This is a genomic window from Streptomyces sp. NPDC101160 (assembly GCF_044768205.1).
GTDB lineage: Bacteria > Actinomycetota > Actinomycetes > Streptomycetales > Streptomycetaceae > Streptomyces.
In genome coordinates this window covers 1-57278 of the sequence record NZ_JBIWPJ010000014.1, presented here as the reverse complement: position 1 = coordinate 57278, position 57278 = coordinate 1, and the positions used below count along the sequence as shown (strand labels likewise).

Here is a 57278-nt window from a genome sequence, read left to right as displayed (position 1 = left end):
CCTCGACCACCGGGACCACGGCGCACTCCAGGACGGACGCGTGGGAGGACAGCGAAGCCTCGATCTCGGTCAGTTCCACGCGGTTGCCCGAGAGCTTGATCTGGAAGTCCTCGCGCCCCCGGAATTCCACGGCGCCGTCCGGCAGCCGACGTCCGAGATCGCCCGTGCGGTACCAGCCGGCGGTCGTTCCGGGGCCGTCCAGCCACTCCACGGGACGGAACGGCGTGCGGTCGTCGCTGCCCAGGTAGCCAGGGGTCACGTAGGGAGACCGCACGACGATGGTTCCGGTCACTCCGACCGGACACGTCAGGTCGTGTTCGTCGAGGATCAGCAGCTGACGTCCCGGGATCGGCCGGCCGATCGGAACCGGGCCCCGCGTGGTGCCGGTGACCTCGTGCCAGGTGGCGGCGACGACCTCCGTCGGCCCGTACAGATTGAAGACACGCGCGGTCGGAAGCGCGGCGCCCAAGCCCGCGACGAGCTCCGCCGGCAGTGCCTCGCCCATGAGCAGGATGTGGCTGAGCGCGCCCAGCCGCGGACCCGCCCCCGTCTGCGTGATCACGTCCAGCAGGTCGCGGGCGAAACTGGGTACGGTCTGGATGTGCGTGATGCGCTGCTCGGCCAGCCAGGGCACGAGCCGGTCCGGGTTGATCCGGATGTCGTCGGGGACGACGTGCAGCGTGCCGCCGGCGACGAGGGTGGCGCAGACCTCGGCCAGGGCCGGGTCGTGCTCGGGGGAGACCCACTGGACCACACGAGCGCCCGGTCCCATCGCGAACTGCGTGCCCATCCAGTGGGCGAACTGAGACAGGGCGGCGTGGGACTGCGGGATTCCCTTGGGACGCCCGGTCGATCCCGAGGTGAAGGCGACGTACGCCAGGTCCGTGGGAGCGACCTCGGGCGTCAGGCCGGCCGGGGCGCTCTTCGAGGGCTCGCCGGCGACGTCGAGCACCCGTCCGCCGAGCTCGTCGCGGTACCACACGAGCAGTTCGTCGGCGCCGTGCTCACCCTCGACGACCACGCAGGACGGGCGCAGGGTGGCGAGCATCGACCGGCCGCGTTCACCGGCCGAACCGGGCGCCAGCCACAGGAGTTGTGCGCCGCGGGACAGGACGCCGAGCAGAGCGGCGATCCGCAGCGGCCCCGGGGGCATCCGGACGGCCACCGCGTCACCGTGGCCCACGCCGGCGGCGGCGAGCCGTCGGGCGACGTCGAGAGCGATGGCGTCGAGCGAGGCGTAGTCCGTCGTGTCGCCCCGCCACTCGACGGCGGGCGCGGTCGTGCGGGCGTGCGCTGCCACACGTACGTGCACGGGCTCACTCCCGCCGACGGGCGTGAACGCCGGCAGCGCGGCGTACCGTTCGGCCACCGCGGCGTCAGGGGTGTGCGGCGGCAGTGCGGCCACGGGGGTGTCCGGTGCGTTCACCGCCACCTCCAGCAGCGTGCGGAACCGCTCCAGCACATCCGCCGCCGCCGCGGCGTCGTACACCGACTTGCGGTACTCGAGACGGCCGGACAGCCGGGGCGAGACCGTGTCGAGGACGAGCGCGAGCCCCGTCGTCACGGGAACCCTGTCCGGTACCACCGGTCGCGCCGGCAGACCCGCCAGGCGGGACACGGCCGGTGCGGCAGAGCGGTCGACGAAGACGGCGTCGTGCTGCGGCACGGACCAGGCGCCGCGCGGTGGACGCGGAACGAGGCCGAGCAGCCGGTCGAAGGTCCCGTCTCCCGTGTAGCCGCCGTGCCGCAGCAGCAGCGCCCGGAATGCCGCCAGGACGACACCCGCCGGCGAAGCGTCCCGCGCTGCGGCGGTTTCGCCCACCTGCCGGACCTGGTCGCCGTCCCACGAGAACGGCAGGACGCCCCCTTCGTAGCGCGGATGCGCCTGCACCGGCGCGGCGGGAGCGACCACCGGGCGGATACCGCCGGGCAGGCCGTCCTCGCAGGTCTCCGCCTTCCCCCGGCCGCGCAGGTACGCGGCCGACAGCGCGTCGAGCAGCAGGCCGAAGCCCTCGTCGGTCGTTTCGTGGTCCACGCGGACGAACAGCACCAGGTCCGTCGCGGTGAGGCGGGCCGCGAAGAGCCCGGCCCGCGGGCCGGGCGCGGACGAGGCCGGCTCGGTGGCCCAGCGGCCGCAGAGGGCGGCCGCCAGTGCGTCGACATCGTCCACGGAAAGCGCGGTGACATCGGTGAAGACGACCGGGTCGGCCGTCACGGCGTCGCCCAGCGTGCGCACGGCCGTCTGCCAGGCCGGCCGCAGCACGGAGAGGTCGAGGCACCCGCTGAGCCGATAGCCCGCGTACCGGGGGAACCCCGGAAGGTACGCCGACGGCTTCGCGCTGGAGTGATTCGCTGCCGCTTCGATGTTCACGGCGCCATTGTTCGACCGGACGGGCGAGGGGTCTTCTCCTGAAGTGCGGAAGTGGTGAAACCGCAGGTCATCGAGGAGTTCGCCAGGAAAGACCGGTCGTACTTCGCCATGTCACCGCACCTCACCGGGAGGGCACCGGCGCCGCGAGCGCGTGCGCCGCTCACCCCATGTGCAGCCCAGCCCGGAACCAGTCCTCGGCCGCCCGGATCCGGGCCTCGGTCTCGGCACGGTCGGCGCCGGTGATGACGAACGCGGCGAGGAAGTCACCGGAGTGCGAGGCCTCCTGGACGGTGTCCCCGAGCTCCGCGTACACCGTGTACTTCACGACGCCCTCCGGCAGCGTCACCGGGTCCGGCAGCGCGTGCAGCACCCCCGGCCGCTTGGTGAAGAGCAGCTGGCCGGCGAGCTGCCGAGGGTCCTGGCGCTCCACGGTGCCGACGGGCAGGCCGAGCTGCGCGCGGACGGGATACTCCATCGGGTCGAAGCCGAACAGGACCCGCTGCACGTCACGTACGCCGGCGCCGCCCGCCCGGGAAGCCGCCTCGCACAGGACGAGTTCGCCGTCGGTGGTGTGGAACACCTCGATATGGAAGGCGAAGTTCTCCGGCCCTCCGAACGCCTCCAGGACCCGTTCGCCGAACGCGATCAGCCGGCGGGCCAGCGGGTCGGCGGTGTCGAGCGCGATGTCGACGCGGCCCTTGCGGTCGCGGAAGTCGGCAAGCGCGTACTGGTACTGGGAGGGCCACAGGGTCGCGATCCGACCGTCCAGGACGGTGCCGTCGATGTGGCACATGGAGCCCTCGACGAACGACTCCGCTAGCCACTGCGGCTCGCCGTCCGCGTCGAGCAGGGCCGCGTCCCGCGCCCAGGCGGCCAGCTCCTCGCGGGTGCGCAGTACGGCCACACCGACGGACAGGGCGCCGCTCCGGGGTTTGAGCACGACCGGCAGCCCGTGGCCGTCGGCGAAGGCGTCGAGATCCTCGGCCGCGCGCAGCAGCGCGTGGTCGGCGACGGGTATGCCGGCCCGTACCGCCGCCTGCTTCATCTCCCACTTGTCGCGGTACACACGGGCGGAGTCGGGCCGCTGGCCCGGCAGGCCGTACCGCTCGCGCAGGACGGCCGCCCGCAGGATGTCGAACTCCTGACAGGCCACGATGTCGGTCACGCCGAACTCCTCGACGAGCTCGGCGGCTCGCTGCTCCACGTGCGCACCGGTGTCGTAGTCCGCCAGCACCTCGGCGTGCAGGTACGGCGCATCGGTGGGCAGTCTCTCGTCGAACAGGGCGAGCTGCTCGGCCGAGCCCAGCAGCACGATCTTCTCGCCGTGGTCGGCGAGCCACCGGTTGTACGGGTTGGCGCGCAGCGAGCCGCGGTGCAGGACGAGCGTGGTCATGCGGAGGTCCCTTCGTTCCAGATGCTGACGTAGCGCTCCCCGGTGTCCGGAAGAACAGTGACGATCGTCCGGCCCGCGTATGCGGGATCCCGGGCCAGCAGGGTCGCGCCGTACACAGCGGCGCCCGAGGAGAGCCCGGTGAACAGGGCCTGCTCCCGGGTGAGCGTACGGGCGGTCTCCAGGGCCGTCTCGTCGGAGCAGGTGAGGACCCGGTCGATGAGCGAGACGTCCGTGGTGGGGGAGACGAAGCCGCCGTTGAGCCCGGGGATGCGGTGCGTGCCGGCGTACCCCAGCGACATGACGGGTGAGCCCTCCGGCTCGACAGCGACGACCTCGAGCTCCGGGTTCCTTTCCCGCAGGAATCGGCCGGCGCCGGTGAGCGTGCCACCGGTGCCGACCCCGGCGACCAGGACGTCCACCCGGCCCCCGGTGTCCGCCCAGATCTCGGGGCCGGTGGACTCGTAGTGTGCCCGGATGTTGTCCGGGTTCTCGTGCTGGCGCATGTACCACGAGCCGGGGGTGGAGGCCTGGATCTCCTCCGCCTTGGCTATGGCGCCGGCGAAGCGCTCCGCGCTGGGCGTGAGCACGATCTCCGCGCCGAGCGCGGTGAGCAGACCGATCCGCTCGGGCGTGGCGCTGTCGGGGAGCACGACGATGCAGCGGTAGCCCCGCAGGGCGCTCAGCGCTGCCAGCGCGATTCCGGTGTTGCCGGAGGTGGACTCGATGACCGTGCCGCCGGGCGCGAGGTCACCGCGCAGCTCCGCTCCCCTGAGCATGGCCAGGGCGGCCCGGTCCTTGCTGCTGGCGAACGGATTGGCGGACTCGATCTTGGCCAGCACCTCGGCGCCGGGCGCGGCGTCCGGAACGGCGAGACGGACGAGAGGGGTGTTGCCGATGAGTTCTTCGAGACCGGCGGCGATGCGCCGCCTGGTGGGTTGGGTGAGCAGGTCGGTGGTCATGGGAAGCTCCTGACGACGTCGGGGGAGGGCGAGTGGCGGCACGGTCACCAGGAACCCGCCGAGGCCAGCACCCGTACGGCGTCGGAGACGGCGACGGGCGGCGGGACTGCGGCGGCCGATGCGGCATTGGGGGCGACGCCGGCGTCCGGGACGGAACGCAGCGCGGGCGCCGGGCGGACGACGGAGCGCGCCGCGTACACCCGGGCCCCGGGCGGCAGGTCCTCGGTGACGGTGGCCATGGCACCGATCAGGGCGTGGTCGCCGATGGTGACCGGCCCCAGCACGGTCGCGTTCGCGCCGAGGATCACGCCGTTTCCGACGACCGGATGCCGCCGGGCGCCCGGCGGACGGTGGTTGTCGGTCCACCAACCCACCGCGCCCAGAGTCACCTGCTGGTAGATCGTCACGTCGTCGCCGACGACAGCGGTCTGGCCGATCACCACGGACGCGCCGTGGTCGATGAAGACGCGGCGGCCCAGCACCGTGCCGGGATGGATCTCGACGCCGGTGCGGCGGCGGGCGATCCGGGCGAGCATCCGCGCGGCGGTGCGCAGCCCCCGCCCGTACAGCCGGTGAGCCACGCGGTGGGCCCACACGGCGGACAGCCCCGTGTGGCCGAGAGCCTCCCAGCGGCTGTTGAGGGACGGGTCCCTGGCGACGACCACGGCGAGGTCCTCGCCCAGGGTGCGCAGCAGTCCTTGCTCTTCGGACATGCGGTCGACTCCTTTCGACGGGGCCGCCGTTCAGGCGGCCCGCGCCGGCGCGGGCGCGGCGGCGGGCTCGACGTCGATGCGGATCTCCTCGCGCACCAGGCGCTCGCACAGCTCCACGGCGCTGTCGGTGTCGGCGGCCGTCGCGACGACGCTGCCGAGCCGGTCCCAGTTGTCGCGCAGCGGCCGTACGGTGTCTCCCGGGCGAACGGACACCTGCACGGCCAGCACGTCAGGCCGAGCTCGGACCTCCTCCACGCCCGAGACACCGGTGACCGTGCCCGGCTCGCGCAGGATCGCGCGCATGACGGCAGCACCCTTGGGGGCGGGCGGCCCGTCGAGCGGCGCTGTGAGCAGCAGTGGCCAGGCCGCGCCGTACGCGACCATGTCGATGCCGTACGCGGCCTCCACGAGTTCCACGATGTTGTCGCCGCCCAGCCGGTTGTGGGACTCGATGACGACGGGGCCGCGCGAGGAGAGCCGGATCTCGGTGTGGCTGGGGCCGTCGGTCACGCCCATGGCCGTCAGGAACTCCTCCACCGCGCCGGTCAGCCGCTGCCGGTCCGCGTCGGCGAGGCGCGCGGGCACCGCGTGCCCGAGCTCGGCGAAGTGCTCCTCGCTGGTGAGCTTCTCGGTGACGGCGACGACGACATGGCGGCCGGCGAAGCTCAGCGCCTCGACACTGAACTCGGGGCCGTCGATGTACGACTCCATCAGGAAGCCGTCCACGGTGAACATGGTGGAGCCGCGGTCGGTGCGGCCGCCGTCCATCTCCCGTACCCGCGCCCACACTCGGTCCAGGTCCTCGGCGTTCTCGGCGCGCAGCAGCCCGAAACCGGCGGTGGTGGAGACCGGCTTGAGGATGAACGGGTAGCCGGCGCGCTCGCCGAAGGCGTCGAGCGACGCGCGGTCCGTCACCAGCGCGGCGTGCGGCACCGGCAGCCCGAGCTCGGCGAGGTGGCGGCGCATCAGCCACTTGTCACGCATGCGGCGGCTCACCTCGTAGCGCCGCCCGTCGGTGAGGCCGAACAGGTCGCCGAGCCTGCTCGCCGGGTTCAACCCCGGTTCGGTGAGCGAGACCACGGCGTCCACGCCGTAGACGGCCCGGGCGGCCTCGGCGAACGGCCGGACGACGTCCCAGTCGGTGTAGTCGACGACCAGCAGCACATCGGCGGCGCGCACCTGGTAGTCGGTGACCTTGTCGGGGTGCTGGATCAGCACGACCTTGACGCCGAGCGCGGTGAGACGCTCCACGTGGGCGTCGACGCCGCCGATCAGCAGAACGGTCTTCGTGGTGCTCATGACGGGGATCCCTTCGAGCCGGCCGGCACGGATTCGCGGACGTCGGCGCGCAGCAGCCCGCGGACGCGGGCGATGCGCGCCTCGGCCTCGGCGGGCGACTCGGCGTCGACGACGACGTAGCCGTGGCGGGTGAAAGAGCTGGTGGTACGCGGCAGTTCGTCCCCCGGGGCGAAGGGGAAGTGCAGCGCCTGGACGTAGGGCAGGGCGCGGATCGCGTCGAGTCCCTCGACGGAGTCCAGTCGCCCGGCGGGCAGGAAGAAGAACCCGACGGATGCCGTGTGCCGGGGCCTCGGCGGCTCCACCGGCGCCCCGGCCAGGGTCCGGAAGATCGCGGCCTCGATGTCGAAGTCCGATGCGGTCTCGATGAGCAGCGGGATGCGGTCGCCGCCGAGCCGGGTCTGGGACTCGACGATGCGCGGGCCGCGGCCGGTGAGGATGACCTCGGTGTGCGCGGGGCCGAAGCGGTAGCCGGCCAGGTCGAGCAGTCCGGTGACGACCACGTGGATCGCGGCCCGTTCCTCGTCGCCGAGCGGCGCCGGATGGATGTGGGAGGTCTCCACGAAGTAAGGGGCGCCCGTGGTGCTCTTCGCGGTGATACCGACGACGTGGTGCACACCGTCGACGGACAGGGTCTCCACGCTGTACTCGGGACCCTGGAGGTACTCCTCGACCAGGTACGGCCCGGCCACGGCGCCCTCCGTGACGCGCTCGGTCCACTCCTCCAGGTCGGCGTGGTCACGGATCAGTGCCACACCCCGGCTGCCGGAGGCCCGGGCGGGCTTGACCACGACGGGCAGCGGCAGCCGTCCCACGGCCGCCGCGACCTCGTCGGCGGTCGCCGCGGATTCCGAGCGGACCTGGGACAGTCCGTGCTCGGCGAGCAGCGCGCGCATCGCGGCCTTGTCGTTGAGGACGGTGACGGCCGAGGCCGGGTTGGGGGAGACGCCGAGCGCCTCGGCCTCGGCGACCGCCGGGGGCATCGACTCCTCGGCGCCCAGGTGCAGGACGGTGCCGATGTCGTGGGCGCGCACCGTCTCGGCGATGAGGGCACGCAGACCCGCCTCGTCGGAGAAGTCGGCCAGCAGCAACTCCTGGGCGTGCTCGGCGACCTCGTCGAGGTAGTCACGCTCGCGCAGCGTCGGGTCCCAGATCGCCCAGACATCGAAGCCCGCCTCGGCGGCCTTGCGGACGAACTGGCTGTACGGCATCACCATCAGCAGTCGCCTGGGCGCGCCGGTGGGGGTCATGAGGAGCTCCGTTCTGGTACCGGTCGGCTCGGCGGAGCGGGCGAAGGCCCGTGCTCAGCGGCGACTTCACGAAGAAGCGCCGAGGCGGCGCCGACCGCTTTCGGTCCGGGGGCGGGTCGGTATCGTTGCGTCAGATGTCGGGGGCAGGACTCGGTCGGGAGCGCTGCCCTTGTCCCATGTGCGTCCGGTCGGCGTCCGTCAGGGAGCGGGCGCCGGCCGGTCAGTCCGTGTCGGTCCTGCGGAAGCGGGTGACGATGCGGGCGCCCTGCACGCTGAGCACGTGTCCGAGTGCCTCGTGGTCGTTCAGGTCGCCCGAGTCCAGGGTGACCAGCGCCCGGACGGCGCCGAGCTCGCGCAGTTCGGCGAGGGCGGCGGTGAGCAGGGCGATGCCGATGCCGAGCCCTCGGAAGGCCGGTGCGACAGCGATGTCCAGGACGCGGCCCTCCTCGGCGGCGGTCTGGGCCAGCGCATAGCCGACCGGTCGGCCGGAAACCTCCAGCAGCGACATCACGCCGCCGGACTCGCGAAGTCGCCGCAGGCCCGTGCGGAAGGCGGACGGCTCCTCGGTCTTGGGCCCCGTGGACAGGCTGCGCAGGTGCAGCATGTGCAGGGTGTCCTCGTCCGCGGGGCCGGCCTGCCGGACGACCCCGCCGTCGGGAAGCAGCGGCGGCACCATGGGGACCGTCAGATCGATGTCGTACCGCCCCAGAGCGGCACTGCGGACGAACCCCGCCTCCTTCAGGACGGACGGGACCACCGAGTCGCCGTGCAGCACGCCGCCGACGGTGATGGCGTACGGCCTGCCGCGCTCCGCCGACAGTTCGTCGGCGCGATCCAGCAGCAGGCACAGCAGGGTGCGTGCCGCGCTCTCGCCGTGCCGTCCCGGAACGGCGGTCAGCGCGGCGTCGAGGGTGTCGCCACGCGGGGTCATCGCCGCCCAGGCGAGCACCTCGTCGCCGGGACCGGTCAGGCACCAGCTGTTCTCCGCACAAGCGGGACGACCGGTCTCCCGGAGGATGTCCTCCCGGGTGCATGTGGCCACTCCCGTGATGTTCTCCTCGTAGGAGCGCACCAGCCGGACCAGGCTGTCCAGCGGGACGTCGGTCGGTCGCCTGACGGCGAGCTGTCCGTGCCGCGTCATGTGTCGTGCCCCCTTTCCTGGGGGAGTCGGGTCCGGCGGTCGGGCCGGAACGGTTCGCTCGCCGGCGCCGGGTCGGCGGCGTCGGCTTCGGCCGAGGTCAGACCAGCGCGGGCAGGACCTCCTCGCGGAGCACCGGAACCGGACGCGACGGCGCGGTCGGCCGCCGGCGCGGGCCATGGGAAAGCAGAAATCCGGAATCCAGAACGACCGCGGAAAGAAATGCGCTGAAACAGAATTCGCTTCCATTCACGGCACTTCTCCTTTCTCACCGGGCGACTGGATTCCGGCGCCGGTACGGGGGAAGTCCCGGCGTAGTTCCGGATGCTACTGGCCCTCCGGTCGACGTCGTTCTCCGAGAATGCGCAGTGGGTCCGACCGGTCCGGAAGTGAGCACGGACCGAGATGCGCGACGGCGTCAGCGCGCGAGACGCTGCCTCATGCGCCCGAAGGTCACGGGCAGGTGCAAGGGGGTACGCACATGCGCAGCGGCGTCATCGGGGCGAGTCTCGGGACAGCATTTCCGGACGGTTCCACGGCTCGGTCGGAGACCGTTCCGAGATCGCTTCCCGTGACCGGGGACGCTCTCGTTCCCGGGATTGCCGACACGCTCCTGCGACACCGGCGAGAGTTGCACTCCGTGCTCACCCGTGTCGCCACCGCACAGGCCGCCACCGACGAACTGTTCCGTTCCCTGCGCGCCCTCTCCGGAGCGCCCTGGGAACTGCTGCGCAACAGCCCGCGACGGCTCGGCCGGCTCGCGACCTTCCTGCCGTCCAACAACCTGCTGTACTCCTACGTCCTGTTCGGCGTGATCCCGTCGCTCTACGCCGACGAGGTCCGCATCCGGCCGTCGGCGCGGGTCGCGCCCGCCGCGATGGCCGTGCACGAGATCCTCGGGCCGCACCTGCGCGGTCCGGGCACCGGACGGATCATCATGGGCCCCGCCTCGCAGCGCGAGTTCCTCGCCGACTGCGCCCGCTCCGACGCCGTCGTCTTCACCGGCCGGCCGGACAACGGCGAAGCGGTCGCCGCCCACCTGCCCGCCGACGCGCTGCTGCTCAGCTTCGGGTCCGGGCCCAACCCGGTGGTCGTCGGCCCCGAGGCCGACCCCGACGCCGTCTGCCGCAGCGTGCTCGACGCCCGGCTGTACAACTCGGGCCAGGACTGCCTGTGCACCGACATCGTCTTCGTCCACCGCTCGCTCGTCCGCGAGATCGTGCCCCGGCTCGCCGACGCCCTCGCCCGCATCCACGTCGGCGACCGCCGCGATCCCGAGACCCGGGTCGCTCCGCTCGTCTACCCCGACGCGGTGGAGGACGCGGCCGGATTCCTCTCGGCGCACCGCGAGTTCACCGTCCACGGCGGCCGGGTGGACGTGGCCCGGCACGTCGTCGAGCCGACGCTGCTCCACCTGCCGTGGCTGGACGCCTTCCACCCGCCGGAGTTCTTCTCCCCGGTCGTCCTCACCATGGAGTACGACGACCCGCGACAGATCACCCGCTGGCTGCACTCCGCCGAGGAGACCGCCCGCGGCATGTACCTGTCGGTCTTCGGCGAGCCGGCCCTCGCCGGCGCTACGCGCATCGCGACCAGCGTGCTCTGCGAGGAGCGCATCACCTTCGACGCGGAGGACGGCAACCGGCCGTTCGGCGGCTATGGGCCGCGGGCGGGCAGCGTGCGCCGCGGCGGCACGGTCACCGGCCGCCCCCTGCTGCTGTCCGCCGAGGCCGGTACGGCGGCGCGGCCGTGACGGCCGTCCTCGGCCCCGTCACCTCTCGCCGCAGCGCCGTCCTGTGCGCATCCGCCCCTTCCTGTTCCCACCATCCCGCCGAGGAGCAACCGTGAGCGCGACCACTGAGAACCATCCCTGGCACGTCGTCGCCGGCACCCTCGCGGACGCCGGATGCGACGTCGTCATCGGGCTGCCGTCGGACGAGCCCGGCCTGTTGGACGCCGCGGAGGCCGTGCCCGGCCTTCGCGCCGTCGGCGTGCGGGACCAGCGGGCGGGCGCCTGCGCGGCGATCGGGCACGCCGCCGTCTCCGGGCGGCCCGCCGTTCTCGCCGTCAACTCAGGACCGAGCTTCGCCAACGCCCTCACCGGCCTCCTGGAGGCCTCGTCGCTCGGCGCCCCGGTCGTCGTCGTCACCACCCGCGTCCCCGCCCTCGGCATCGGCCGGGGCGGCTTCCAGCACACCGACCAGGCGGCGATGGCCGCGCCGCTGACCAAGTGGAGCTTCCTCGTGGAGGACCCGCGCCAGCTGACCTGGGCGCTGCGCCGGGCCGTCCACCTCGCGGTCAACGGCGCTCCCGGCGTGGTGCTGGTGGAGATCGCCGACGAGGTGCTGCGTGCCCCCGCCCCCGACCAGCGGCCCGCCCCGCCGGTGCGCCGCCTGCGGTTCGCCGCCGACGCCGAGGAGGTGCGCCGCGCAGCCGGACTGCTCGCGGCGGCCCGGCTGCCGGTCGTCGTCGCGGGCGGCGGCTGCAAGCCCGCCGGCGCCGGACCCGCCGTACGCCGCCTGGCGGAACTGCTGGGCGCGCCCGTCTTCACCACCGCCGCCGGACGGGGCGTCCTCGACGAGGAACATCCTCTGGCGTGCGGCCTGGTCGGCCTCTACACGACGCCCCCGGCGGACCGCCTGCTCGCCGAGGCCGACGTGGTACTCGCGATCGGCTCCCGCCTGGAGGAGACCGCCCGCATGGGCTGGGACCGCCTGGAGAACAAGACACTTGTGCACGTCGACGTCGACCCGGCCGTCTTCCTCACCGCCCTGGAACCCGAAGTCGCGCTGCTCGGCGACGCCGCCGTGGTAGCCGGCCAGCTCGCCGCCGCCCTGGACGCCGACCCTCCGGCGAAGACCGGGGCCGGCGCCACCCGGCGGGCCGAGATCACCGCCGTACGCGAGGAGATGCGCGCTCGCCGCACCTCCGCCGCGACGGACGGCCCAGGGCTGACCGTGTCCGAGGCGCTGCGGCTGCTCCAGAAGTCGGTGACCCGCGACGCCACCCTCGTCCAGGAGAACGGGCTGCACGACATGTGGGGCTACCACCACCCCGTGGTGTCCGTCAGTGACGGGGCCCGGGTGATCACCCCCGGCGAGCAGACCATGGTCGGATTCGGTCTGCCGGCGGCGGTCGGAGCGGCGCTCGCCGACCGGTCCAGACGCACTGTCCTCGTCTGCGGCGACGGCGCGTTCGAGATGGGTCTCGCCGCGCTGCCCACCGCCACCGAGCTGAACCTGGGGCTGACGGTCCTGGTCCTGGACAACCGCGGCTACGGCTGGCCCCGCTTCGTACGCGCCGGAGAGCACGCGCCCGACACCCTCACCCGCTTCACCGCGCCCGCGCACACCGACGCCGCCGTGCGCGCGCTCGGCGGCCACACCGCGCGGTGCACCACCGCCGCCGAACTCGCCGCAGCCCTCGACGAGGCGGCCCAGGCACACACCGAGGGCCGCACCACCGTCATCACGGTGCCGGTCCGCGACGACGACGTCCCCGTGGGCGTACGCCGTGTCTTCGACGCCGTCCCGCACGCCGAGGCCGCCGCATGAGCCCCCGGCAGCCGTTGCTCACGGTCGACGGTGAACACGTCCCGCCCGGCCACCTGGCCCGGCTGGTCACCCGTACCGCCCGGGAACTCGTCGCGGCGGGCGCCGGACCCGGGCGCGCCGCCGCCCTCGCCTCCGACCACCCGCTGACCGCTGTCGTCGCCGCCCTCGCCGCCGAGGCCACCGACGCGCCCCTGTTGCTCGACGGCGCGGCCCCCACCCGTCACATCGCCCCGGCGGCCGTCGTCCGTTCCACCGGATCCGGCGAGCCCGTCGTCGCCGCGACCGAGCGTCCGCTCGGCCTCCCGGAGGAGACCGCCGCCGTCTTCTGGACCTCAGGCAGCTCCGGCGACCCCAAGGCCGTCGCCGTCTCCGCCGCCGCCCTCGCGCACCAGGGCCGCGCCACCGCCGCCCGGATGCGGGTCACGGCCGACGACCGGCTGCTGCTCCCGCTCCCGCTGCGCCACGCCTACGGCTACAGCGTGCTGCGGGTCTGGCGCGCCACCGGCGCCCACCTGTACGCCGAGTCCGGTTTCCATCTGCGCGGCATCCTGGCACGGCTCGCGACGCAGGGCATCACCTCCCTGGACGGCGTCCCCAGCATGTACCGGATGCTCACCGCCGAGGCCGCCAAGGACCCGGAGGCCGCCCTGCTGCTCGCCGGCCTGCGGATCCGCGGTTGTGGCGGCGACGTCCTCACCGCCGCCCTGTACGACGACTTCCTCGCGGCCACCGGCGCGCCTCTGCACGACGGCTACGGACTCAGCGAGGCCGGGCCCAATGTGGCCCTCAACGCCCCCGACGACCTGCGCCGGGGCACCGTCGGGCGCCTCCTCGACGGTGTCCGGGCCCGGCTGGCCGGGCCCGCCCGCGAGATCGAGGTCGCGAGCCCGAGCCTGATGCTCGGCTACCTCGACCCGGCCACCGGCGTCCTCGACCGCAGCGCGTTCACCGCCGACGGATGGCTTCGTACCGGTGACACCGGCGCGGTCACGGCCGACGGATGGCTCACCGTCGGCGGCCGCGTCAAGGAGGTCCTCGTCGTCCACGGCGAGACCGTCGCCCCCACGGTCGTCGAAGACGCCGTACGGGCGGCGGACGGTGTCGTCGACGCCGCCGTCGTCGGCGTCCGACGCGGAGATCGCGGCGACACCGTATGGGCGTTCGTGGAAAGCCCCGACACCGACCGGGCCGCCGTGGCCGGACGCGTCGCCGACGCCTGCCGCCGCCTTCCCCCGCACGCCCGCCCTCGCACCGTCCACGTCCTCGCCTCCCTCCCCCGTACGAGCAGCGGCAAGTGCGACCGGGTCCGCCTCCGCTCCTGGGCCTCCGACCGGACGGCGGTGGCGGCATGACATCACGTAAGGCACCGAACCCGTCCGTCGCGCCGACCGCTGCTCCTGGGGCCTGGATGGCCCTGGCCGCGCCCGCCGTACTCGCGGCCACCGCCGATGCGGTCGCGTCGGTGGCGCGGGTCGCGTTGGCCGTATCCGCCCTGCCGTCCGAGCACGCCGCGGACGCCTCAGCGCGCGTCCCCGCAACGGCCGCCGCGTGACCGCGAGAGCGCCGGCGGACGATCGACCAGTGATCATTTAAGCCGTTTTGAGTGAGTTGCATGGAGCAACCTCGAAGATGTGGCAGGGCACCCAAGATCACTAAATTCTTTCTCGGCCGGTACGGAACAGGAACGGCCGCTTCCCTCTCCACTCACTTGGGAGTACTTCGCATGACCATCAAGAACAAGCTCGGTCTCGTCGCTCGTCTCGGTGCCACCGCCGCGATCGCCACCGGTCTGGCCGTCGCCTTCCAGCCGGCCGCCATGGCGGCCACGCCGGTCGTCTCGGTGAGCCCCGCCACGGGCCTGACGAACGGCGCCACGGTCACCGTGACGGGCACCGGCCTGACCCCGGGCGCCATCTACCACGTGGCGCAGTGCGAGATCGTCTCCTCCGGCTCGTACGGCTGTGACCCGTCGACCGTGGTCAACATCGCCGCCGACGCGCAGGGCAAGGTCAGCACCCAGTTCGTCGTGCACAAGACCTTCCAGGCCGTGAAGGGCGCCGAGGGCACCCCGTCCGGCACGGTCGACTGCACCGTCACCGCCTGCCAGGTCGGCATGGGCGACGACAAGGGCGTCGGCGGCGGTCAGCGGATCACCTTCAACTGACCGCCCGCCGGCTGACGACGTCACCCGGTCCACGGCATCGCCGCACCCGGTTCCCCGTCAGAGGGCGTCAGCCCCCTGCGGGGCGGGTGCGGCGCCGGCCAGGACCTCGGCGACCGTCTCCGGCTCGAAGTTGACCGCGCTGGACCAACCGCCGATGGCCAGACGGAACCAGACCGAGCTGGTGATCACACCGTCCCGGTGCTGGTCCTCCACCACCTCGTCACCCAGCGACCATCCCTCGGCCCGGTGCGCGACGGACGCGTCCGGCAGCAGCAGGCGGATGACCGGACTGTCCAGGGACGGGCCGGAACGGACGTTGGCGTCACGCCACACCGGCCCGAGCCGGACGGGCAGGACGTGGTACTCAGAGGAAGAGGACATACGGACTTCTCCTTTACTTCCGCGCGCCCACGCGCGGTGTGTTCGACTGCCTGCGTGCGACGCCGGGAATCGGCGTCGGCCGGATCAGGCGACGGCACCCAGAACGTTCGCCACGGCACCGTTGCGGGCACCGCCCAGCCAGACCACCTGGGTCACCATCTCGATCAGCCGCGTCGCGTCGGGCCCGGGCTCCTCGGCGACGGACAGCTGCGGCGGCACCTGGGACACCGCGGCGCCCACCGGCGTCGGCCAGCCGCGCAGCGCGTGACCTATGGTGCGCAGCGTGGTCAGTGTCGAGACCGCGCCCTGCGCGCCCGCGCCGACCGCGACCGTGCCGATGGCACGCCCCTCCAGGTATGGCACCGGCCCGCCGATGTCGTTGACGTAGTCGAGGGCGTTCTTCAGCAGCCCCGAGACGGTGGCGTGGTACGTCGGCGACACCAGGATCACGCCGTCGGCGGCCCGCAGTTCGCCGAGGAAGCCGGCCACCGCCGCGTGCGTGTCGGCCAGCCCGGGCCGGTACGCGGGAAAGTCGATCTCCGCGCCGGTGAAGACGCGAGCGGACGCGCCCTGTTCGGCGCACCGCTGGGCACACCACTCGGCCACCTGGTCGCAGGTGGACCCCATGCGCAGCGAGCCGCTGATCAGGACGATGTGCGGTGCCATGGTGGTGGCCCCTTTCTTCGTACGGATGGTGGTCATCGGGGCTGCTGTGGCGCCCCGTTCGAGGCGACGGGACCCTGTCCGGGGCCGCCAGCCGAGGACGTCGACGACGTCCGCGTCCTTGCGCCCGGCAGACCGGATGTGCGCGTTGCGCCGCTCCTCGCCCTCCCGGTCGGCCCCCTGGTCGAGCGAGCCCTGGCGGCGCGAGGCGAGGACCACTGCCGCGGCCCGGTCGACGCGCTCGCGGGCATAGGCGGCGAGGGCGTCGGGCACCTCGGCCGACGAGGCGAGTGCGTCGGCGAGCACCGCGGCGTCCTCCAACGCGATGTTGGCGCCCTGGCCGAGGGCCGGGACCATCGGGTGCGCCGCGTCGCCCAGGAGCGCCACCCGGCCGTCCACCCAGCGCGAGGTCGGCTCGCGGTCGTGGATGTCGGTGACGACGACGTCCTCCGGATCCGCGTCGCGCACCAGATCGACGACCGGCTGGTGCCAGCCCTCCAGGGCGCCGAGCAGAGCCAGCCGGGCACCGGCGGCGCCCTTGGCGGGCCACTCCCCGGCCGGTGCGGTGATCTTGGCGGTCCAGTACAGGGTGTCCCCGCCGACGGGAGCCACGAACATCTGGATGCCGCGCCCGTTGACGACGTAACCGTGCTGCCCGAGGACGGAGCCGGTGGTCCGGCCGCGGACCGAGGTGTAGCCCCGGTACCGCGGCGGCTCGTCGCCCAGCATCCGGGCCCGGACCGCCGAGTTGATGCCGTCGGCGCCGATCAGCGCGTCGCAGTCGACGGCGTCCCCGTCGGCCAACGACACGGAGACGTGCCCGGGATGGCCGGTGTAGTCGGTGACGGCGGTGGCCAGGCGGACGGCCACCCCGGCCCTGACCGCCTCGTCGAGCAGCATCCGGTGCAGGGCGGAGCGCAGCACGGGGATCTGCGGCTCGCCCAGGATGTCGGCGGCGGCGCCGATCGGCTCCTCGGCGAGCACCGTGCCCGACGCGTCCATCAGCACCCGCACCTCGTCGCGCCGGGTGACATGCCCGACGGCCCGCAGCCGGGCGCCGATCCGCGCGCCCAGCGCGTCGGCCGCCCGTACCCCGTTCGGATAGAGCACGAGGCCGGAACCGCCGACGCCGATCCGCTCCGCCCGCTCGACGACGGTGACGTCGAGACCGCGCGCGGCCATGCCCGCGGCGGCGGCGAGCCCTCCGATCCCGCCGCCCGCCACCACGACGGACCGTCTCTTCGCCATGTCATCCCTCCCGGACGGCGAGCGCCGCCGTCAATGTCCTGTCCGCGGAAGTGCTCTCCCCGGAAGTTCCGTCCGCGGCCGTCAGCAGGCGGCCGTCGTACGAGCCGAAGGTCCCCGAGGCCCCGTCCCACACGGTGCGGCCGGCCCGCAGGGTGCGCTCGACCCGCCCGGTGAACGTCCAGCCCTCGTACGCCGACCAGCCGCATTTGCTCTCCACGTCGTGCGCCGAGAACATCCACGGTGTGTCAGGCGCGAAGACGACCAGGTCGGCGTCGGCACCGGCGGCGATCCGCCCCTTGCCGGGCAGCCGGAACAGCTCGGCCGGCACCTGTGCCAGGTGCCGCACCAGCCGGGTCACGGCGGTGTCCGGGTCCTCCTCGGGCCATCTGAGACGCATCCCCGTCCACACGGCCACCGCCAGCTCCTGCACACCGGGAAGACCCGGCGGCGAGGCGGCGACCGAGCGGGTCTTCTCGGCGACGGTGTGCGGGGCGTGATCACTGCCGAGCGTGGCGAGCTGACCGTTCGCCAGCGCCCGCCACAGCCGGTCCTGGTCCTCCTGCCCGCGGATCGACGGCGACAGCCGCGTCCGGGCGCCCAGCCGCCGGGTGTCCCGGTCGGTGAACGACAGGTGGTGGCCGGTGACCTCGAAGGTCACCGGGTATCCGGCGGCCTGCGCCGCGCACACCAGGTCGGCCTCCTCGGCGCTCGACAGGTGCAGGATGTGCGCCCGGGTGCCGTACCGGCGCACCAGCTCGACGACCTTGGCGACGGCGACGATGCCGCCGGTGCGCGGTCGGCGCCGCTCGTACTCCAGATAGCTGCCCGGCTCGCCCCACCAGGCGTCGAGGAGCGCGAACAGCCCGTCGTCCTCGGCGTGCAGGACGAGCTGTACCCCTCCCTCGGCCGCGGCGGCGAACGCCCTCTCCAGCACCGCCGGGTCGCGGACGACCGTGGGCGCCGTGTGATGGCCCGCCATGAACACCTTGGCACTCGTCGCCACCGACGGGTCGAGGTCCGCCAGCAGTTCGGGGCGCGTCGGGTCGAGACCGATGTGGAAGCGGAGGTCCACCAACGAACGGCCCTCCACCATCCGCGCCTTGTCGAACACCGCCTCCGGATCCAGCGTCGGTGGCACCGTGTTCGGCATGTCCATCACGGTGGTGACCCCGCCGCGGACCGCCGCGCGGCTGCCGTGCTCCCAGTCCTCCTTGTACGTCAGCCCTGGCGTACGGAAGTGCACATGGGAGTCGATGAGCCCGGGCAGCACGTAGTTCTCACCGGCGTCGAAGCGCTCGGCCGACGCGGGAGCCGTGTCGCTGTCCGAGACAGCGGTGATCCGGCCGCCGGAGACGAACACATGGCCCGGACGCACCCCGGACGGCGTCACCAGCTTCCGGCCACTGACGACGAGTTCGGGCACGGGAGTCAGCGGATCCATGACGCCGCCACCAGATCCCGGCACAGGTCGTTCGTCGGACCCATGAACGCGATGCCCCGCGCGTCGGCGAGCAGCCGCCCGACCAGGGCACCCTCGCGGTACCCGGCCGAGCCCATCATGCGAGCGACCTCCAGGCAGATCTCCTCGGCGGCCACGCTCGCGTGCAGCTTGCTGTGCAACGTGGCCAGACCCGGATCGGCCGAGCTTCGCGCGCCGGCCCGCTCCACGACGGCCCGCGCGGCCTCCAGCCGGGTCGCCAGCTCCACGAGCCGGTGCCGCACGGCCGGCAGATCCATCAGGCCATGACCACGGGCGTGACGGACGGCCAGGTCGAACGCGGCCTGGGCGATGCCGACGGACACCGTTCCCAGACTCGCCCCCGACTCCCGGACGCCCGCGATGACCGAGGCCGCCCCGCCCACCGGCCCGAGCCGGTCGGAGTCCGGTACGACGCAGCCGTCGAGGGCGACGAGCCCGGTGGCCGAGCCGCGCATGCCCGCGAGCTCAAGGCCGAGGTCCGGGACGATCCCCGGGGTGTCCGCCTCGATCAGGAAGAAGGTCTGCCCGTCCGCCCCGTACCCCTCGGTGGTGGCGGACGGCCGCGCCGTCTGCACCAGCACCAGGTACAGGTCGGCGACCCCGGCCCCGGTCGCGAACGTCTTCGAGCCGTCGAGGCGCCAGCGGCCGTCCGCGAGACGCTCACCGGTGCTGGCCAGGTTCCGCTTCGCCGCTCCGGCGCCGGTCTCGCTCCACGCCGAGGCCGCCAGCCAGGTGCCGTCGGCCAGCTTCGGCAGCCACCGACTCCGCTGTTCCTCGCTGCCCCACTCGGCGATCCGGGCGCTGACGGCGAAGTGCTGGAAAACGATGATCGCCGCCGACGGATTGACCGCCGCGATCTCCTCGACCACACGATTCACGGCCACCGCGTCCCCACCCGCGCCGCCGTGGCGGACCGGGACGGCCGTGCCCAGCAGACCGCTCGCGCGCAGCGCGGCCAGCGCCCGGGAGTCCGGCTCCCCGGCCGGACCGGACTTCTCGGCGGACTCGGACAGCTGGGCGCGCAGCTCGGCCGCCATCAGCGGCCTCACGCCGCTCCCGACAGGGCCAGGCATTGGGCGACCTCCTTGAATTGCAGGTGACTCAGGGGTGCCAGGACGAACGAGCCCTGGAAGGTGACGCGTTTGCGCGCGACGGTCGCCCACAGCAGGGCGCCCTCGTCCTCGGTCGCGCCGAGGCCCGAGGTGACCGCCGCGACGGCCGTCCGGCCACCGGTGGTGGTGATGTCGACGAGGCCGGTGTCGGCGCCGTTCTCGCGGGCGATGTCCCAGGGCACGGTCCCCGGGATCCGTACGGCTGTGCCGAGACAGACGACACCGGTCAGCGCGATCGACGGGTGCCAGCCCGGCACGGTCACCGCGCGGGCGGCGATCCCGCCGTCCTCGGCCGGCAGCACCGCCGCGATCTTGGGGAAGGCTCCGTCACGCGGCCAGCCGAGCCGGTCGGCGGCGGCGCCCCGGATCGACTCGAGCCGCTCGAGGAGGCCGTCACCGGCGGTGAACAGCGCCTTCTGGTCGGGCACGCCGAGGCGGCGCGCGTCCACGAACGCGTACGCGTTGGCGCTGGTGACGAGCGAGACCTCGACGCGCTCGCCGTCGGCCTCCAGCACGGTGCGCGGCCCCCCGTCGGGCAGCAGGTCGCCGAAGGCGACCGGGGACTGCTGGACGAAGGTGACCGTGAAGCGGGCCTCGTCCCGCTCGACCCGGTCGACCTCGCACACGACGCCGTCCCCGTTGTTGCGGACGTGCACACGGATCCGCGCGCCTGGCACCAGACGCGGCAGCATCCCCGAGCGGGACGCCGCCACTACCGCGGAAAGGATCGAATGACCGCACGAGCCGCGCAGGTCGAACCGGTCCGGCGCACCGGGAAGTGCCTGTACGAAGCGGTAGTCCAGGTCGAACATCGGGTGCGTGGACGGTTCGACCAGCGCGATCTTCAGCACATGGGCGCCGCCCGCGGACACCAGATAGCGGCGGGCCTCCGCCAGGTGCGCCAGCAATGCCTCGTCGTCGCGCGGCAGCCGCCCGGCGTCCAGCACGAAGGTCGGGCAGGGGCTGCCGGCCGCGTACGCGAGGTGCCCGATCACGCCGCCACCGCCAGCTGTCTGGTCCCGCCCGGCGCCCCGGCCGCGGTGAGGCGCCGCGCCGAGTGCCGGAACTGCTCCTCCCACACCTCGTGCACGAGCAGCGCCCACAGGGCCAGCGCGGCGGTGTCGTCGGGCCGTTCGGCCTGCGCGGTGAACAGGGCGTCGACGGCCTGCCCGTCCAGCCGCCCCGCGGCCGCGATCCGATCGGGGGTCAGGAGGTCCCGGGCGTACTCCCACAGGGACGTGCCGGGGCGCAGCATCGCCGTCACCGGCAGGGTGAACGGCTGCTTGGGACGGTTCAGCACCGGGTCGGGCAGCAGACCGGCAGCCGCCGCGTACAGCGTCCGCTTGACCTGCCCGCCCTGGATCCGCTGATGGTCGTGGAGCGCCCGGCCGAGCGAGACGATCGAACGCTGGCAGAACGGCACCCGGGCCTCCACCGAGGAGGCCATGCTCAGATGGTCGACACGGCGCAGATGGTAGGCCGGCAGCCGGTAGTCCAGTTCGAACCGGGTGATGCGCTCCAGTACCGTACCGGGGCCGTGCAGCAGATCCTCCCGGGCCGCCGCGGGCAGCGCCGGATCCATGGCGACATGGGTCCGGTAAGCGTCGGTGTACAGGCCGTCGCGCAGCGCGGCCGGCGCGGCGGACAGCGCGTCCAGATAGCCCGCGGACCAGTCGGCGCCCGTCGCCGCGCGCTCGGCCGCGACCCGCATCCGCTCGTAACCGCCGAACACCTCGTCGGCGGCGTCACCGGTCAGCGCCACCGTGAAGCCGGCGTCCCGCACCGCCCGGAACAGGGCATACGTGCTCAGCGCGATCGGGTCGGCGTTCGGCTGGCCCAGGTGCCACACCGTGTCTTCCAGCAGTTTCGGGAAGTCGGCCGGGTCGATCTCCACCTGGTGGTGGACCGCACGGGCACGCTCGGCCACCTCGCGGGCGAAGTGCCGCTCGTCGAACGGCCACACACCCCGGTAGGCGATGTTGAACGTGTGCACCGGGCCTCGCTCGGCCGCGAGCGCCGTGACCAGGCTGGAGTCCAGACCGCCCGAGGTGATCAGGGCGACGGGCACGTCGGCCACGAGCAGCCGGCCCACCTCGGAGCGCAGGGTGTGCCGCACCTGCCGCGCCGCGCTGAAGCCGTCGGCGATCCGCGCGTCGGGCACGTCCGCCGGCCGCCGCCGCACCCGGGGGGCACCGCCCAGCTCGCACACCCACGTGGTGCCCGGCTCCAGCACCTCCACGTCCTCGTACATCGTGCGCGTGCCGAACGGCGTACGCGTCGCGAGATACGCGTCCAGCGCCGACTCCCGCAGGCGGCCGCCGGTCCCGCCGAACCCCAGCAGCGCCGGGAGCTCCGAGGAGAAACGCAGGGAACGGTCGGCCGCGTCCCACCGGTAGTACAGCGGCTTCATGCCGATGTGGTCGGTGGCCAGCAGCAGCCGGGGCACTTCGCCGCGCGTGTCGAGCAGCGCCAGCGCGTACATACCGTCGAGATGCTCCGTGAACTCCTCGCCGTACTCCAGGTAGAGCGCGGGCAGCACCGAGCCGTCGCAGCGGTCCGGCAGCACGTGCCCGAGCCCTTCCAGACGGCGGCGCAGCTCCTCGTGGTTGTAGATCTCCCCGTTGAACACCACCTGCACCGGCCCGCCCCGGCCGTACGGCTGCTCGCCGCCGTCCAGGTCGACGACCGCCAGCCGGTTGTTGCCCAGGCCCCAGCCGGGCGCCCGGGACGTGCCCGTCGCGTCCGGGCCGCCATGCCTCTGGAGGGCGGCGACAGTCCGCATCTCGTGCGGCGTCGCCGGCGCGTTGAAGTAGCCGAAGATCCGGCACATGTCTGCCTGCCTTTGTGTGAGGAGACGGCGGATCAGCGGGCCGTCGACAGATAGCGCTCCCCGCTGTCGGGGAAGACGGTGACGACGGTGGCGCCCGCCCAGCGGGGGTCCGCCGACACGCTGCGGCTCGCCCAGGCCGCCGCCCCCGAGGAGACGCCGACCGCGAGACCGGTGGCGCGGGTGATCTCGCGGGCCGTGGCGGCGGCCGCCTCGTCCGGCACGGCGACGACCTCGTCCACCAGGGAGAGGTCGGTGATCTCCGAGACGTAGCCGGCACCGATGCCGGGGATACCGTGCGGCCCGGGCTCGCCCCCGGACAGCACGGCGCTGCGGGCCGGTTCGACGGCGACCACGTGCAGCGCGGTGCGCTCCTTCAGATAGCGGGCGGTCCCCGTCAGGGTGCCGCCCGTCCCGACCCCGCACACCAGCACGTCGACGCGACCGCCCGTGGCCTCCCAGATCTCCGGGCCCGTGGTCTCGTAGTGCGCCCGCACATTGGCCGGATTGCGGTCCTGGTGCGGAACCCACGAGCCGGGGATGGTGCGCTGGAGCTCCTCCGCGTACGCCCAGGCGGCCATCAGCCCGTCCCCGTGCGGCACGAGACGCACCTCCGCGCCCAGCTCATGGAGGATCAGCCGCCGTTCCTCGGTGGCGTTGTCGGGCATCACGATGATGCACCGGTGGCCTCGGCGGGCACACAGCGCGGCCAGTGAGATCCCGGTGCTGCCCGACGAGCACTCGATGACCGTGCCTCCGGTCGGCGGCAACTGACCCGACTCCTCCGCGGCCCGCACCATGAACAGCGCCGGCCGGTCCTTCACGCTGGAGAACGGATTGGCCATCTCCAGCTTGGCCAGCAGCCGCACCGATCCGGCCAGCCCCGGCAGCGGGACCTCCAGCAGCGGCGTACGCCCGACCAACTGCTCCAGCGACCCGGCCGGCGGTGCCACGGAGGCTTCCGGCTGCGGGCTGACGTGCGTCGTCATGGTCTTCCTCCCCCTCCTCTCCTGTGCGCCTCAGGCGCCGAGACCCCGCGCCGCGTCCAGGTGCGCGGCGGCAGCCTGCTGAAGGTGCGTGATGTCGCTGGAGACGGTGGCGAAGGTGAAGCCCTCGGCGAGCCGCTTCGCGGCGCTCTCACCGTCCAGGACGTGGATGCCGCAGGCGATGCCGTGCCGCCGGGCGGCGTCCGTGATCCGGACCAGCGCGGCCTCCAGCGCGTCCGCGGCCGCCGGGTCGCCGAACCAGCGCGCGCCGAGCGCGGCCGACAGATCGGCCGGTCCGACATACACCGCGTCGAGGCCGTCCGTCGCGCAGATGGCCTCCAGGTCGTCCAGCGCGGCCGCCGTCTCGATCATCACGATGCACGCGACGCGGTCGTCGATCTCGCCCGGCACGGAACCCAGCCGCAGTTCGGCCCGGACCGGCCCACCCAGGCTGCGCGTCCCCACCGGATGGTGCCGGCAGGCCCGCACCACGGTCCGCGCCTGCTCGGCGCTCTCGACCATCGGCACGACGACGCCGCGCGCCCCGGTGTCGAGCGCGATCCCGATCGCGACCGGGTCAGGCGACGGCACCCGGATCACCCCGGCGGAGCGGCCGCGGGCGTCCACCGCGAGCATCGCCGCCTGCCACCCGGGCTGGTGCAGCACACCGTGCTGGCCGTCCACGCCGATGTAGTCGTAGCCGAGGCCGGCGATCCGTTCGGTGCCGGCCGGGTTGTCCAGGGCGATCCAGTAGCCGATCAGGCGTTCCCGGCCGCGCAGCCGCGCGGCGAACGCCCCCGGCCCGGACGGCGAGGGAAGTCCGGTGCTCACTCGCCCTCCTTCAGGGCGTAGCTCTGCTTGCCGTCGAGGCCGAAGGGCACGTCGCCGGTGATGGACACCCGGTGCAGCACCCGCTGGTGGCGGCCGTAGTCGTTGACCGCGTAGTGCTGCGTGCTGCGGTTGTCGAAGATCAGCACGTCGCCGGGTCGCCAGGTCCAGCGGGCGGTGTTCTCCGGACGCCGTACGTACGACTGGAGGACATCGATGATCGGCCGGGACTCGCGCGGCTCCATACCGACCAGCCACTGCGCGAACCCGCCGAGGAACAGGCTCGGTTCACCGGACTCCGGATGCACCCGCACCACCGGGTGAGCGGTCTCGAACCGGCGGGCCAGGAACGCCGCGCGCACCTGCTCGCCGCGCTCGGTGCCCAGCCGCGGCTGCTCCGCGTGGTTGGTGTGCACCGCCCACAGCCGGTCGGCTATCTCCCGCAGCTCGGCCGGCAGGTCCTTGTAGCCGGCAGCCGCGTTCGCGACCATCGTGTCCCCGCCGTAGGGCGGCAGCACCACGCTGCGCAGGGTCGTCCCCAGCGACGGGGCGGTGGTGAAGCTGATGTCGGTGTGCCAGTGGTCGGCACGCTGGTCCTCCCCGTCGACCGGAATGACCTGAGGAGTGCCCTCGACCGTCCGCATCATCGGGTGGGTCTGAGTGAGCGGCCCGAACCGGCCGGCGAAGGCGAGCTGGTGCTCGTCGGTGATGTCCTGGTTCCGGAAAAACAGGACCTTGTGCTCCAGGAACGCCTCGTGAATCTGCCGGAAGACCGATTCCGACAGCTCGGTGGCGAGGTCGACGCCCGTCACCTCCGCGCCGATCTTTCCGCCGATCCTGCGTATGTCGAAGAGGGACACCAGCATTCCTTCCGAACGGGTCGGGAGCCCTGTGTCTCCCGTGACGGGCGGGCCGCGCGGGCATCGGGCGCGAAACGCCGGCCCGTCACGGGAGAAGAACCCGGCAGCGGCCGGACGGGACCGGCCGGGCAGGACGGCGACGATCACATCACGGGCCGGAAACGAAGACAACACGACCAGGAATTGCGACGCGACTTCACCAACTCGGTCCCGACAGGTGATACGGGTTCACGGGAAACGGTCGACTTGTCGAAGTCGTTCTTCCTTTCCCTCTCGCTCTTGTCGGCCCTCGGCTTTCCCGGGGAATCTCGAGCCGCCGCACCCGCGCCCTTGAACCGACTCTGCAGAAAAGGACCGCTGACATGCCGGTGATCACCGTCAACTGGTGGCAGGGCAATGACCGAGAAGCGCGAAGGGAGCTGGTGGCGGGCATCACGGACGTCGTCACCCGGGTCTCCGGATGCCCCGACGACACCGTCACCGTCATCGTCCGCGACGTCGCCCCGGACCACTGGGGCAAGGGCGGCACCCTCGCGGACGAGCCGCGCGCCCCACGGGGCCTGCGATGACCCTGCGCTCCCTGCACCCCAACATCCGGCTGCGGATCGCCGTCGGCTTCGTCCAGCGGCTGCTGTCCGTCATGCTGATGCCGCTGCTCGTCATCCACCTCGCGACCCTGTACGGCCCCGCGATCGCCGGTGTCCTCACCGTCTGCGTCGCCGCCGCCGGCATCGCCGCCAACTTCCTCGGCGGGCATCTCGCCGACGTGCACGGCCGCCGCCCCGTCATGGTGGTCGGCGAACTCGGCGCCACCCTCACCTTCGGCCTGCTCGCCCTGGCCAACTCGCCCTGGTGGACCTCCGGCCTCGCCACCTTCGTCCTGTTCCTGCTCAACACGTGCTGCTCGCAGCTGGCCACCCCGGCGGCCGACGCGATGATGGTCGACGTCTCCACCCCCGAGAACCGCCCGCTCGTCTACACGATCAACTACTGGTCGATCAACCTCGCCTTCACCCTCGGCGCGCTGCTCGGCGGATTCCTCTACGACGGCCACTTCCTCCAGCTGCTGACCGGCGCAGCCGCGCTCTGCCTGCTGACCACAGCCGTCATATGGCGCTGGATCAGCGAGACCGCGCCCCAGACCGGCAAGGCCGCCGCCACCGGACCCGCCGCGATGCTGCGCGGCTACCTCGCCGTCGCCCGCGACGGCATCTTCGTACGTCAGCTTGTCGCCGCCGCGCTGATCGCGGCCGTCGAGATGCAGATCGGCTACTACATCGCCGTACGCCTCGCTCGTGAGTTCCCCGAGCAGACGCTCCTGGCGGTGGGCGGCTGGAGCCTGGACGTCGACGGCGTCGCCATCCTCGGCGTCCTGCGGGCCGTCAACGCGGCCCTCGTCGTCGCCCTCATCCTCGTCGCGAAAGCGCTGCTCGCGCGCGCCTCGGAACGGGTCCGGCTGTACGGCGGCATCGCGGTCTTCACCATCGGCTACATGGTCTGGGCCGTCAGCGACGCGGGCTGGATACTCATCGCCGCCGCCGTCCTCCTCACCTTCGGCGAGATCGCCAGCGTCCCGGTGCGCCAGGCCCTCCTCGCCGACCTCATCGATCCCGCCGCCCGCACCAAGTACATGGCGGCGTACGCGCTCAACGCCCGGATCGGCCTGCTCGCCGCCGCCCTCTGCGTCACCCTCGGCGCCTTCGTCCCCGCCCTCGGCATGAGCCTGCTGTACGGGACGGCCGGCCTCGCCGCGATCCTTCTGTACCGGTCCCTGGTCGGAGCACGCGCCGCACGCGAGCCCGAGAAGCTCCCCGTCCCGGCTGCCTGACGTGACCAAGCAGCACCGGACCCGCGGCTCGTCGCGCGACTCGGCCAAGTCCGCTTGCCGGCCGGCCACGGCCGCGGATCAGATGCGCCCCAGAACCTGACGCCCAGCCAGGCCGTCAGCAACCCGACGTCACGCAAGAGCACAACGGCCACGCCGCCGCCTCGCGCGCCGCGGACGGCCACGCACAGCCAACCGCCCGACCAACGAGAGGAACCACCGTGTCCGCCGCCATCCACGTCCAGCCCGACACCGACTTCTTCCTGGAGCCCGACGCCACCGACCGCGCCCGCCACCGCGTCGAGGAGCTCATGGCGGACTTCCGCGCCGGCACCTGGACCCCGACCCGGCTCGAAGCCCGCGTCGCGGAACTGCTGCTCGCCTCGACCGCCAGCGACGGCCTGCTCACCTCCCGCCGCATCCGGGCTGCCCTGTGGGAGGGGAACATCACCCTGACCTACGAGAACGACGGCCGTTTCGCCCAGGTCCTCGGCGACCTCGTGCCCGTACTCGACGACCAGGAGCTCATCGCCCTCGACGTCGTCGACGCGGCCGGGGAGCTCGTCGGCGCCGTCGCCTCGACCGCCTTCGCCGCGGCCGCGGCCTGAACCCCTGTCACGCGTGCGGCCCGGCCGGAATCCTCCGGCCGGGCCGCACGCACGGAGGCGTCTCAGGCCGCCCAGGGCGCCATCGGGTACCAGATCAGGTCATGCCGGGCCAGCATCCGCACGTCCCAGTACAGGACCATGAACACGCCCGCCGCGATGAACGAGGCCGCCATCAGCGCCGACGCACGGCTCGGCCGCGCAGCCGTCCACCGGTGCAGCCGGTCCCCGAAGAAGCCCGTCACCAGCAGGAACAGCACCGCCACGACGAGGATGTTGCCAAGACTCTGCAGAGCGAACTCCAGCGCCGCGTACAACGCGTTGCGGCTTTCGGCGGCGTCCCGGAACAACTGACGGAACAGCGGGAAGGGACGCCCGATGAGGAAGGCCCCGATCAGGCCGCCCATGAAGTACATCGGCACGTCCGGGAGCTCCCGCGACAGCTTCGCCAGCGGATCGCGCACCAGCCCCAGCGCGGCCAGCCCCAGATACGTCATGACCAGGCCGATCAGCCCGTAGACCGTCATCGCCTGGATCAGCCGGCCGGAGAACCCGCTGCCCTGGCTCTGGTCGAACTGCGGCATGCTGGTCCCGGCCATCGCCACCATCATCCCGTACACGGCGGACACGACGACCGCGCCGAGCGCGAGCCGGCTCAGCGGGCGCAGCGCGGCGGCCATCCGGCCCCGACGGGAGGCCGACCCCGCGCCGGTCAAGGGCGCCAGCGCGCTGAAGACGGCCACGTTGCACGCCGTGAACGTGCCCGCGACACCGCTCGCCAGAGCGAACGCGATGCCCGCCAGAGCCCCCGCGATCGGAGTGCCCTTGGCGCTGTGACCCAGCAGCGTGTCCGCGACCGTGTCACCGATCGTCCGGTCGACGAACCGCGCCGACCACACCACCGTGAGCGCGAAGCCGAACAGCGCGCTGACCACGATGACCAGCGCACGACGGCGCGGCACATGACCGTTGAAGAAGAACGAGGAAGAGCGGGGAGCCGGGGCCTTCGCCCGCTCCGGCCCGGAGCGGGCAGGAGCGGGCCGCTGCACCGTCTGTGCCATGTCGTGTCGCCTTTCCACGAGGGGGGTGGGATGCGGCGTCACGCTAAGTCCGCGTGCCCGCCCCGCGACGCGGTGACGGCGTATTCAGCACGTCGGAAGAACCTCGCACGGCCTTCCGCGGCCACTTCGTGAGGTCGCCCGGCCGCCTCACCAGGGCCCGTGGGCGACATACCGGGCGTACGCCTCCACCTCCGCGGTGAGCCGCTCCGTCCCGGCGTAGGGCCGCGCCGCCGGATCGCTCTGCCACGCCGCGCCCGTCACGTCCGGCAGCAGCGCCTCGAAATTCCGCCACATCCACGCCCAGGCCGCGACCGGCCGGAACCGCCCCTGCCCGTCGATGCCCGCACCGACCTCGGCGGCGATGCTCTCCTTGACCACGTCACTCACCTCCGTGCTCCCGTCACCGGGCACACCGCGGCGGCCTCCGGTATCGCCGGAGCACACACGAACCGCACCCCCGTCAGTTCCTCCGACAGGCCCCACAGCTCGGCCTGCGCCGCAACGTCCCCAGAAGCCCGACTGGAGCGCGCCGGCACCGGCACGCCCCGGCTCTCGAAGCGTTCCGAGGGACCGAGGTAGGCACCGCCCGGCACGCCGGGGTCCGTGGCCGCCCGCAGCGTCGGCAGCGCCGCCTGCTCCGCGGGCTGGGCCAGCCACCGCAGCCCCGCCGCGACCACCGGCCGCAGCAGCGCAGGCGGGTCGCCGTGCCACAGCCCGGTCGGTGAGAGCCCCGGATGCGCGGCGAGCGAGGCGGTTGCCGCGCCCGCGGTGGCGAGCCGGTGCTGCAACTCTCGCGCGAACAGCAGATTCGCCAGCTTCGACCGCCCGTAGGCCGTCACCGACCGCCGTCCGGTCGCGGCTCGCGCCCGGTCCACGCCGAAGCCGCCGAAGCCCGCCCGGTGCGCCAGGCTCGCGACGGTGATGATCCTGGAGCCCGGCACCGATGTCATCAGGTCGAGCAGCAGGCCCGTGAGCGCGAAGTGACCGAGGTGGTTGACACCGAGATGGGCCTCGAAGCCGTCCTCGGTACGCCGGTACGGCGGGAACATCACCCCGGCGTTGTTGATCAGCAGGTCCAGCCGCCCGTGGCGTTCGCGCACCTCCTCCGCCGCCTCGCGTACGGAATCCAGAGACGCCAGGTCGAGGCGGACGACTTCCGTGCTGCCGCCGATGCGTGCGGCCGCGGCCCGGCCCCGTTCGAGGCTGCGGACGGCGAGCACGACATGTGCCCCGCGGGCCGCGAGAACCTGGGCCGTCTGCAGGCCGATGCCGGCGGAGGCGCCGGTGACCAGAGCGGTCCTGCCACTCTGGTCGGGAACGTGTGCGGGAGACCAGGCCATGGTGCCCTCCTGAGGCAGACAGCGCGGACGATACGGGCGTCAGCGCGCGGCGGCGTACCCGTGGTTGACGACGATCTCGGCCGCCACGTCGTAGAAGGACGGGTCGGACGGCACGGCGGTGGCGAGACCGTTCACGTACCGGTTGAACATCGCGAACGCCGCCGCGATCAGGACCGTGTCGTGTATGTGGGTGTCGGTCGCGCCCGCGGCCCGGGCGGCGGCGATCGCCTCGTCGGAGACCGGGGCCGCCTTCGCCTGCACCTCGGCCGCCACCTTCAGCAGCGCCCGGATCAGCGGGGTGACCGGCGCCGTGTCGGCGTCGGCGAGCACCGCCGCGACCAGCTCCGCCCCGCCGTCGAGCTGCGCGGCAGCGAACGCGCTGTGCGAACCGGCACAGAACGCGGTGCAGTTCAGGTTCGACACATAGGCGGCGATCAGCTCCCGCTCGCCCCTGCTGAGCGGTGAGGAGCCACTGCGCAGCAGCGTCTCGGCGAGTTCCGACAGCACCACGGCCGTGTCCGGGCGCTGGGCGAACAGCCCGCTGATGCCGGGAAGGTCGTTCGTGATCTCGATGTGGGGCACGGGTGCGTCCTTTTCTGCGGGAAAGAGGCGGGCGCTTCATGGTCGGAACCCGCAGGACGCACGGCCAACTCCCAGAGTGCGGACCTCTCTCCCCATCCTGGTCGATGCGCGGCCGGCAGGGGGGAGAGAGGTCCGCACTCAGAGAGAAGCGTCCCGGCGTGCGCTAGTCCAAGAATGAGAACGTGGCAAGGAACGCCTCGCGGCACGACGAGACTTGGGCAGATGGCGGAGCCGGTTCGGGCACCTCCGGCCGCCCCGCGTCATGCCTCGGTCGGGTACGTCAGCCGCCAGTCGCCCAGAGCCGCGGACACCGCCAGAGCCCGCAGGCACACGGCACGGCACTGCCGCACGGCGCTCGCCTCGCTCGCGGCCAGCACGAACACGGCACCCCGGGCACCGGCCCGGCTCGTGTGCACCCGTACGTGCTCCAGGCCGTCGTCCGGCCCGCACACCGCCCACAAAGCGGCCAGCAGGGCATCGGAGGACAGCTCCGGCGCTCGCGGCGGCTTGGCGAAGGCGAACTCGACGAGGTGCACGCACCGAGTGTGCCGCACACCACCGGCCCCGCCCCCGACCCGGCGAGGCCACGAACATGCCGTGGCACGCATGTGCCCCGGCACCCACACACGACCGCGGGGGGAAGCTGATGCTGCGCGTACTCGGACTCGAATCCGGCACGGAGGCCGTCTACCGGCTGATGCTGGAGCACCCCTCCTGGGGCGTGGACCGCCTCGCGGAGGCGCTCGACACCGACCGCCCCACCGTCACCGCCGCCCTCGACCGGCTCGCCGACCTCGCGCTGCTGCGCTCGGCGGCCACGGCCGGCACCCCTTGCGGCGCCTCGCGGCTCGTGCCGCCCAGGGCCGGACTCGGCGCCCTCCTGGAGCAGCGCCAGGCCGAACTCGCCCGTACCCAGATGGAGATCGACGCGAGCCGCGCCGCGGTCGCCGACCTCATCGCCGACTACACCGCGCTCGGCCGGAACCCGGAGGCGGGCGGCGTGGAACGCTTCACCGGCGCCGACGCCGTCCACCGGCTGAACGCCGACCTCACCGCCCAGGCCCACGGCGAGTTCCTTGCCCTCGCACCCACCACGGCGTCCGGCGACGGCCCGTGGGAGATCGACGTTCCCCTCCACCTCGACCTGCTCGCCCGGGGCGTGCGCGTCCGAGTCCTCCACCTGGACAGCACCGACGGCACGCCCGAGCGCCGCCGAGCCGTTCGGCAGCTGGCGCAGGCCGGCGCCGAGATCCGCACCCTGCCCGCACTCCCGCTGCACCTGCGGATCGTCGACGGCACGAGCGCCGTCCTGCCACTGGACCCGCACGAGCCCGCATACGGTGCCGTCCTGCTGCGCGAGCCCGGCGCCCTGGCCGGTCTGCGTGCCCTGTTCACATATCTGTGGGACGAGGCGACCCCCCTCACGGACGCGGACGCGGACGCGGACGGCGAGGCAGGTGAACCAGGCGCGTACTCACCGCAGGAGCGCGCGCTGCTGCGGTTCCTCGCCGAGGGACTCACCGACGAGGCGGCGGCCCGCAGGCTCGGCATTTCCCTGCGCAGCGAGCGCCGCATGATTTCCGGCCTCGCCGAACGCCTCCGTGCCCACAGCCGTTTCCAGCTCGGCCTCCAGGCCGCCCGTAGCGGCCTCGTGTGACACAACAATGTCAGGGACATTCTGTGCCACGGAAAAGTACTGACAGCACTCTTGAAGCCGTGTCAGAGTAATTTCCAGAACGAGCCAGAAGGCAAACGAATCCCCGCCGGCTGGACCGCTCGATTCCAACAGAATGCCCCAGCTGCGCCTTCCCTTCCCTGAAGGTGCGGTATCCCAGCAGAAAATCCCGCCGCCCCAGCGGGAGAACACCGATGAACACACCAGAAAGGAATTCCCGTCATGGAGAACGAGAAGAACCTCGTCATGGAGATCCTCGAGGACGACAACTACGACTTCGAGGCCGAGTTCAGCCCGCGTCAGGACGTCGGCCACTGAGGCCCGCACCGTAACGCGGCCGGTCGTCCTTCCCCAGGACAGCCGGCCGCGTCGGCCGTTTCCCCGAACGAGTGGTGAGTTGGATGAGCATCGACACGAAGACCTGGAATGCGTTCGCGACGGGCCACGCCCCGGACTTCGCCCGCACCGTCTTCCTCCCCGGCCTGGTCACCGACCCCGGACACCTCGCCCGGCTGATCGACGACAGCCTGCGCACGGCCACCCGCGGCGCGCCCGGCGACCTGCGCCTGCGTGCCTTCCGCCCCGGCGCGTTCGACTACCGGCTGACCAAGCGGTTCGTGGACACGCCCCTCGCCGACGGCGAGAGCGCCGTCGCATGGCTGGCCCGCACGGCAGACAGCGCCGAGGAGTGCCTGGCCGTCAACGACATCGCCTCCTGGAATCTCGACCTGGCCGCAGAGATCGCCCGGCTCGTCGGGGAGCTCGTCACCGACGGAACCCACGAACTGCCGTCGGGCACCGACGTGTACACCTTCGTCGCCCACTCCGGATGGACCCCGTTCGGCATCCACAAGGACTCCGAGCCGTCGCTGATCTTCCACCTCGGACCGTCCCCCAAGGAGGTCTGGGTCTGGCACGACAACCCGTTCGACGCCTCCGGCATCACCCCCAGCCCGTCGTTCGGCCGCATCACCTTCGACATCGAGGACCACCTGGGCTCCGCCGAGCGCTACCTGCTCCAGCCCGGCGACTTCCTGTGCATCCCGCAGGACACCTACCACGTGTTCCGCAACCTCGGCCCCTCCGCGTTCCTCGGGCTCACCCTCTACCCGGTCAAGACCCGGTCCCTGATCACCGAGGCCCTGTGGCGTGCCGCCGGCCCGGCCGAGCCCGTCGACCCCTACCCGGCCGCCGCATCGGTCACCGACCGCGCCCACGCCGTCCTCGACGCCCACACCGGCTCCCTCGCCGACCGCGTCGCCCACGAGCTCACCCTCGGCCAGCTCCGCCTGCGCACCAACGGCTACGTCAGCCGCCCCCACCAGGACGCCCTTCCCCGTACGATCCCGGCGCCCGACACCATGCTGCGCTGGGCCCTGCCCGGCGCGCTCACCGTCGCACCCCGTCACGACGGCACGGGCACCACCCTCGTCGCCCGCGGCCGCACCCTCACCGTCCCGGAGGCCGCCGACTTCACCGCCCTGGAACAGGCGACCGCCTCGGACACCCCCTTCACCCTCGACGAGCTCGCCGCCACCCTTCCCGCGGGCCTCGCGCCGGAGCGCCGCGCGGAGATCGCCCGCACCCTCTACGCCGTGGGGGCGGTGATCGCGCCATGACCGGCTTCGACGCCTTCGCCCACGCCCGCGCGCTCCTCACCGGCCTCGGCGACCAGGAGCCACCCGGCGGCGGCGTCCGCCTCTACGAGCCCGCCGGAGAAGGCGCCCAGCAGTCCGCCGACGAGGCCCTGCTCGCCGGCGTCTGGTCCGCCCTCGCCCGGCCCGGCGCGCTCGCCACCAACTTCCGCCTCGTCGAGTCCGGCCGCCAGGTCGACCGCAGCCGGTGGATGCGCTCCCGCGTCGGCGACGGCGAGGTCCTGCACACCACCCTCGTCCCCGCCTACCTCCACAGCGCCGTCGAACGCGGCGCGACCCTCGTCATCAGCCACCTCGAGGCCCTCGACGAGCGGGTCATGCTGTGGTGCGAGGCCCTCGAATACCTGCTGCGCGCCCGCGCCTGGGTCAACTGCTACATCACCGCCGGCGAGACGTCCGCCTTCGACGTCCACAGCGACGACCACGACGCCCTCATCCTGCAGCTCCTCGGCCGCAAGCACTGGGAGGTCGACACCCGCGTCGGTGCCCGCGCCGGCGACCTGGCCCCCGGCAGCCTCGACCGTGTCCTCGCTCCCGGCATGTGCCTGTCCGTGCCGCGCGACACCGCCCACCGTGTCTCCGGCACCGGCGAACTCACCGTCCACCTCACCGTCGGGTACGAGCCGTTCGCCGACGTCCGCGAGGAGGCCCGCGCCGCCCACGAACTCGTCGGCCACACCGCCCCGGACCCCGACCCCGAATGGCTCGCCGCGCGACTGGCCCTGCGGCCCGACCGCCGGGCCGGCGCGTCCCTGCGCAGCGTCCTGACCGGCGAGGTCGGCGCCGCCACCCGGATCCGCTGGGCCAGCCGCTACCCCCCGTACGTCACCGTGGACGGCGACCGCCTGACGGTCACCACCATGGGCCGCCGTATCCGCCTCGACCGCCGGCTGGAACGCACCGTGGCCCTCCTGGCCCGCGGCGGCGTCCTGACCTTCGGCGAACTGGCCGCCGACAGCGACCTGCCCGACAGCGATGTACGTGCCCTGGTCGCCTTCGGTGCCCGCCATGACTTCCTGATCTGCGAAGGATGACCCGCCTGTGCCCACCGCCACCCTCAAGGACCAGGCCGCGATGCTCCGCGAGCGGCGCTTCGCGACGTTCTTCACGGGCCACGTCGTCTCCAAGCTCGGCGACGCGGCGGTCCCCGTCGCGTTCGCCCTCGCCGCGTACCAGGTCTCGCACTCGGCGGCCGGACTCACCTGGGTCCTGCTCTCCCTGTGGGCAGCCCGCTTCTTCCTCGTCGCCACCGGCGGCCGGCTCGCCGACCGCTTCAACCGGGTCAAGGTGATGATCGGCGCCGACCTGCTGCGCCTGACCGCGCAGGGCGCGCTCGCCGTCGTCGCGGTCAGCCCGCTGCCGCTGCACAGCTGGCACCTGTGCGTGTCCGCCGCCCTGTACGGCGCGGGCACCGCCCTCTACAACCCCGCGCAGATCGGCCTGACCCCCGAACTCGTCGCCGAGGACCGGCTCCAGCGCGCCAACGGCCTGCTCTCCCTCGTCGCCGACGTCAGCTTCCTGCTCGGCCCCGTCCTCGCGGGCGTCCTGATGAGCACCCTCGGCTTCTCGTGGGTCCTCTGGCTCGACGTCGTGTCCTTCGTCGTCAACCTCGTGTGCCTGACGCGTCTGGCCCGCCTGCACGTCCCCGCCCGCCGGGCCACCATGACCACCGACATCGCCGCAGGCGCCGCCGCCGCTTCCGGGCCGGACGACACCGACACCCGCTTCCGCGCCGGATTCGCGATCATGGCCCGCTACCCGTGGTTCTCCTTCGGCATGGCCCTGTGGTTCGTCGTCTCCCTCGGCATCGGCCTGACCGCCGTCGCCGGACCGGTCATCGCCGTCGAATCCCTCGGCGGCGCCGGCGCCTGGTCGATTCTCGCGACCTGCCTGGCCGTCGGCTCGCTCCTCGGATCCATCGCCGTCATGTCGACGGCGAAGCAACACCCGTGGAAGGCGGCAGCCGTCGTCGTCACCCTCGGCGCCGTCGTACAGTTCACCGCGCTGACCCTGCGCCAGGAACTGCCCACCGCCGTCCTCGGCGCCTCGTTCGCCCTGTGCGCCCTGACCACCGCCGCCTGCGGCATCGTGTGGGACACCACGTACCAGAGCGAGATCCCCGAGCGGTACCTGTCCCGACTCGGCTCCGTGGACAACTTCGTCAACGCCGCCGGCGTCCCCGTCGGCATGCTCCTCGGCGGCCTGTTCGCCGACCACTACGACATCCTCTTCCTCGGCGTCAGCGCGCTGCTCGTCCTGCTCTGCGTCCCTGCCGCCCGCCTTGCCGGACACGGAAGGAAAGCGACCGCATGAACCTCGGCACCCTCCTCGCCACTCCCGCCACCAACCCCGACGCCCACGTCCACTCCCGCGGCGACCGCTATGTCGTCATCGACGACCTGCTGCCCGAGGCCGACTTCGCCGCCACCACCGAAGCATTCGCCGGCATCCGCCTCAAGCCGGTCCTGAGCACCATCGACCCGGTGTACGACGGCTTCGCCTACCGAGGCGGCGAGGACAAGCAGCGCCTCGCCGACACCGACGACGACGCCCCGCGCTGGCAGCGCGCCGTCAAGGAACAGATCCGCGCCCACCTCGACCTGCTGGCCGCCCCCGGCCGGACCGAGGACCTCTCCCTCACCCTCAGCGCCTGGGGCTACCCCGCCGGATCCCGCCTGAGCTGGCACAACGACGCCGGTGCCGGCCGCATCGGCGCCTATGTCTACTTCACCCACCCCACCTGGGACACCGACTGGGGCGGCGGCCTCGCCCTCATCGACGAGGAATCCCGCCCCGGCGCCGCCGACGGCGCCGCCCTCGTCCACTCCACCAGCCACCCGGCGCTCATCCAGCCCCGCCCCAACCGCCTGGTCGTCTTCCGCGCCCACACCATGCACGCCGTCCAGCGCGTCGACACCACCGCCGGCGACCGCCTGCGCCGCACCTACACCGGCTTCATCACCGAGGACACCCCATGACCGACACCCTCACCGCCCCGGCCGCCCTCACCCGGCTCGGCTGGACCGAAGCCGACGCCCACCACGCCACCGGCACCACCACCCCCGCCCGAGTCGTCGTCCACCACGGCACCGTCTGCGAGGTCCTGCGCCCCGAAGACGACGGCACCCTCACCGCGCACACCGCCCCCATCGCGCCCCACGTGACCGTCACCCCCGTCGCCGGCGACTGGGTCGCACTCGGCGACGACGGCCGCGTCCACGCCGTCTCTGCCCGCCGCGCCGTCCTCACCCGCGCCGGCGCCGCCGGTCACGGCCGGCAGACCCTCGCCGCCAACATCGACACCGTCCTCGTCGTCGTCCCGCTCGCCGGCGGCCTGAGCGCCACCATGGTCGAACGCCTCTCCGTCATGGCCTGGGACAGCGGTGCACAGCCCGTGCTGGTCCTCACCAAGAGCGACACCACCGACGACGCGGGCGACCAGGACGCCGCGACCGCCGAACTCCTCAGCCCCGGCATCCCCGTGATCCCTGTCAGCGTCCGCACCGGCCACGGCGTCGACACCCTGCGCAGCCACCTGGGCCCCGGCACCACAGCCGTCATGCTCGGCCCCTCCGGCGCGGGCAAGACATCCCTGCTCAACGCCCTCGAAGGCACCACCGAAGCCGTCGCCGACATCGGCCGGGCCGGCGGCCGGCACACCACCACCACCCGCCGCCTGCACCTCCTCACCTCCGGCGGAGTCCTCCTCGACATCCCCGGCATCCGCTCCCTGGAAGTCGCCGCCGGCCAAGACGCCGTCGACGACGTCTTCACCGACATCGCCGGCCTCGCCGCGCACTGCCGCTACACCGACTGCGGCCACGACGGCGACGGCGGCTGCGCCGTCGAAGACGCCGCGCGCACCGGCGCCCTGCCCGCCGCGCGCCTCACCACCTGGCGCAAGCTCCAGGGTGAGATCGCCTACCGGCGGCGGCGCGAGGACCCCGCCGAGATGGCCGACATGCGCCGCCAGTGGAAGGCCGTCAGCAAGCAGGCCCGTCACGGCGGACGGCGCTGAACACCAACGAATCTCCGCACAACGGAAGTTGGCCGAGTCGCAACCACATGCCCACGATGAGGCACCACCACCCCACCCAGCAAAGGACGCTCCGGTGCCGCACATCGAGATCGCCAGCGACCTCCCGGGCATCAGGGGACTGATGTCCGACCGCCCTGACACGGCCGTCCCCCTCAACGCCCTCGCCGACGCCCTGCTGCGCGGCCCGTCCCCCCTCACCCGCGGCGAACGCGAACTGATCGCCGCCTACGTCTCCGAGCTGAACGCCACCCGCTTCTGCGCCGACACCCACGGCGCGGCCGCCGCCGCACAGCTCGACGGCGGCCCCGACCTCGTGAAGGCGGTCCAGAACGACCCGGACACCGCGCCCGTCACCCCGCTGATCCGCGCACTGCTGTGGGTGGCCGCCGAAGTGCAGGCCGAGGCCGCCCCCGTCTCCGACGAGACCGTCGCCGCCGCCCGCGCCGAGGGCGCCACCGACGACCACATCCACGACACGGTGCTCATCGCGGCCGCGTTCTGCATGTACAACCGGTACGTCAGCGGTCTCGCCACCGCGATACCGGCCGAGCCCGGCTACTACGAGGAGGCGGGCCGCCGGATCACCACCCACGGCTACGCCGCCGCCGTGTGAGGAGGAAACCACCGCCATGTCCGCGTCCGCGCACTCCTCGAAGGCGCACCGCCGCGCCGTCACCGCCACCGTCGTCGGCAACTTCATCGAATCCTTCGACTGGCTCGGCTACGGCCTGTTCGCACCGCTGTTCGCCGCCCAGTTCTTTCCCTCCGGCAACGCCTTCACCTCCATCCTCGGCGTCTTCGCCGTCCTCGGCGTCGGCGTCCTCATGCGCCCCCTCGGCGGCATCCTGCTCGGCCGCTTCGCCGACCGCCGCGGCCGCCGCCCCGCCCTCATGCTCGCCGTCTCCCTCATGGCGGGCGGTTCCCTCCTGATCGGCGTGACCCCCGGCTACGCGCACGCCGGCCTGCTCGCCCCCGTCCTGCTGCTCCTCGCCCGCATGGCGCAGGGCGTCTCCCACGGCGGTGAATGGCCGGCCGCGGCCGCTTATCTGATGGAGGTGGCACCCGAGCGCCGCAAGGCCACCTACGGCAGCCTGTTCTCCCTGACGACCTGCGCGGGCGCTTTCACCGCCGCCCTCCTCGGCGGTGCTCTCACCGCCGCCCTGGGGCCCGCTGCCATGACCGCCTGGGGCTGGCGCGTCCCGTTCCTCCTCGGCGGCGCGCTCGGCCTGGTCCTGCTGGTGCTGCGCAGCCGGCTCGCCGAGACCGAGGTGTTCAGGCGAGAGGTCCAAGGGCGCCGCGACCGCGGCTCCCTGCGTCAGGTCCTCGGCGCCCACCGCCGTGGTCTCCTGCTCGCCGTCCTGTTCGTCGCGGGCAGCGGCGCCGTCGGCGGCACCTGGACCGCGGTCGTTCCCGCGCTCGGCGGCCGTCTCGCCCCGCCCGGAACGATGTTCTCGGTCGCCGTGACCGCCACGGCCCTGATGCTGGTGCTCAACGTGCCCATCGGCCTGCTCGCCGACAAGATCGGCGCCGCGCGTCTCCTCGTCGCCGCCAGCGTCCTGTTCGCCGTCACCGGCTCCGTCTCGTACCTGACGATGACCGGCACCTTCGCCAGCCTGCTGTTCACCTACGGCTCCGGCGTCGTCTACCTCGTCTGTGCGACGACCGTGCTGCCCAAACTCCTCACCGGGATCTTCCCGCCCGAGGTCCGGGCCCTGGGCACCGGCCTGCCGAACGCCGTCACGGGCGCCGTCCTCGGCGGCATCGGGCCCGCCGCCGCGGCCTACGCCGCCGAACACGACGCGTCCGCCTGGTTCGTCGCCGGCATGATGACCGCCGTCCTCATGTCCGTCCCGGCGTCCCTGCTCGCCCGCCGCCGTGCGGCGCTCGACACGACCCGCGCCGGCGAGCAGGTTCTCGCCGCCTGAAGCGGAACGCCGGCTCCTCCAGGAGGAGGAGCCGGCGTCTTGTGAGTCTCAGACGATTTCCATCTGGGCCATCATCCCGATGTCGCTGTGCTCCTGCAGATGGCAGTGGTACAGGTAGCGGCCCTTGTATCCGCTGAACGTGGCCTGCACCCGAACGGTCTCACCAGGCCGCACCAGCACCGTGTCCTTGAGCCCGTTCTCGCCCGGCAGTGGCGGCTTGCCGTCCCGGTCCAGCACGCGGAACGGCACCAGGTGCATGTGGAACGTGTGGTTGACCGGTCCGAACGGCGTGTCTGCGGGGTCGGCGTTCGTGACCCGCCAGATCTCTGTGGTGCCCTCCACGATCCGCGTGTCGACCCGGTTCGGGTCGAACGTCTTGTCGTTGATGGCGAACTCCTCGCCCGAGGGCGAGAAGGACAGCTTCACGTCGCGGACGTTCGTCGCGGCCGGCAGCTCGGGCAGCTCGCGCAGCCGGCCGGGCACGCGGCTGGAGTCCCAGGCCCGGCGCACCACGTCGAACCGCAAGACCGGCTCGTTGGCGCCCCCGTACACGTCGTTGAGGACCAGCTTGCTGCCGACGGCCTGCGCCGAGAAGTCCACGACCACCTCGACCCGCTCACCCGGCACGATCATGATCTTCTTACGGGGCAGCGGCTCCGGCAGCAGCCCGCCGTCGGAGGCTATCTGCACCATCTCCAGACCGCCCAGATCCAGTTCGATGATCCGGTGCAGCGTCGCGTTGAGCACCCGGAAGCGGTACTTGCGCGCGTCCACCGGGAAGTACGGCTGGAGCCGGCCGTTGGTGTGCAGCGTCGTCGGCATGGGGCTCGGCTCGAAGATCATGCCGCCGTTCTCGTCGAAACGAGCGTCGCGGATCATGATCGGCACGTCGTACGAGCCCCGGGGCAGCCCGAGCGCGGCCTCGTCCTGGCCCTCGATCAGATAGAAGCCGGCCAGCCCCCGGTACACGTGCTCCGCTTCCTTGGAACACGTGTGGTCGTGGTACCAGAGCGTCGCGCCCTGCTGCTGGTTCGGGTAGTCGAAGACCCGGGACTGCCCCGGCTCGATCAGGTCCATCGGAAAGCCGTCGCTGCCCGGTGGCACGTGCCCACCGTGCAGGTGCACGGTCGCCGCCCGGTCGAGCTGGTTGACGTACCGGACCTGAACCCGGCGACCCGCCTTGGCGCGGATCGTGGGGCCGATGAACCCTCCGCCGAAGGTGAGCACCGGAGCGGGATGGCCGGGGAAGAACTCCGCCTTCGCATGCTGCAGGGGCAGCTCGTAGACGTCCGTGTCACCGCTGGTGGACAGCGGCCTGAGCACCGGCGGCACGGGGAGACGCGAGGAGAACGGGGTGAACGGCGGCGGCGTGCCCGTCCCGGACGTCGGCTCCGCGGCCGCGGCCATCGCACCCCCCGAGTGGTGCGCGTGATGGGAGGACGAGGGGGAAGCGGACGCGTTGGTCGCCTCAGCGGTCGTCGTCTCCCGCACCCCCCACAGCAGCGCGCCACCCGTCGCCACGCCGCCGATCGCCAGCAACCGTCGTCTGTTCAGCATGTGTTCCCCAATTCGGTGCGAGCCGGAAGAAGGCAACCGTCCGGCCCGCTGGCGACCCGCGGGGAGGAGTCCGGCACGCCGCACCACCCCGGCACCAGCACCTGTGAGCCGAACAGATATCCGCTCGTCGATCCTGGTCGCGACAGGGGCCGTCAGGCATCTTCGCGTGTGCTCTGTCCGACGGCACGACGAAGGGCTCCGGCGGCACCCGGCCGCCGGAGCCCCATGGGACGTCCGCTCCCGTCGGCGTCAGGCGGCCGCCTGCGGCAGATACCCCTGGGCCACCAGCGTCGCCCCGATCTCGTCGTACACCGCGGGATCCTCCGGCGTGATCGCCCCGAGCCCGTCGACGTACCGGTTGAACATGCAGAACGCCGCCGCGATCAGCACCGCGTCGTGGATCGCCTCGTCGTCCGCCCCGGCCGCACGCGCGGCCGTGACGTCCTCCTCCGCCACCGTACGGGCATCGCCCCGCACCTTCCCGGCGATCGCCAGCAGCGCCCGCATGCGTGCGCTCACCGGTGCCGTCGCCAAGTCCTTCTGCACGGCCTCCACCAGCGCGTAGTCCCCGCCATAGGCGTGCGCCGCGGCGGCGGTGTGCGAGCCCGTGCAGTAGCGCGTCCCGTTGCCGTACGACACATACGCGGCGATCAGCTCCCGCTCGGCCACCGACAGCGGCGAGTCGCCCCGCAGCAGCTGCTCGGCGAGCTCGCTGAGCCGCCGGCCGGAGGCCGGCTTGCTCGCCATCAGCCCGCGGATCCCCGGCACCGGCGACGGAATCCGGATGTGCGGCACCGTGCTCACCCCTACTTGTTGAACCACGGCGTGGACGTCGGGTCGGTCGACAGCTGGTTCAGCACCATGTTCGCGACCTTCTGCTCACCCGAAGGAGACGGGTGCACCCCGTCGGCCTCCAGATCCGAGCACGCCCACTCCAGACCGTCGCTGCGGCCCGGCGTGCCACCCGCCACACGGTCCGCACCCAGACCGTCGGCCCACATGTACGGACCCCACGACAGCCATGGCGCGACACCGCCCGGTCCGTAGGTCAGGTCCGAAGCCCCGTTGATCTGGTCCTGGATCAGCTTCTTGACCGCCCAGCCCTGCTGGTAGGCGCCCGCGCTGCGCGTCGGGTCGTAGGTGTAGATGCGGCTGGCGACATAGCCCAGCGCCAGGTTCGGATACTTCGCACGAGCGTTGCGGACGATCGAGGCGAGCGAGTTCCGCAGGTTCTGCGCACCCTGCGGGAAGGCCCCCAGGTTGTCCCCGAGGATCTGCTCCTTCAGCCACACCGCCTGCACCTGAGCCGGCGTCACGCCGGCGTTCGACAGCCGGGAGGCCAGCACCGACCACGTCGCGTCCGACGGGTTCGCCCACGTGGTCGCGTCCTTGCCGCCCTGCGCCCCGTCGACGATGACCAGCTTGTCGTTCAGGTTCGCGTACGACTTCGTCGTCGCGATGAACTTCTGGAACTCCTGCGTGGTGTTGGACATGCCGATGGAGATCAGCACCACCTTGCCGTTGACCAGATCGACCTGACCGGCGGCGTTGCGCGGCAGGACCTGGTTCTGGGCGATGTTCACACCGGCGTTGGTGTGCGCCGTCGGCCGGACGTTGCTGCCGCCCGGGTACAGGCCTCCGGTCAGGCCGTTGTACGTGCCCGTGCCCAGGTCGTTCAGCGGCACCTGGCCGCTGTACGTGTACGTGCAGTCCGTCGTGGCCGACGCCGGCTGCGGGATGAGAGAGACACCGAGCGCGGTGACTGCGGCGGTCAGGTAGACCCCAAGACGTCCGGTCTTCTTCATGGCTTCCCCTCCATGGATGGTGAGCATCGGGCCGGTAGACCCGGGAGCCGATGCTCGCCACCGGCCCTTCACTCCCGCACCTCCTGCCGTGCCCTCGTGGAAGCTCGTGACAACTGTGGCAAGTCGAGCAAATGGGCCCGGAACCCGGGCTGGCACGATGGCCGGATGACACCGCCACGCCCCAGTGGATCGTTCCTTTCGCTCTGGTCGAAGGACTCGGTCCTGTCCATCGGCTCCGTTGGATCCGTCCTGTCCGTCGGCTCCGTCGGCTCCGTCCTGTCTCTCGGCTCGGTCGGCAGCGTGCTGTCCGCCGGGTCGATCGGCTCGGCTCTTTCCCTGCTCTCCACCGCTTCCTGGCTCAGCACCGGCTCGCTGCTCTCCGCGCGGTCGCGCTGGTCCGTCCTGTCCTGGCGCTCCCGCCACGGCTTTCGCACCACGACGGCGAACGCGGCGTCCGGCCTGACGCCGTCGGCCCCGGACCGCACGTGACCCGAGCCCGCCCGACAGCGGAACCCTTCGACGGAACGGACACACAGACGTGAGCGCACTTCCCGGATCACGGCAGCCGGGCAGAACCTGGACGGTCCGCCTCAACGGCCACCCCGACCGCACCGCCGGCGTCACCTGCACCACCGCGGCCTGCCGCATGCCCGCGCGATCCGGCGATCTCGCCACCCTGCGCCGCTTCGCCGACCAGCACGCCCGCGCCCACGCCCGCGTCGCCGGCCGGCGCCCGGACGCCGCCTGCGCCTGCGGCGCGAGCGGCTGCCGTCACCACCCTCATCGCGTCGCGTGTACCGGCCGCACCATGCTCGTCCTGATCCACAACCGTGCCCTCGGAGAGATCTGGACCCTCAGCGAGATCTGCCAGGCCTGCGCCCCGCTGATCGCCCACGCCACGGTCATCGCCGGCGCCCGGGCGGCAACGGCGCCGGTGCGCGCGGGCGGTGAGGCAAGCACCCCCGCGGCACCCCGGCCCGTCCCCATGGGCTTCTGCGCTCCCGAGCCCGCAGGCGGGGGAGTGCCGCCGGAGCCCCGCCGGCGGCCACGCCCGCGGCGGACGCGAGACGAACGACGCTTCGTCCTGCGCAGTCCGAACTAGATCAGCCGCAGGCGGCACGAGTCCGCGATCGCGGACTTTGTTCCTGGACGGACGAGGGTTTGCACCCATGTGCGGGAACCCGGTGCCCGTTCCGTGCGACTCCTCCACCGCACGACCACAGCGGCGGTGAAGGGCACGGGATGGGCGGACTGGACATACGGATGCGGGGGGTCGGCTGCCGGCACGGCCGCGTCGAGGCGGTCGCCGATGTCGACCTGGAGATCGCGGCCGGTGAGCGGGTGGCGCTGACCGGGACGAACGGGTCCGGGAAGACGACGCTGCTGCGCGCGGTCCTCGGGCTGCACCGGCAGGTCAGCGGCAGTATCGAGGTCGGTGGTCGGCCCGCCCGTACGGCGGCCGAGTGGGCGTGGCGGCGCCGGTCGTGTGCGTGGATCCCGCAGAAGCCGGCCGCGGGGCGGTTCCCGCTGCGCGGGGACGAGCTGCTGGCGAGCAGTGGCGCGCCGGCCGAGGCGGCCGGGGCAGCCGGGCGGCTGGGCGTCGGCGCGTTGACGGGCCGGCCCGTGGACACGCTGTCCGGCGGGCAGTTGCAGCGCATGTACCTGGCGCGAGCCATGGGATCCGTGGCGGCCGGGGCCCACGTACTGCTGGCCGACGAGCCGACCGCGGCCCTGGACTTCGCCGGGCAGGAGGAGGCCGCGGACGTGCTGACCGAACTGCCGGTGACGCTGGTCGTCGTCACCCACGACCGGGCGCTCGCCGAACGCTGCGACCGGGTCCTGGAGATGGCCGCCGGACGGCTCCGGGAGGTGCGGTGAGCACGCTCGCGGCCGCCGACCTCGGCGCCATGCTCCAGCTCGTACCGGTCCAGCGGGCCGGTGTGGCCCTGCTCCTGGCGGCCGTCGGGCTGCCGGTGATCGGGGTGGTCATCGTCGGGCTCGACATCATGCCGGTGCGGTTCGCGATGATGCACGTGGCGCTCCTCGGCATCGCGATCGGATTCCTGACCGGGCTCGATCCGATGCTGTGCGCGCTGGTCGCGTGCGCCCTGTCCGGAGCAGGAGTCGCCCCACTGGCCCGCACACCCGGCGGACTGTCCGGTGCCATGGGCCTGCTCATGAGCCTGGCCATCGCCGGCGCCCTCCTCGTCCTCGCCGTCTCCGGCGTCAACGCCTCGGGGGCCTTCGCCCTGCTGTGGGGGTCGATCCTGTCGGTCGGCACCGCCGACCTCGTCGTTCTCGCCGCGCTCGCCGTGATCGTGCCGGCGTTGTTCTGGTGGCGGCGCCGTGAGGTGGCGCTGCTGCTGTACGACCGGGAGCTCGCCCAGTGCTCGGGCGTGCCGGTCCGTCTCCTCACCGCGGCGCTCCTCGTGCTCGTCGCGGTCGCGGTCGCCGGGGCGATCAAGCTGACCGGTGCGCTCCTGGTCGACGCCCTGACGCTGCTGCCCGCGCTCGCCGCCCGCCGCCTGGGCCGCTCGCTGGGGTCGATCACCCTGTGGGCGGTCGGCATCGGTGTCGCCGTCAACCTCACCGGCTTCCTCCTTGCTCTCTGGCTGGACTGGCCCCCGGGCCCGGTCCTCGTCCTCACGGCGGGGGCCGTCGTCCTCGCCGCGCATCTCGTCCCCGAACGGAGAAACAGCTCATGGCGCGCACCCGCGTCCGCACCACCCGCACCGCCCGTATCGCTTCCCTCGTCGCACTGAGTGCGGCGCTCCCCGTCCTGGCCGGGTGCGGGGGCGAGGACCCTTCCTCCTCCGGCACCAGCGGACACAAGGACCACACGAACCACAAGCCGGTGGTGGTCGTCACGACCACCTGGGAGGGGGCTTTCGCCGAGGCCGCCGGGGCCGAGGACGTCACGGTGATCGTGCCGCAGTCGGTCCACCACGCCCCCGACTACGACCCGAAGCCCTCCGACCTGGCCGCCGTCGCGAACGCGGACTTCGTGCTGTACGCGCCGTTCGAGCCGTACGCGCCGAAGATCAAGGAGGCCGCCGGCTCGAAGGCGAAGCTGGTCGAGGTGAACCTCGACAACGACCCGGCGAAGGCCGGTGCCGAAATCACCCGCCTCGGTGGCCTGTTCGGCACGAAGGACGCCGCCGCCCGGTTCAACAAGCGGCTCGACGGCGAGGTCGCGAAGCTGAACGGCGAGCTCAAGGCGGCCTGGCCGGGCGGCAAGAGCCCGGTGGTCGTCACCCAGGTCTTCACCGGCTGGGCCGCGGGCCTCGCGGGCGCCACGACGGTGGGCACGTACGGCCCCGAGCCGGTCACCCCGGCCCAGCTCGCCGCGCTCTCGGCGAAGAAGCCCGCCTTCGTGCTCGACAACGTGCACATGTCGACGGGCCCGGTGCTGCCCGACTCGGGCGCCAGGCAGGTCGAGGTCGCCAACTACCCGGGCGAGGACCTGGACCTGCTTGCGGTGTACCGGAACGCGGCGGCCGAGCTGAAGAAGGCCATGGGCGGCGCCTGATCCGTACGGGAGAGGGGAGGGGCACGCCTCGGCGTGCCCCTCCCTTCGCTCATCCTTCGACGGCTGCGGTGGTACGCCCGCCCGCGGCCCGTCGCCGCAGCGCGGCACGGTCCGGCTTGCCCGCGGCGGTGAGCGGCAGCTCGTCCAGGAAGAGCACGTACTCCGGGTGCTTGTGGCGGTCGAGACCGTGAGCGGTCAGGTACGTGCCCAGGTCGTCCGGGGTCGGCTGCAGTCCTCCCCTGGCCACCACGCACGCGGAGAGCCGCTCTCCCATCAGCGGGTCCGGGACGCCCACGCAGACGACGTCGCGCACCGCCGGGTGGCCGGCCAGTTCGCGCTCCACCTCGGCCGGGCTGATGTTGGCGCCGCCGCGTATGACGACGTCCTTGAGGCGTCCGACGACGTGCAGGATCCCGTCCCCGTCGAGGTAGCCGAGGTCTCCGGTGCGGACCCAGCCCTCGGGGGTGCGGTAGCGGGCGTCGAGGTCCGGGGAGGCGACGTAGCGGAGCGGGGTCATGGGGCCGCGCGAGATGATCTCGCCGATCTGTCCGTCGGGCAGCGGCTCGTGGGTGTCCGGGTCGGCGATCCGGATCTCGGCCACGCGCGGGTCGGGGCGGCCCGCGACGACGCCGGAGCGGTCGGTCGGCGGGACCTTGTGGTCCAGGCCGGTGTGGCAGTTGACGCCGTCGGCCGAGCCGTACAGGTTCACGACGGAGCAGCCGAACGCCTCGGCCGCGGCGGACGCGGTGGCCTCGTCGAGCGGAGCGCCGCCGAGGACGAGCGCGGTCGGCGCGGGCACGCTCTGCCCTGTCCGCTCCAGGTGCTCCAGCATCATCCGGAACATGGTCGGGACGCCGAGGACGTGGGTGGGCGCGTGCTCGCGTATCGCCGCCAGCGCGGCCTCGGGGGTGAAGTGGTCGAGCAGGACGAGCGTGCCGCCGTGGCGGGCGAGGGTGACGGCGGTGCCGCTGGAGCCGAAGGCCGAGGCGAGAGGGACGAGGAAGAGGCAGCGGGGCGGGGTGTCGTCGGGCATGAGGGCGGCGAGGAAGTTGCCTCGTCCGCCGGCCAGGGCGTTGTGGGAGTAGGCGATCATCTTCGGTTCCGCCTCCGAGCCGGAGGAGACGAGGATGCGGGCCGCGCTGTCGGGGTCGGGCCGGGCCGCGACGAAGCCGGTGGGGTCGGTGCGCAGCAGCTCTCTCAGCGGAATCGTTCCTTCTGGCGCAGTCCCCGGTCCGGCGCAGACCACGTGCCGGAGAGCCGGAAGGGCGGGCGCGAGCGTGACGAGGTCGGCGGCGTGCGTCCGGCCCCGGTGCTCGGTGGCGGCGATGACGGCGACGGCCTCTGCCCGGCGCAGCAGGCACTCGGCCTCCACCGCGCCGCGCCCCACGGGGAAGGGGAGGGCCACCGCGCCCAGCGCGGCGAGGGCCAGGTCCGCGATGACGGCGTTGCGGTTGTTGGGGAGCTGGACGGCGACGACGTCCCCGGCGCCGATGCCAAGGCCCCGCAGGCCTTCGGCCAGGCTTCTGGCCTTGCGGTCGAGCGCCGTGTAACAGAGCTTGCCCTTGGCGTCGAGAACGGCGGTGCGGTGCAGGTCGGCGATCTGTCTGGCCCGGAAGAGGCTGTAGAGGTCGAGGTCCGGGCACGTGCCGTCCACCGCCCACGAGCGGCGGAGTCCGGCGGGCAGCAGGTCGGTGAGGGTGACGGTCACGCGAGGCTCCAGGGGTCGGGAACGGCGGGGGCACCGTGCGCGTCCCGGCCGATCGGGCCGGACAGGCGCGGGTCGTGCTCAAGGCCGGACAAGTCGGTGGTGACGGCGGTGGCCGTCAGCCCGTGCGTGCGCAGTTGGGACAGGGCGTCCTCGGTGCACATGCCCGTGACGTCGTACGCGGCGGCGGCCGCCGCGCTGCTGTCGCTCGGGGCGATCCAGCCGTCCGAGGTGCGCAGCGGGTGGCGGAATCCGGCCGGCGGGCGAGGGTCGGCTCCGGTAGCGGCCCGTTGCAGGGCGGGGGCGAGGAGGGTGTCGGCCGCGCCGAGGAGCGAGGAGTCGACCCGTACGCCCTGGCCGGTGCGCTCGCGCACAAGCAGTCCGGCGAGCACGGCCTCGGCGCCGTGCAGGCCGCCGAGGACGTCGAGGAGCGTCATCAGGGACGGTACGGGCGGTTCGCCGGCCGGGTGGACGGCTTCGCCGACGCCGGTGCGGGCCTGCACCATGAAGTCGGTGCCCATGGGTGCGTCGGCGAGCCGGTCGGCCCAGCCGCCCGTGTAGGCGTAGACGAGGGACGGGTTCACGGCCGTCAGGTGCTCGGCGTCGAGTTCGAGCGCGGCGGCCTTGCCGGGTGCCCAGTTGTGCAGGAACACATCGGCCTCGGCGGCGAGTTCGCGCAGTCGGCTGCGGTCGCCGGGCGACTTGATGTCGATCTCGACGGCCTCCTTGCCCCGGTTCAGGGCGAGCCAGCGGGCGGAGATCCCGTCGCAGGCGGGCGGCATGCCGCGCAGCGGGTCGCCGCCCGGCGGCTCGACGCGGATGATCCGGGCGCCGAGCAGGCCAAGGAGATGGGCGGCGAGCGGGGCCTGGATGCGGCGGCCCGCTTCCAGGACGGTGAGGCCGGCGAGCGGGCGGCCCGGCGCGGGTGCGGTGGGAGCCGTCGGGCCTCCGCGTCCCAGCGTCGTCAGCGTCCACGGGTCGGCGCCGTCGTGCTCCTCGGCCCGTTCGGCGAGGGTGTTCAGGCGGCACACCTCGGCGCCGGACAGGTCGGCCGCCTGCCGGATCCGCTGCCACGCGTGGCGCCGGGCCACCTCGTGCAAGGTGTCGGGGAAGGGCGCGCAGGCCGTGGCGTACCGGAACTGGAAGGGCCGCCAGCCCGCCCGTATCGCCTCGGCGGGTGCGCCGAGGCTCCGCCAGAACGCCGCCCAGTCGCCGGGATCGAGCGTCTCCAGTTCGAACAGGACACCGTCGGCGGAGGTGAACGGCGGCCCGCCGGCGTCGAGTTCGACGGCTTCGGGCTCGTCGGCGCCGGAAGCGGCCAGGTACTGGGAGACGGCGAGCAGGCCGGCCCGGTCGGCCGTGGTGGTCACGTGGCGAGGTCCGTCGCCGCCCCGTGCCTGGGCGACCAGCGCGGCGAGGAGTCCCTGGACGGTGAGCACGCCGGTGGCGGTGGCCAGGTAGTCGACGCCCAGGCCGCGCGGGGCGCCGTGGCGGCGGCCGTGGACGGCCATGACGCCGGTGGCGGCCTGGGCCGTGGCCTCGTCCTCGATGCCCGAACCGGTCGCGCCCCACGCGGTGCGGGCGGTGACGGATGCGAAACCGGCGCCGTCGAGCGCGATCCCCTGCGTCGCCCCCGGACGCGCCTGCGCCCCGAGACGTCTCAGATGGTCGGCGACGACCCCGGTGAGGGCCGTGGGCCCCGCGATGCCGAAACGCAGCTCGTCGAGCGGACGCGGGACGTCGAGCGGGCGGCGGACCGCGGTGTGCGGGGGCGCTGATGACGCCATGCCTCTCCTCTCCTCGCGCGGGCGATGGCCGGCGCACGGGACTGTCACGATCACGGGAACTGGCGGGCCGGTCCGCCCGACCACTTCCACGGGCAGGCAGTCGGACGCGTGTTCTGTCGAGTTCCCAAGACGGAGGAAACTGTGACGGATCATGAGATATCGGCGGTCGACCGCGAGGAGCTGCGCAAGCGGGTCTCGGCGTTCGTCCGCGACCGGGTGTTCCCGCGCGAAACCCGGCTCGACGCCGGCGGCCCCGACGCGAGGGAACTGCGGGCACGGCTGCGCACGGAGGCGCGCGAGGCCGGCCTGTGGGCGCTGCCCCTTCCCTCCGAACTGGGCGGCGGAGGGCTTGCGTTGAGCGCCTACGCGGCCCTGGCCGAGGCCGAGGGCGCCAGCGACCACGGCCCGGCGGCCCTGGGCTCGGCTTCCCTGCTCGACGTGACGATGCTGTCGCGGCACGGCTCCCCCCGCGTGCGCTCGCAGTACCTGCGCCGTCTCGTCTCCGGCGAGCTCCGCACCTGTTACGCGATGACCGAGCCGGACACCCCCGGCACCGAACCCCTCCTCACCGCCACCCGGGCGCAGCGACGCTCCGATGGCGGCTGGAGGATCACGGGACGCAAGTGGTTCGTGTCGAACGCCGCGGACGCGGACTTCGTGACCGTGCTCGCCCGCACGAGCGGGATGGCCGGCGACCGCGACGGGCTGTCCTTGCTCCTGGTCCCCACCGCCTCCCCCGGCTTCCGGATCGTCCGTGAACTGCCCGTGCTCGGGGCCACCGGCCAGTACGAGATCGAGTTCGACCACGCGGACGTCGACGAGGACCATCTCGTCGGCGAACCCGGCCAGGCCCTCATGATCGCGGGCGAACGCCTCCAACTCGGCCGCACCCTGCGCGCGCTGCGCTGGATCGGCCAGGCCCAGCGGGCCTTCGACCTCCTGTGCGAGCGCGCGGTGGACCGTCAGGGGGCACACGGACCTCTCGCGGACCGCCAGCTCGTCCAGCAGCACGTCTTCGAGGCGCTGCTGGCACTGCGGACCACCCGCCCTCTGGTCTACGAGGCGATGGCCCTGGTCGCGGAGGGGCGCGACGCCCACGTCGAGGTGGGCTTGGCGAAGACGGCGGCGGCCCGCACGCTCCAGGAGGTTGCCGACCGGGCCGTCCAGGTCTTCGGCGCCGCCGGACTCGGCCCGGACACCCCGCTGCCCGCGCTGCTCCGAACGGGACGCACGGCCCGGATCCTCGACGGGCCCGACGAGCAGCATGTCTCCTCCGTCGCCCGGCGCGTCCTGCGCGGCCGACAGCCGGGCCAGGCCGTCACACCCGTGTGAGGTCGACCCGGCCCAGGAGCCCGGCCAGGCCGAGGGCCAGGAAGAAGTCCCCCCAGACCAGTTCGTGACGGACGGCGAGGCCACTCTTCGCCTCGTAGCAGCCGTCCAGGAGCATGCCGGCCGGGCGCATGCCGCCCGGCCGGGTGAGGTGAACGTCCACAAGGTGGTGCAGCACGGCCTCGGAACGTACCGCGCATGCCGTCGCCCACGCGGCCCCGGGGACGCGGGCGAGCTTCAGCAGCGCGACGGCGGCGACCGCGGCGGCGGACGTGTCCACGGGGCCGTCCGGGTCGTCCGCATCAGCGGGCGGGACGAGCGCCCCGTCCAGGAACCCCCCGCGCCGGAGCAGCACTTCCGCAGCATGCCCCAGCCGGCCCGTACGCCAGTACGCGTCGCCCGTGCGCAGCAGGCCGTCCGCGACCGCCAGCAGCAGCCATGCCTCCCCCCGCGCCCAGCCCGGCGCGGGGTCGGCCTCGGGCACCCAGTCGCCACGCGTGTCGTCCCAGCGCCACGCCGGACGGGGCCGCCGTCCGTCCTCCCTCGCCACACACAGGTCGAGATGCCGGTGCAGGTGCCCGGCAGCCGCGGCCCTCCCCTCCGGCCCGGCGGACGCCAGCAGGGGTACGAGGCCCGGAACACCGTCCGCACGCGCCCGCAGCCGCGAACCGCCGAGCGCCGCGCCCCACGGGACGAGACCGAGGGCCGGGTGGAAGGCGCCGGCGACAGCCTTCGCCGCACGCTTGCGCAGGGCTTGCGCCGCCGCGTCGCCGGTGGCCAGAGCCGTGCCGTACCAGAGGACGAGGCCCCTCGCCGCGGTGTCGGCCTCGGCCCAGGGCGCGAGCCGGGCGGTGACGGCGGAGGCCGCCGCACGGTCCACGTCGCCGCCGGTGTGAGCGGCCTTGAGCCACAGCAGCCCCGCCCAGAAACCTCCAGTCCACGACCCTCGCCCGGTGGTCGTCCAGCGGCCGTCGCCCGGATCCGCGTACAGCGGGAAACGGTCGCCCACCTGCCCGGCGGTCTCCTCCACCCGCCGGACCAGCAGCCCGAACGCCTCCTCCGCCCAGCCCCGCCCGCCGGTCATGCCACACCACCCTGTCCCGTACGCCGGTCCCTGACCGCCCAGACGAAGGCGACGGCCGCCGCGACAGCGAACTCCGCCGCGACCAGCACCCAGCCGCCCCCGTACCGGCCGTGCTCCGCGAGCCGCCCGAACAACGGCGGTCCCACGGCGAAACCGGCGAAGAAACCGGCCGACACCAGCGCCGAGTCCCGCCCGGCACACCCCGGCGCCGAGCGCTGCATCACGAGCACCATCGAGACCGCGTTCCCGGACACGGCGAACACCCCCACCGCCACCGCCGCCACCCACACCAGCGGACCGAGACGGCAGGCCGCGACCAGCAACGCGGCCGCGCCCACCGCCCCGCCCGCGAGCAGCCCGGGAAACCACGGCGCCCGCCCGGGCGTGGCCGCGCGGGACCACCCGATCCGGCCCGCGATCCCGGCGACACCAAGGACCGCGACGAGCGCGCCCGCCACAACCGGCCCCATGCCGAGCCGCTGGGCACCGAACAACGCCAGGTAAGTGTTGACGGACGCGATGCCCGCGCCCAGGAAGAACGAGAAACCCGCCAGCCAGGGCACCGGACCGCCCGGCGGAGAAGGCATACGAGGCACGGTGCCGTACCGCGGCGGAGGGCCGGCCGGCAGCGCCCGCCAGGCCCACAGCGCGGCGGCGAGCGCCGCCCCGGCGGCCACCCACACCGCGCCCCGCCAGCCCAGGACACCCGCCGCCGCCGCGAGCGGCAACCCGGCCGCGAACGCCCCCAGCTGGACACCGGACTGCTTGGCACCAGTGACCGCACCCCGCCGCGCTCCCGGGACCGCCGCCAAAATCGCCTTGTTCGTCGCCGGATTGGCGAGCGCCTGCGGAAAACCACCCAACGCGACTGCCGCGAGGAGGAAAGCAGGCCCGGGCGCCGCGCCGATCAGCACGAGCGCCGCCGCCGAGACAGCGAGCAGCACGACGAGAGCGCGTCGCGGGCCGACCCGGTCCACGATCCGGCCGCCCACGGGCGAGAGCACCGCGGCGGTGCCGAACCCGACCGTGGTCGTCAGACCAAGCAGCGTCTCCGACACGCCAAGACCGACCACGAGGCGTGGCCCGAGCGCCCCGAGCAGGAACAGCTGCATCATCGAGAAGGCCATGGCCGTCGTCAGCAGCGCCGTCAGCCCACGCGACGCGACATGCCCGGATCCCGTCGCTGTCTGCACTGTGCCAGCCGCCGTAGCTGCGGACTTCACCTGATCCCCCTCCCGCACGACGGTCGTCCCCGTCGTCGACACCGAGAAGTCGTCGCGAACAGGCCGGAAGTTCCCGACACCCACTCGTGGGGCGCGCCACAGTCACGTAGCCATGACGCGACAGGCCGAGGGGGCGGCCGTTACCGCCGTGCCCGCACCCATGCCTCCGAAAGGGGGAGCGCGCGCATGCGCACGCCACGACACCAGGCCGATGCCCGCAAGGAGCGCCGGCCGCGATGATCGCGGCCGTCTGCATGCTGCTCGCGGCCACCGGCCCACGCCCTGATGCCAGGACAGAACCCGCCCACACCGACGCTCGGACTCACGCTCGCGGGAACCCTCACCGTCACCTGGACCCTCACAGGCCGCGAGCGCGGCCCCGTCGCCGTCACGACGGCGACCCTGGCCGTCCAGAGCACGCTGCACGCGGCACTCTCCCGCCACAGGCACCACAGCGCCACGGCGCCCCCCCACAAGCCCACACAGCGATCGCCCACACGTCATGGCCCACGCAGCCACAACGCACCTGCCCCCGAGCCACGAGACCATCTCCCACGGCAAGACAGACATGCCCGCGTCCTTCGGCATGATGCCCGCACACCTACTCGCCGCACTCCTGAGCGGCCCGTGGATGGCCCACGGCAAACACGCCGTCTTCCGCCTCGTACAGGCGCTGCCCCTGGGGCGCGTCCACCCCCTGTGGCCGCTGCGCTTCCTGCTCGCCGGCGTCCTCCCCGTACCTCCACAGCATCCACGGCCCCAGCTCGTCCGCCCCGGTCACAAGCACGCTCCCCGGCAGCTCCTCCCCGCCCCTTCCGCCATCACCCGAGACTCCGCAGGCCATCGCAGTCTCCTCACAGCCGGCTCCCCCCGAGCTCGACAACACGCGTTCCCCGCCCCGTCGCTCAGGTATCAGTCACGCCGCCCCGGCAGGCCCTGACCTCTCACCACCGCCGCCACCACCCACGCGCCGCCAGATTCCCCACACCTCGTAAGGACCTGCGGCGATGACCGCCGCCCACAACACCCTCTGTCACAGACCCACAACCTCCGCTCGCCCCTCGCACACGCCGGACACCGACACCAACGCGGCGACCACCCGCCGCACGCTCGCCGCACACGACGGCGACCCAGCCAAAGCCGACCTGTCCGTACGGGCCCTACACCGCCACGTCCGGCGCTACGTGACCTACCTCAGCGCCGACCGACAAGCGGACCGCCGCCCAACCCCTCCAGCGGCGCGCCCGATCCGCGCCGCACCGCAGCCGTGCTCCGGAATTCGCCACCCGAGGGCGCCCGTCCGCCGCGGACGGGCACCCCGGCCGATCGGCCCAACAACCGCCCCGAGCATCTACGACCACGAATTCACCGACCGACGCGGCCACCTGGCTGGAGGCAACGACCGGCCAGACAGGCCTGATATCCCAAGCCCTTCACACTTCAGTGCGATTCCGCGAACCCCGGCCACAGCAACACCCCCCAAGGGCAGGCAGTGCGCCCAGGCCCGTTCCGACAGCCTTACCCCGCTGCCCATTCCAACCCGAGGCCGGCCAGCGCGGCGAGCTTGTCGGGGGTGAGTTTGGCGCGGCGTCCCTTCTGATTCATGATCCACACGCCGAGGCGGATTTCGATGCCGTCCTCCATCCGCTCCACATGCCCCCTGGGAACAGTCACAGACCCCGTGCGGGCCTTGTACTGGACCAGAGCGGCTACACCTCGCTCAAAGGCACCCACAGGCGTAGTGGACGACTTCGCCGGCGCGGGTGTCTCCGGTTCCGGAGCAGGGGCATGGGAGACGACACCAATGGCCTCCAGCCGCTCGCGTTGCCCGCCGGCCAATGCTGCCCAGACTTCAGGTTGACGCTGCCGGGCAAGCCACTTACCGACGTCCATTCCATGGACGGTGACGCCGGGTTCGACATAGCCGAGGATGGTCTCCTCCGCGAGCATCTCCCGCACCACAGCGTAATGACGTTGCCACTCGGGCGACCACGACGGATTCCAGTCCGCGTCCACAGCCTCCAGCGCCGCCTTCCACCCGGGGCGCCCGTCCAGGGCCCCGGGCCGACGCAGGTTCGCGAGCCACTGCCCCACAGGCCGGTCCAGCACCATCGCGGACCGGGGCGCGCACAGCGTCCAGTGCTCCTCGTAGTACGCCTTCGCGGCCTGAAGATTCTCCTGGAACCGCTCATCCGCCGGCGACCAGACCATGCCCAACTGTTCCAACCGCCGGGCCCGCAGACCGCTCATCTGCCCCGCCCCATACACCCGCCGCTGCTCCGCGACCCACTGCCCCAACGGATAGGCACCCTCCCTGTGCCCGTACGGAACCCGGGCATGCCCCTCACGCTCAGCGAACTGCCTGAGCTTCGCCCAGCCCCGCGCCCAGTCCTGCTTCTCCGTGTCGATCACGTTGAACGACACCCACTCCGCGACCAACACCGGATCCCTCGGAGCGGCAAAACGAAGCAGCAGACGCGATTCTTCCTCGCCCTCCCCGGGCGGCGGACCGATGTACTCAGACGGCCGCACCCAGTTCTTCTGAGGCTCCTGCGGAATCGCCAGCAATTCCACGGCCTCTTCGTCGTGAGCGCGCAGACCCTCCAACACCTTCACCAAAGGCCGATACGACCCCGACGTGAACATATCCTCCGGCTTTTCCCCCGGCCGGAGAAAAACCGGCACGATCAAAGAGGCCACCTTCCCCTCACCGGGCTTCTGACGCAGCGCCCGCCCGACGGCCTGGACGATGTCATGCGGAGCGCCCTTCGGGTCCAAAAGCGCCACACAGTCCACGGCCCTGATGTCCACGCCCTCGCCCAGCACCCGGCAGTTCGACAACACCGCCCGCCGCGCCGTGGTCCCGAACCCGGCGAGCACCTCCCGCCGGCGCTCAGGCACATGCTCGCCACACAGCCAGTCCGCCCAGACCCCCGCCGGATACCTCTCCGGCCGGTCCGCATGCAGCTTCGCCGCCACCCGCTGAAGACCCTCCGCAAACGCCTGAGCCTCCATCGTCCGATGATGGAAAGTAATGCACGAAGAAAGGCCGTACTGCGCCATCGTGTGCAGCACCGCCGCCTGGAGCGCCCCGAGACGCTGCCCACGCACCTCCTCCGTATACCGGCCCTCACCCATCAGCCGCTCCGGCGTGACCACCGGGTCCTGAAGCTCCAGCACGATGATCTGGTACCGCGCCAGCAACCCCCGCGACACAGCCGACGCCAGCGACAACTTATAGAGCACGGGCCCGAAAACCTTCTCATCATCCATAGAAGCCGCCATCTCACGCGGCAGCGGATCACGCACCCCCTCCGCGACCTCCCGAC

General features: G+C 72.9%; 52 protein-coding genes (1 of these 52 running past the window's edge). 22 read left to right on the top strand and 30 right to left on the bottom strand.

Going from position 1 to position 57278, the window contains the following annotated elements; genetic code table 11:
- From ACIRSU_RS34960 to ACIRSU_RS34925, 8 genes are all read right to left on the bottom strand, one after another.
- Positions 1 to 2371, bottom strand: the 5' portion of a protein-coding gene (locus ACIRSU_RS34960; protein WP_403801170.1) for an AMP-binding protein. 224 nt of this gene lie to the left of the window's left edge; only the first 2371 of its 2595 coding nucleotides appear in the window; it begins with the start codon at positions 2369 to 2371; the stop codon falls past the left edge of the window.
- A gap of 160 nt (positions 2372 to 2531) precedes the next feature.
- Positions 2532 to 3764, bottom strand: a complete 1233-nt coding sequence (locus ACIRSU_RS34955; protein ID WP_403801166.1) for an ATP-grasp domain-containing protein — start codon at positions 3762 to 3764, stop codon at positions 2532 to 2534.
- Positions 3761 to 4723, bottom strand: coding sequence for a PLP-dependent cysteine synthase family protein (locus ACIRSU_RS34950; RefSeq protein ID WP_403801164.1), 963 nt, complete (start codon positions 4721 to 4723; stop codon positions 3761 to 3763). The genes ACIRSU_RS34955 and ACIRSU_RS34950 overlap by 4 nt, the downstream gene beginning before the upstream one ends.
- Before the next feature lie 44 nt (positions 4724 to 4767).
- A complete protein-coding gene (gene epsC / locus ACIRSU_RS34945; protein ID WP_403801161.1) occupies positions 4768 to 5436 on the bottom strand; it encodes a serine O-acetyltransferase EpsC in 669 nt (222 codons plus the stop codon).
- A 30-nt stretch (positions 5437 to 5466) separates the two neighbouring features.
- Positions 5467 to 6735, bottom strand: coding sequence for an ATP-grasp domain-containing protein (locus tag ACIRSU_RS34940; RefSeq protein ID WP_403801159.1), 1269 nt, complete (start codon positions 6733 to 6735; stop codon positions 5467 to 5469).
- Positions 6732 to 7982, bottom strand: a complete 1251-nt coding sequence (locus ACIRSU_RS34935) for an ATP-grasp domain-containing protein (RefSeq protein WP_403801156.1) — start codon at positions 7980 to 7982, stop codon at positions 6732 to 6734. Before ACIRSU_RS34935 ends, ACIRSU_RS34940 begins: the two co-directional genes overlap by 4 nt.
- Positions 7983 to 8202: 220 nt before the next feature.
- The gene (locus ACIRSU_RS34930) at positions 8203 to 9123 is read right to left on the bottom strand and encodes a GNAT family N-acetyltransferase (protein WP_403801153.1); all 921 of its coding nucleotides are present in this window, start codon (positions 9121 to 9123) and stop codon (positions 8203 to 8205) included.
- Positions 9124 to 9220: 97 nt separating this feature from the next.
- Positions 9221 to 9373 (bottom strand): hypothetical protein, encoded by a 153-nt coding sequence (locus tag ACIRSU_RS34925; protein ID WP_403801151.1) that lies wholly within the window; start codon positions 9371 to 9373, stop codon positions 9221 to 9223.
- A gap of 387 nt (positions 9374 to 9760) precedes the next feature.
- Here ACIRSU_RS34925 and ACIRSU_RS34920 point away from each other — a divergent pair, with 387 nt between their 5' ends.
- The 5 genes from ACIRSU_RS34920 (at position 9761) to ACIRSU_RS34900 (ending at position 14838) form a co-directional block, all read left to right on the top strand.
- Positions 9761 to 10873, top strand: a complete 1113-nt coding sequence (locus ACIRSU_RS34920) for an aldehyde dehydrogenase family protein (RefSeq protein ID WP_403801149.1) — start codon at positions 9761 to 9763, stop codon at positions 10871 to 10873.
- 91 nt (positions 10874 to 10964) lie between these two features.
- Positions 10965 to 12674 (top strand): thiamine pyrophosphate-binding protein, encoded by a 1710-nt coding sequence (locus ACIRSU_RS34915; protein WP_403801147.1) that lies wholly within the window; start codon positions 10965 to 10967, stop codon positions 12672 to 12674.
- Positions 12671 to 14026: a class I adenylate-forming enzyme family protein gene (locus tag ACIRSU_RS34910; RefSeq protein ID WP_403801145.1), complete on the top strand. Its 1356-nt coding sequence runs from the start codon at positions 12671 to 12673 to the stop codon at positions 14024 to 14026. Before ACIRSU_RS34915 ends, ACIRSU_RS34910 begins: the two co-directional genes overlap by 4 nt.
- Positions 14023 to 14226, top strand: coding sequence for a hypothetical protein (locus ACIRSU_RS34905; RefSeq protein WP_403801142.1), 204 nt, complete (start codon positions 14023 to 14025; stop codon positions 14224 to 14226). The genes ACIRSU_RS34910 and ACIRSU_RS34905 overlap by 4 nt, the downstream gene beginning before the upstream one ends.
- 171 nt (positions 14227 to 14397) lie before the next feature.
- Positions 14398 to 14838, top strand: coding sequence for an enediyne antibiotic chromoprotein (locus ACIRSU_RS34900; RefSeq protein ID WP_403801139.1), 441 nt, complete (start codon positions 14398 to 14400; stop codon positions 14836 to 14838).
- A 57-nt stretch (positions 14839 to 14895) separates the two neighbouring features.
- Here ACIRSU_RS34900 and ACIRSU_RS34895 read toward each other — a convergent pair whose 3' ends face one another.
- From ACIRSU_RS34895 to ACIRSU_RS34855, 9 genes are all read right to left on the bottom strand, one after another.
- On the bottom strand, positions 14896 to 15219 hold the full coding sequence (locus ACIRSU_RS34895; RefSeq protein ID WP_403801136.1) for a hypothetical protein: 324 nt from the start codon (positions 15217 to 15219) through the stop codon (positions 14896 to 14898).
- Positions 15220 to 15303: 84 nt separating this feature from the next.
- A complete protein-coding gene (locus ACIRSU_RS34890; protein ID WP_403801133.1) occupies positions 15304 to 17130 on the bottom strand; it encodes an NAD(P)H-dependent oxidoreductase in 1827 nt (608 codons plus the stop codon).
- 1 nt (position 17131) lies between these two features.
- Positions 17132 to 18571: a dihydroorotase family protein gene (locus tag ACIRSU_RS34885; protein WP_403801130.1), complete on the bottom strand. Its 1440-nt coding sequence runs from the start codon at positions 18569 to 18571 to the stop codon at positions 17132 to 17134.
- A complete protein-coding gene (locus ACIRSU_RS34880) occupies positions 18559 to 19659 on the bottom strand; it encodes an acyl-CoA dehydrogenase family protein (RefSeq protein WP_403801340.1) in 1101 nt (366 codons plus the stop codon). The genes ACIRSU_RS34885 and ACIRSU_RS34880 overlap by 13 nt, the downstream gene beginning before the upstream one ends.
- On the bottom strand, positions 19656 to 20717 hold the full coding sequence (locus tag ACIRSU_RS34875) for a PrpF domain-containing protein (protein WP_403801127.1): 1062 nt from the start codon (positions 20715 to 20717) through the stop codon (positions 19656 to 19658). The genes ACIRSU_RS34880 and ACIRSU_RS34875 overlap by 4 nt, the downstream gene beginning before the upstream one ends.
- Positions 20714 to 22552: an asparagine synthase (glutamine-hydrolyzing) gene (gene asnB / locus ACIRSU_RS34870; protein WP_403801125.1), complete on the bottom strand. Its 1839-nt coding sequence runs from the start codon at positions 22550 to 22552 to the stop codon at positions 20714 to 20716. The genes ACIRSU_RS34875 and asnB overlap by 4 nt, the downstream gene beginning before the upstream one ends.
- Before the next feature lie 32 nt (positions 22553 to 22584).
- A complete protein-coding gene (locus ACIRSU_RS34865; RefSeq protein WP_403801122.1) occupies positions 22585 to 23538 on the bottom strand; it encodes a PLP-dependent cysteine synthase family protein in 954 nt (317 codons plus the stop codon).
- A 30-nt stretch (positions 23539 to 23568) separates the two neighbouring features.
- The gene (locus tag ACIRSU_RS34860) at positions 23569 to 24366 is read right to left on the bottom strand and encodes an HpcH/HpaI aldolase/citrate lyase family protein (RefSeq protein WP_403801120.1); all 798 of its coding nucleotides are present in this window, start codon (positions 24364 to 24366) and stop codon (positions 23569 to 23571) included.
- Positions 24363 to 25223, bottom strand: a complete 861-nt coding sequence (locus tag ACIRSU_RS34855; protein WP_403801118.1) for a TauD/TfdA dioxygenase family protein — start codon at positions 25221 to 25223, stop codon at positions 24363 to 24365. The genes ACIRSU_RS34860 and ACIRSU_RS34855 overlap by 4 nt, the downstream gene beginning before the upstream one ends.
- A 362-nt stretch (positions 25224 to 25585) precedes the next feature.
- Here ACIRSU_RS34855 and ACIRSU_RS34850 point away from each other — a divergent pair, with 362 nt between their 5' ends.
- The 3 genes from ACIRSU_RS34850 to ACIRSU_RS34840 all read left to right on the top strand — a co-directional run bounded on the left by ACIRSU_RS34850 (position 25586) and on the right by ACIRSU_RS34840 (position 27656).
- Positions 25586 to 25792, top strand: a complete 207-nt coding sequence (locus tag ACIRSU_RS34850) for a 4-oxalocrotonate tautomerase family protein (RefSeq protein WP_403801115.1) — start codon at positions 25586 to 25588, stop codon at positions 25790 to 25792.
- Positions 25789 to 27051, top strand: a complete 1263-nt coding sequence (locus tag ACIRSU_RS34845; protein WP_403801114.1) for an MFS transporter — start codon at positions 25789 to 25791, stop codon at positions 27049 to 27051. Before ACIRSU_RS34850 ends, ACIRSU_RS34845 begins: the two co-directional genes overlap by 4 nt.
- A gap of 218 nt (positions 27052 to 27269) precedes the next feature.
- Positions 27270 to 27656 (top strand): hypothetical protein, encoded by a 387-nt coding sequence (locus tag ACIRSU_RS34840; protein WP_403801112.1) that lies wholly within the window; start codon positions 27270 to 27272, stop codon positions 27654 to 27656.
- Between the two features lie 62 nt (positions 27657 to 27718).
- Here ACIRSU_RS34840 and ACIRSU_RS34835 read toward each other — a convergent pair whose 3' ends face one another.
- The 5 genes from ACIRSU_RS34835 to ACIRSU_RS34815 all read right to left on the bottom strand — a co-directional run bounded on the left by ACIRSU_RS34835 (position 27719) and on the right by ACIRSU_RS34815 (position 31172).
- Positions 27719 to 28714 carry a hypothetical protein gene (locus tag ACIRSU_RS34835; RefSeq protein WP_403801111.1) on the bottom strand — a complete coding sequence of 332 codons (996 nt, stop codon included), beginning with the start codon at positions 28712 to 28714 and terminating at the stop codon, positions 27719 to 27721.
- 147 nt (positions 28715 to 28861) lie between these two features.
- Positions 28862 to 29101, bottom strand: coding sequence for a hypothetical protein (locus ACIRSU_RS34830; protein WP_403801108.1), 240 nt, complete (start codon positions 29099 to 29101; stop codon positions 28862 to 28864).
- Entirely contained in the window at positions 29098 to 30054 is a 957-nt protein-coding gene (locus tag ACIRSU_RS34825; RefSeq protein WP_403801105.1) for an oxidoreductase, read from the bottom strand. Before ACIRSU_RS34825 ends, ACIRSU_RS34830 begins: the two co-directional genes overlap by 4 nt.
- Positions 30055 to 30093: 39 nt before the next feature.
- The gene (locus ACIRSU_RS34820; RefSeq protein ID WP_403801104.1) at positions 30094 to 30636 is read right to left on the bottom strand and encodes a carboxymuconolactone decarboxylase family protein; all 543 of its coding nucleotides are present in this window, start codon (positions 30634 to 30636) and stop codon (positions 30094 to 30096) included.
- A 260-nt stretch (positions 30637 to 30896) separates the two neighbouring features.
- Complete coding sequence (locus ACIRSU_RS34815) at positions 30897 to 31172, bottom strand: hypothetical protein (protein ID WP_403801101.1); 276 nt, start codon at positions 31170 to 31172, stop codon at positions 30897 to 30899.
- Positions 31173 to 31282: 110 nt separating this feature from the next.
- Here ACIRSU_RS34815 and ACIRSU_RS34810 point away from each other — a divergent pair, with 110 nt between their 5' ends.
- The 8 genes from ACIRSU_RS34810 to ACIRSU_RS34775 all read left to right on the top strand — a co-directional run bounded on the left by ACIRSU_RS34810 (position 31283) and on the right by ACIRSU_RS34775 (position 39930).
- Entirely contained in the window at positions 31283 to 32293 is a 1011-nt protein-coding gene (locus tag ACIRSU_RS34810) for a helix-turn-helix transcriptional regulator (RefSeq protein WP_403801099.1), read from the top strand.
- A gap of 419 nt (positions 32294 to 32712) precedes the next feature.
- Complete coding sequence (locus ACIRSU_RS34805; protein ID WP_403801097.1) at positions 32713 to 33930, top strand: cupin domain-containing protein; 1218 nt, start codon at positions 32713 to 32715, stop codon at positions 33928 to 33930.
- Complete coding sequence (locus ACIRSU_RS34800) at positions 33927 to 35000, top strand: JmjC domain-containing protein (RefSeq protein ID WP_403801094.1); 1074 nt, start codon at positions 33927 to 33929, stop codon at positions 34998 to 35000. Before ACIRSU_RS34805 ends, ACIRSU_RS34800 begins: the two co-directional genes overlap by 4 nt.
- Positions 35001 to 35007: 7 nt before the next feature.
- Positions 35008 to 36279, top strand: coding sequence for an MFS transporter (locus ACIRSU_RS34795; RefSeq protein WP_403801091.1), 1272 nt, complete (start codon positions 35008 to 35010; stop codon positions 36277 to 36279).
- The gene (locus ACIRSU_RS34790; protein WP_403801088.1) at positions 36276 to 36944 is read left to right on the top strand and encodes a 2OG-Fe(II) oxygenase; all 669 of its coding nucleotides are present in this window, start codon (positions 36276 to 36278) and stop codon (positions 36942 to 36944) included. Before ACIRSU_RS34795 ends, ACIRSU_RS34790 begins: the two co-directional genes overlap by 4 nt.
- Positions 36941 to 37984, top strand: a complete 1044-nt coding sequence (rsgA, locus tag ACIRSU_RS34785) for a ribosome small subunit-dependent GTPase A (RefSeq protein ID WP_403801085.1) — start codon at positions 36941 to 36943, stop codon at positions 37982 to 37984. The genes ACIRSU_RS34790 and rsgA overlap by 4 nt, the downstream gene beginning before the upstream one ends.
- A 94-nt stretch (positions 37985 to 38078) precedes the next feature.
- The gene (locus ACIRSU_RS34780; protein WP_403801083.1) at positions 38079 to 38618 is read left to right on the top strand and encodes a carboxymuconolactone decarboxylase family protein; all 540 of its coding nucleotides are present in this window, start codon (positions 38079 to 38081) and stop codon (positions 38616 to 38618) included.
- A gap of 16 nt (positions 38619 to 38634) precedes the next feature.
- Positions 38635 to 39930, top strand: a complete 1296-nt coding sequence (locus ACIRSU_RS34775) for an MFS transporter (protein WP_403801080.1) — start codon at positions 38635 to 38637, stop codon at positions 39928 to 39930.
- A 48-nt stretch (positions 39931 to 39978) separates the two neighbouring features.
- Here the strand turns inward: ACIRSU_RS34775 and ACIRSU_RS34770 are convergent, their stop codons facing one another.
- The 3 genes from ACIRSU_RS34770 to ACIRSU_RS34760 all read right to left on the bottom strand — a co-directional run bounded on the left by ACIRSU_RS34770 (position 39979) and on the right by ACIRSU_RS34760 (position 43292).
- Positions 39979 to 41487, bottom strand: a complete 1509-nt coding sequence (locus ACIRSU_RS34770) for a multicopper oxidase family protein (RefSeq protein WP_403801078.1) — start codon at positions 41485 to 41487, stop codon at positions 39979 to 39981.
- 249 nt (positions 41488 to 41736) lie between these two features.
- Positions 41737 to 42234: a carboxymuconolactone decarboxylase family protein gene (locus ACIRSU_RS34765; RefSeq protein WP_403801075.1), complete on the bottom strand. Its 498-nt coding sequence runs from the start codon at positions 42232 to 42234 to the stop codon at positions 41737 to 41739.
- Positions 42235 to 42293: 59 nt separating this feature from the next.
- Positions 42294 to 43292, bottom strand: coding sequence for a hypothetical protein (locus ACIRSU_RS34760; RefSeq protein ID WP_403801073.1), 999 nt, complete (start codon positions 43290 to 43292; stop codon positions 42294 to 42296).
- 165 nt (positions 43293 to 43457) lie between these two features.
- Here ACIRSU_RS34760 and ACIRSU_RS34755 point away from each other — a divergent pair, with 165 nt between their 5' ends.
- The 5 genes from ACIRSU_RS34755 to ACIRSU_RS34735 all read left to right on the top strand — a co-directional run bounded on the left by ACIRSU_RS34755 (position 43458) and on the right by ACIRSU_RS34735 (position 46821).
- A complete protein-coding gene (locus ACIRSU_RS34755; protein WP_403801070.1) occupies positions 43458 to 43781 on the top strand; it encodes a hypothetical protein in 324 nt (107 codons plus the stop codon).
- Positions 43782 to 43830: 49 nt separating this feature from the next.
- Entirely contained in the window at positions 43831 to 44394 is a 564-nt protein-coding gene (locus tag ACIRSU_RS34750) for a hypothetical protein (protein WP_403801067.1), read from the top strand.
- A 140-nt stretch (positions 44395 to 44534) separates the two neighbouring features.
- Positions 44535 to 45170, top strand: a complete 636-nt coding sequence (locus ACIRSU_RS34745) for a metal ABC transporter ATP-binding protein (protein WP_403801065.1) — start codon at positions 44535 to 44537, stop codon at positions 45168 to 45170.
- Positions 45167 to 46054, top strand: coding sequence for a metal ABC transporter permease (locus tag ACIRSU_RS34740; RefSeq protein ID WP_403801062.1), 888 nt, complete (start codon positions 45167 to 45169; stop codon positions 46052 to 46054). Before ACIRSU_RS34745 ends, ACIRSU_RS34740 begins: the two co-directional genes overlap by 4 nt.
- Positions 45994 to 46821 (top strand): metal ABC transporter solute-binding protein, Zn/Mn family, encoded by an 828-nt coding sequence (locus ACIRSU_RS34735; protein WP_403801060.1) that lies wholly within the window; start codon positions 45994 to 45996, stop codon positions 46819 to 46821. Before ACIRSU_RS34740 ends, ACIRSU_RS34735 begins: the two co-directional genes overlap by 61 nt.
- Positions 46822 to 46870: 49 nt before the next feature.
- Here the strand turns inward: ACIRSU_RS34735 and ACIRSU_RS34730 are convergent, their stop codons facing one another.
- Together ACIRSU_RS34730 and ACIRSU_RS34725 are read right to left on the bottom strand one after the other, a co-directional pair.
- Positions 46871 to 48529, bottom strand: a complete 1659-nt coding sequence (locus tag ACIRSU_RS34730; protein WP_403801057.1) for a class I adenylate-forming enzyme family protein — start codon at positions 48527 to 48529, stop codon at positions 46871 to 46873.
- Positions 48526 to 50313 (bottom strand): CoA transferase, encoded by a 1788-nt coding sequence (locus ACIRSU_RS34725; RefSeq protein WP_403801056.1) that lies wholly within the window; start codon positions 50311 to 50313, stop codon positions 48526 to 48528. The genes ACIRSU_RS34730 and ACIRSU_RS34725 overlap by 4 nt, the downstream gene beginning before the upstream one ends.
- Positions 50314 to 50454: 141 nt before the next feature.
- Between ACIRSU_RS34725 and ACIRSU_RS34720 the strand changes: the two genes are divergently transcribed.
- Complete coding sequence (locus ACIRSU_RS34720; RefSeq protein ID WP_403801054.1) at positions 50455 to 51645, top strand: acyl-CoA dehydrogenase family protein; 1191 nt, start codon at positions 50455 to 50457, stop codon at positions 51643 to 51645.
- Here the strand turns inward: ACIRSU_RS34720 and ACIRSU_RS34715 are convergent.
- The 3 genes from ACIRSU_RS34715 to ACIRSU_RS34705 form a co-directional block, all read right to left on the bottom strand.
- On the bottom strand, positions 51632 to 52726 hold the full coding sequence (locus ACIRSU_RS34715) for a sugar ABC transporter permease (RefSeq protein WP_403801051.1): 1095 nt from the start codon (positions 52724 to 52726) through the stop codon (positions 51632 to 51634). The genes ACIRSU_RS34720 and ACIRSU_RS34715 overlap by 14 nt on opposite strands.
- Positions 52723 to 53949 (bottom strand): MFS transporter, encoded by a 1227-nt coding sequence (locus ACIRSU_RS34710; protein ID WP_403801048.1) that lies wholly within the window; start codon positions 53947 to 53949, stop codon positions 52723 to 52725. Before ACIRSU_RS34710 ends, ACIRSU_RS34715 begins: the two co-directional genes overlap by 4 nt.
- A gap of 1518 nt (positions 53950 to 55467) precedes the next feature.
- On the bottom strand, positions 55468 to 57278 hold a 1811-nt coding region (locus ACIRSU_RS34705), incomplete at its 5' end, for a Helicase associated domain protein (RefSeq protein ID WP_403801045.1).

Bases quoted from the DNA above. Each gene is read 5' to 3' on its own strand.
- ACIRSU_RS34955 (WP_403801166.1), bottom strand. From the start codon at position 3,764: ATGACCACGCTCGTCCTGCACCGCGGCTCGCTGCGCGCCAACCCGTAC.
- ACIRSU_RS34950 (WP_403801164.1), bottom strand. From the start codon at position 4,723: ATGACCACCGACCTGCTCACCCAACCCACCAGGCGGCGCATCGCCGCC.
- epsC (WP_403801161.1), bottom strand. From the start codon at position 5,436: ATGTCCGAAGAGCAAGGACTGCTGCGCACCCTGGGCGAGGACCTCGCC.
- ACIRSU_RS34940 (WP_403801159.1), bottom strand. From the start codon at position 6,735: ATGAGCACCACGAAGACCGTTCTGCTGATCGGCGGCGTCGACGCCCAC.
- ACIRSU_RS34935 (WP_403801156.1), bottom strand. From the start codon at position 7,982: ATGACCCCCACCGGCGCGCCCAGGCGACTGCTGATGGTGATGCCGTAC.
- ACIRSU_RS34930 (WP_403801153.1), bottom strand. From the start codon at position 9,123: ATGACGCGGCACGGACAGCTCGCCGTCAGGCGACCGACCGACGTCCCG.
- ACIRSU_RS34910 (WP_403801145.1), top strand. From the start codon at position 12,671: ATGAGCCCCCGGCAGCCGTTGCTCACGGTCGACGGTGAACACGTCCCG.
- ACIRSU_RS34905 (WP_403801142.1), top strand. From the start codon at position 14,023: ATGACATCACGTAAGGCACCGAACCCGTCCGTCGCGCCGACCGCTGCT.
- ACIRSU_RS34900 (WP_403801139.1), top strand. From the start codon at position 14,398: ATGACCATCAAGAACAAGCTCGGTCTCGTCGCTCGTCTCGGTGCCACC.
- ACIRSU_RS34895 (WP_403801136.1), bottom strand. From the start codon at position 15,219: ATGTCCTCTTCCTCTGAGTACCACGTCCTGCCCGTCCGGCTCGGGCCG.
- ACIRSU_RS34890 (WP_403801133.1), bottom strand. From the start codon at position 17,130: ATGGCGAAGAGACGGTCCGTCGTGGTGGCGGGCGGCGGGATCGGAGGG.
- ACIRSU_RS34885 (WP_403801130.1), bottom strand. From the start codon at position 18,571: ATGGATCCGCTGACTCCCGTGCCCGAACTCGTCGTCAGTGGCCGGAAG.
- asnB (WP_403801125.1), bottom strand. From the start codon at position 22,552: ATGTGCCGGATCTTCGGCTACTTCAACGCGCCGGCGACGCCGCACGAG.
- ACIRSU_RS34865 (WP_403801122.1), bottom strand. From the start codon at position 23,538: ATGACGACGCACGTCAGCCCGCAGCCGGAAGCCTCCGTGGCACCGCCG.
- ACIRSU_RS34850 (WP_403801115.1), top strand. From the start codon at position 25,586: ATGCCGGTGATCACCGTCAACTGGTGGCAGGGCAATGACCGAGAAGCG.
- ACIRSU_RS34845 (WP_403801114.1), top strand. From the start codon at position 25,789: ATGACCCTGCGCTCCCTGCACCCCAACATCCGGCTGCGGATCGCCGTC.
- ACIRSU_RS34835 (WP_403801111.1), bottom strand. From the start codon at position 28,714: ATGGCACAGACGGTGCAGCGGCCCGCTCCTGCCCGCTCCGGGCCGGAG.
- ACIRSU_RS34825 (WP_403801105.1), bottom strand. From the start codon at position 30,054: ATGGCCTGGTCTCCCGCACACGTTCCCGACCAGAGTGGCAGGACCGCT.
- ACIRSU_RS34810 (WP_403801099.1), top strand. From the start codon at position 31,283: ATGCTGCGCGTACTCGGACTCGAATCCGGCACGGAGGCCGTCTACCGG.
- ACIRSU_RS34805 (WP_403801097.1), top strand. From the start codon at position 32,713: ATGAGCATCGACACGAAGACCTGGAATGCGTTCGCGACGGGCCACGCC.
- ACIRSU_RS34800 (WP_403801094.1), top strand. From the start codon at position 33,927: ATGACCGGCTTCGACGCCTTCGCCCACGCCCGCGCGCTCCTCACCGGC.
- ACIRSU_RS34790 (WP_403801088.1), top strand. From the start codon at position 36,276: ATGAACCTCGGCACCCTCCTCGCCACTCCCGCCACCAACCCCGACGCC.
- rsgA (WP_403801085.1), top strand. From the start codon at position 36,941: ATGACCGACACCCTCACCGCCCCGGCCGCCCTCACCCGGCTCGGCTGG.
- ACIRSU_RS34775 (WP_403801080.1), top strand. From the start codon at position 38,635: ATGTCCGCGTCCGCGCACTCCTCGAAGGCGCACCGCCGCGCCGTCACC.
- ACIRSU_RS34770 (WP_403801078.1), bottom strand. From the start codon at position 41,487: ATGCTGAACAGACGACGGTTGCTGGCGATCGGCGGCGTGGCGACGGGT.
- ACIRSU_RS34765 (WP_403801075.1), bottom strand. From the start codon at position 42,234: ATGGCGAGCAAGCCGGCCTCCGGCCGGCGGCTCAGCGAGCTCGCCGAG.
- ACIRSU_RS34760 (WP_403801073.1), bottom strand. From the start codon at position 43,292: ATGAAGAAGACCGGACGTCTTGGGGTCTACCTGACCGCCGCAGTCACC.
- ACIRSU_RS34755 (WP_403801070.1), top strand. From the start codon at position 43,458: ATGACACCGCCACGCCCCAGTGGATCGTTCCTTTCGCTCTGGTCGAAG.
- ACIRSU_RS34745 (WP_403801065.1), top strand. From the start codon at position 44,535: ATGGGCGGACTGGACATACGGATGCGGGGGGTCGGCTGCCGGCACGGC.
- ACIRSU_RS34735 (WP_403801060.1), top strand. From the start codon at position 45,994: ATGGCGCGCACCCGCGTCCGCACCACCCGCACCGCCCGTATCGCTTCC.
- ACIRSU_RS34725 (WP_403801056.1), bottom strand. From the start codon at position 50,313: ATGGCGTCATCAGCGCCCCCGCACACCGCGGTCCGCCGCCCGCTCGAC.
- ACIRSU_RS34715 (WP_403801051.1), bottom strand. From the start codon at position 52,726: ATGACCGGCGGGCGGGGCTGGGCGGAGGAGGCGTTCGGGCTGCTGGTC.